This window comes from Staphylococcus sp. HMSC062A01 (genome assembly GCF_001836805.1).
Taxonomy (GTDB): domain Bacteria; phylum Bacillota; class Bacilli; order Staphylococcales; family Staphylococcaceae; genus Staphylococcus; species Staphylococcus haemolyticus.
The window spans coordinates 1-57,671 of the sequence record NZ_KV830640.1 but is presented as its reverse complement, the minus strand read 5'-3'; the positions used below and the strand labels follow the sequence as shown (position 1 = coordinate 57,671).

General features: G+C 32.6%; 53 protein-coding genes, 1 pseudogene and 1 riboswitch (1 of these 55 running past the window's edge). Of the genes and pseudogenes, 36 read left to right on the top strand and 18 right to left on the bottom strand.

Annotation, left to right across the window (positions count from 1 at the left end; translation table 11 throughout):
• Together HMPREF2715_RS09345 and HMPREF2715_RS09340 are read left to right on the top strand one after the other, a co-directional pair.
• Positions 1-1,142: the 3' portion of an SLC13 family permease gene (locus tag HMPREF2715_RS09345; RefSeq protein ID WP_070581442.1), read on the top strand. Its footprint begins 424 nt before the window's first position; the window shows 1,142 of its 1,566 coding nt (coding positions 425-1,566); its start codon lies beyond the left edge, outside the window; the stop codon is at positions 1,140-1,142.
• A 98-nt stretch (positions 1,143-1,240) separates the two neighbouring features.
• On the top strand, positions 1,241-2,614 hold the full coding sequence (locus HMPREF2715_RS09340; protein ID WP_070581441.1) for a cryptochrome/photolyase family protein: 1,374 nt from the start codon (positions 1,241-1,243) through the stop codon (positions 2,612-2,614).
• A gap of 302 nt (positions 2,615-2,916) precedes the next feature.
• Here the strand turns inward: HMPREF2715_RS09340 and HMPREF2715_RS09330 are convergent, their stop codons facing one another.
• From HMPREF2715_RS09330 to HMPREF2715_RS09320, 3 genes are all read right to left on the bottom strand, one after another.
• Positions 2,917-3,195, bottom strand: a complete 279-nt coding sequence (locus tag HMPREF2715_RS09330; RefSeq protein WP_011276462.1) for a hypothetical protein — start codon at positions 3,193-3,195, stop codon at positions 2,917-2,919.
• Positions 3,192-3,809, bottom strand: coding sequence for a DUF1361 domain-containing protein (locus tag HMPREF2715_RS09325; protein WP_070441877.1), 618 nt, complete (start codon positions 3,807-3,809; stop codon positions 3,192-3,194). The genes HMPREF2715_RS09330 and HMPREF2715_RS09325 overlap by 4 nt, the downstream gene beginning before the upstream one ends.
• 231 nt (positions 3,810-4,040) lie before the next feature.
• A complete protein-coding gene (locus HMPREF2715_RS09320) occupies positions 4,041-4,460 on the bottom strand; it encodes a PPC domain-containing DNA-binding protein (RefSeq protein WP_070581439.1) in 420 nt (139 codons plus the stop codon).
• Between the two features lie 240 nt (positions 4,461-4,700).
• Here HMPREF2715_RS09320 and norA point away from each other — a divergent pair, with 240 nt between their 5' ends.
• From norA to HMPREF2715_RS09275, 9 genes are all read left to right on the top strand, one after another.
• On the top strand, positions 4,701-5,873 hold the full coding sequence (norA, locus tag HMPREF2715_RS09315) for a multidrug efflux MFS transporter NorA (RefSeq protein ID WP_070441874.1): 1,173 nt from the start codon (positions 4,701-4,703) through the stop codon (positions 5,871-5,873).
• A 260-nt stretch (positions 5,874-6,133) separates the two neighbouring features.
• Entirely contained in the window at positions 6,134-6,619 is a 486-nt protein-coding gene (locus HMPREF2715_RS09310; protein ID WP_070581438.1) for a hypothetical protein, read from the top strand.
• A 96-nt stretch (positions 6,620-6,715) separates the two neighbouring features.
• On the top strand, positions 6,716-7,195 hold the full coding sequence (ybaK, locus tag HMPREF2715_RS09305) for a Cys-tRNA(Pro) deacylase (protein ID WP_037548444.1): 480 nt from the start codon (positions 6,716-6,718) through the stop codon (positions 7,193-7,195).
• A 153-nt stretch (positions 7,196-7,348) separates the two neighbouring features.
• Positions 7,349-8,104, top strand: coding sequence for a DeoR/GlpR family DNA-binding transcription regulator (locus HMPREF2715_RS09300; protein WP_070441868.1), 756 nt, complete (start codon positions 7,349-7,351; stop codon positions 8,102-8,104).
• Positions 8,105-8,106: 2 nt separating this feature from the next.
• Positions 8,107-9,027 carry a 1-phosphofructokinase gene (gene pfkB / locus HMPREF2715_RS09295; RefSeq protein WP_070441865.1) on the top strand — a complete coding sequence of 307 codons (921 nt, stop codon included), beginning with the start codon at positions 8,107-8,109 and terminating at the stop codon, positions 9,025-9,027.
• A 5-nt stretch (positions 9,028-9,032) separates the two neighbouring features.
• A complete protein-coding gene (locus HMPREF2715_RS09290) occupies positions 9,033-11,006 on the top strand; it encodes a PTS fructose transporter subunit IIABC (RefSeq protein ID WP_070839901.1) in 1,974 nt (657 codons plus the stop codon).
• Positions 11,007-11,561: 555 nt separating this feature from the next.
• A complete protein-coding gene (locus tag HMPREF2715_RS09285; protein ID WP_070441859.1) occupies positions 11,562-12,938 on the top strand; it encodes a hemolysin family protein in 1,377 nt (458 codons plus the stop codon).
• 239 nt (positions 12,939-13,177) lie between these two features.
• On the top strand, positions 13,178-14,017 hold the full coding sequence (locus HMPREF2715_RS09280; protein ID WP_070441856.1) for an aldo/keto reductase: 840 nt from the start codon (positions 13,178-13,180) through the stop codon (positions 14,015-14,017).
• A 163-nt stretch (positions 14,018-14,180) separates the two neighbouring features.
• Positions 14,181-15,170 carry a glycosyltransferase family 2 protein gene (locus HMPREF2715_RS09275; protein ID WP_070441853.1) on the top strand — a complete coding sequence of 330 codons (990 nt, stop codon included), beginning with the start codon at positions 14,181-14,183 and terminating at the stop codon, positions 15,168-15,170.
• A 50-nt stretch (positions 15,171-15,220) separates the two neighbouring features.
• On the opposite strand, the gene HMPREF2715_RS09270 is transcribed toward HMPREF2715_RS09275, so the two are convergent.
• The 4 genes from HMPREF2715_RS09270 to queC all read right to left on the bottom strand — a co-directional run bounded on the left by HMPREF2715_RS09270 (position 15,221) and on the right by queC (position 17,745).
• On the bottom strand, positions 15,221-15,832 hold the full coding sequence (locus HMPREF2715_RS09270; RefSeq protein ID WP_070581435.1) for a DUF2273 domain-containing protein: 612 nt from the start codon (positions 15,830-15,832) through the stop codon (positions 15,221-15,223).
• A gap of 104 nt (positions 15,833-15,936) precedes the next feature.
• Positions 15,937-16,653, bottom strand: coding sequence for a 7-carboxy-7-deazaguanine synthase QueE (gene queE / locus HMPREF2715_RS09265; RefSeq protein WP_070441847.1), 717 nt, complete (start codon positions 16,651-16,653; stop codon positions 15,937-15,939).
• A complete protein-coding gene (queD, locus tag HMPREF2715_RS09260) occupies positions 16,653-17,072 on the bottom strand; it encodes a 6-carboxytetrahydropterin synthase QueD (protein ID WP_070678475.1) in 420 nt (139 codons plus the stop codon). The genes queE and queD overlap by 1 nt, the downstream gene beginning before the upstream one ends.
• A 1-nt stretch (position 17,073) precedes the next feature.
• The gene (gene queC, locus HMPREF2715_RS09255) at positions 17,074-17,745 is read right to left on the bottom strand and encodes a 7-cyano-7-deazaguanine synthase QueC (protein ID WP_070581432.1); all 672 of its coding nucleotides are present in this window, start codon (positions 17,743-17,745) and stop codon (positions 17,074-17,076) included.
• 159 nt (positions 17,746-17,904) lie between these two features.
• Positions 17,905-17,951: riboswitch (PreQ1 riboswitch) on the bottom strand.
• Between the two features lie 155 nt (positions 17,952-18,106).
• Here queC and HMPREF2715_RS09250 point away from each other — a divergent pair.
• The 7 genes from HMPREF2715_RS09250 (at position 18,107) to ltaS (ending at position 24,911) form a co-directional block, all read left to right on the top strand.
• Positions 18,107-18,700 carry an anthranilate synthase component II gene (locus HMPREF2715_RS09250; RefSeq protein ID WP_070581431.1) on the top strand — a complete coding sequence of 198 codons (594 nt, stop codon included), beginning with the start codon at positions 18,107-18,109 and terminating at the stop codon, positions 18,698-18,700.
• Positions 18,684-19,829, top strand: a complete 1,146-nt coding sequence (locus tag HMPREF2715_RS09245; protein ID WP_070839899.1) for a chorismate-binding protein — start codon at positions 18,684-18,686, stop codon at positions 19,827-19,829. Before HMPREF2715_RS09250 ends, HMPREF2715_RS09245 begins: the two co-directional genes overlap by 17 nt.
• Positions 19,830-20,438 (top strand): aminotransferase class IV, encoded by a 609-nt coding sequence (locus HMPREF2715_RS09240; protein ID WP_070839897.1) that lies wholly within the window; start codon positions 19,830-19,832, stop codon positions 20,436-20,438.
• A gap of 57 nt (positions 20,439-20,495) precedes the next feature.
• Positions 20,496-20,702, top strand: coding sequence for a hypothetical protein (locus HMPREF2715_RS09235; protein ID WP_037548483.1), 207 nt, complete (start codon positions 20,496-20,498; stop codon positions 20,700-20,702).
• A gap of 24 nt (positions 20,703-20,726) precedes the next feature.
• Positions 20,727-21,443 (top strand): 5-oxoprolinase subunit B family protein, encoded by a 717-nt coding sequence (locus tag HMPREF2715_RS09230; protein WP_070581428.1) that lies wholly within the window; start codon positions 20,727-20,729, stop codon positions 21,441-21,443.
• Positions 21,431-22,435, top strand: a complete 1,005-nt coding sequence (locus HMPREF2715_RS09225; RefSeq protein ID WP_070581427.1) for a 5-oxoprolinase subunit C family protein — start codon at positions 21,431-21,433, stop codon at positions 22,433-22,435. The genes HMPREF2715_RS09230 and HMPREF2715_RS09225 overlap by 13 nt, the downstream gene beginning before the upstream one ends.
• A gap of 538 nt (positions 22,436-22,973) precedes the next feature.
• Positions 22,974-24,911, top strand: a complete 1,938-nt coding sequence (gene ltaS / locus HMPREF2715_RS09220; protein WP_037548486.1) for a polyglycerol-phosphate lipoteichoic acid synthase LtaS — start codon at positions 22,974-22,976, stop codon at positions 24,909-24,911.
• A 218-nt stretch (positions 24,912-25,129) separates the two neighbouring features.
• Here the strand turns inward: ltaS and HMPREF2715_RS09215 are convergent, their stop codons facing one another.
• Positions 25,130-25,948 carry a ZIP family metal transporter gene (locus HMPREF2715_RS09215; RefSeq protein WP_070441822.1) on the bottom strand — a complete coding sequence of 273 codons (819 nt, stop codon included), beginning with the start codon at positions 25,946-25,948 and terminating at the stop codon, positions 25,130-25,132.
• Between the two features lie 119 nt (positions 25,949-26,067).
• Here HMPREF2715_RS09215 and HMPREF2715_RS09210 point away from each other — a divergent pair, with 119 nt between their 5' ends.
• The 7 genes from HMPREF2715_RS09210 (at position 26,068) to HMPREF2715_RS09180 (ending at position 35,953) form a co-directional block, all read left to right on the top strand.
• Entirely contained in the window at positions 26,068-27,948 is a 1,881-nt protein-coding gene (locus HMPREF2715_RS09210) for an ABC-F family ATP-binding cassette domain-containing protein (RefSeq protein ID WP_070441819.1), read from the top strand.
• 14 nt (positions 27,949-27,962) lie between these two features.
• Positions 27,963-29,741 (top strand): DNA helicase RecQ, encoded by a 1,779-nt coding sequence (gene recQ / locus HMPREF2715_RS09205; protein WP_070839894.1) that lies wholly within the window; start codon positions 27,963-27,965, stop codon positions 29,739-29,741.
• 184 nt (positions 29,742-29,925) lie between these two features.
• A complete protein-coding gene (locus tag HMPREF2715_RS09200; protein ID WP_070581424.1) occupies positions 29,926-30,894 on the top strand; it encodes an ABC transporter ATP-binding protein in 969 nt (322 codons plus the stop codon).
• A complete protein-coding gene (locus HMPREF2715_RS09195) occupies positions 30,891-32,405 on the top strand; it encodes an ABC transporter permease/substrate-binding protein (protein WP_070581423.1) in 1,515 nt (504 codons plus the stop codon). The genes HMPREF2715_RS09200 and HMPREF2715_RS09195 overlap by 4 nt, the downstream gene beginning before the upstream one ends.
• A 167-nt stretch (positions 32,406-32,572) precedes the next feature.
• The gene (locus HMPREF2715_RS09190; RefSeq protein WP_070581422.1) at positions 32,573-34,087 is read left to right on the top strand and encodes a peptide MFS transporter; all 1,515 of its coding nucleotides are present in this window, start codon (positions 32,573-32,575) and stop codon (positions 34,085-34,087) included.
• Positions 34,088-34,195: 108 nt separating this feature from the next.
• Entirely contained in the window at positions 34,196-35,251 is a 1,056-nt protein-coding gene (gene hisC, locus HMPREF2715_RS09185; protein WP_070581421.1) for a histidinol-phosphate transaminase, read from the top strand.
• Positions 35,252-35,425: 174 nt separating this feature from the next.
• Positions 35,426-35,953: a 5' nucleotidase, NT5C type gene (locus HMPREF2715_RS09180; RefSeq protein WP_037548514.1), complete on the top strand. Its 528-nt coding sequence runs from the start codon at positions 35,426-35,428 to the stop codon at positions 35,951-35,953.
• A 78-nt stretch (positions 35,954-36,031) separates the two neighbouring features.
• On the opposite strand, the gene HMPREF2715_RS09175 is transcribed toward HMPREF2715_RS09180, so the two are convergent.
• The 4 genes from HMPREF2715_RS09175 to HMPREF2715_RS09160 all read right to left on the bottom strand — a co-directional run bounded on the left by HMPREF2715_RS09175 (position 36,032) and on the right by HMPREF2715_RS09160 (position 40,443).
• Entirely contained in the window at positions 36,032-36,958 is a 927-nt protein-coding gene (locus tag HMPREF2715_RS09175) for a diacylglycerol/lipid kinase family protein (RefSeq protein ID WP_070581456.1), read from the bottom strand.
• A gap of 292 nt (positions 36,959-37,250) precedes the next feature.
• On the bottom strand, positions 37,251-38,756 hold the full coding sequence (locus HMPREF2715_RS09170) for an S-Cys-Gly-3M3SH uptake peptide MFS transporter (RefSeq protein WP_070581420.1): 1,506 nt from the start codon (positions 38,754-38,756) through the stop codon (positions 37,251-37,253).
• Positions 38,757-39,052: 296 nt separating this feature from the next.
• On the bottom strand, positions 39,053-39,553 hold the full coding sequence (queF, locus tag HMPREF2715_RS09165) for a preQ(1) synthase (protein ID WP_011276427.1): 501 nt from the start codon (positions 39,551-39,553) through the stop codon (positions 39,053-39,055).
• A 26-nt stretch (positions 39,554-39,579) separates the two neighbouring features.
• Positions 39,580-40,443: a DMT family transporter gene (locus HMPREF2715_RS09160; protein ID WP_070441799.1), complete on the bottom strand. Its 864-nt coding sequence runs from the start codon at positions 40,441-40,443 to the stop codon at positions 39,580-39,582.
• A gap of 799 nt (positions 40,444-41,242) precedes the next feature.
• Here HMPREF2715_RS09160 and nrdI point away from each other — a divergent pair.
• The 8 genes and pseudogenes from nrdI (at position 41,243) to HMPREF2715_RS09120 (ending at position 50,087) form a co-directional block, all read left to right on the top strand.
• Positions 41,243-41,641, top strand: a complete 399-nt coding sequence (nrdI, locus tag HMPREF2715_RS09155) for a class Ib ribonucleoside-diphosphate reductase assembly flavoprotein NrdI (protein WP_070441796.1) — start codon at positions 41,243-41,245, stop codon at positions 41,639-41,641.
• Complete coding sequence (gene nrdE / locus HMPREF2715_RS09150; RefSeq protein WP_070581418.1) at positions 41,604-43,709, top strand: class 1b ribonucleoside-diphosphate reductase subunit alpha; 2,106 nt, start codon at positions 41,604-41,606, stop codon at positions 43,707-43,709. The genes nrdI and nrdE overlap by 38 nt, the downstream gene beginning before the upstream one ends.
• Before the next feature lie 127 nt (positions 43,710-43,836).
• Positions 43,837-44,805: a class 1b ribonucleoside-diphosphate reductase subunit beta gene (gene nrdF, locus HMPREF2715_RS09145; RefSeq protein ID WP_011276423.1), complete on the top strand. Its 969-nt coding sequence runs from the start codon at positions 43,837-43,839 to the stop codon at positions 44,803-44,805.
• 243 nt (positions 44,806-45,048) lie between these two features.
• Positions 45,049-46,017, top strand: coding sequence for an ABC transporter permease (locus HMPREF2715_RS09140; RefSeq protein ID WP_037548531.1), 969 nt, complete (start codon positions 45,049-45,051; stop codon positions 46,015-46,017).
• Complete coding sequence (locus HMPREF2715_RS09135) at positions 46,007-46,966, top strand: iron chelate uptake ABC transporter family permease subunit (RefSeq protein ID WP_070581417.1); 960 nt, start codon at positions 46,007-46,009, stop codon at positions 46,964-46,966. The genes HMPREF2715_RS09140 and HMPREF2715_RS09135 overlap by 11 nt, the downstream gene beginning before the upstream one ends.
• Positions 46,963-47,745: an iron ABC transporter ATP-binding protein gene (locus HMPREF2715_RS09130; protein ID WP_070581416.1), complete on the top strand. Its 783-nt coding sequence runs from the start codon at positions 46,963-46,965 to the stop codon at positions 47,743-47,745. Before HMPREF2715_RS09135 ends, HMPREF2715_RS09130 begins: the two co-directional genes overlap by 4 nt.
• Positions 47,746-47,860: 115 nt before the next feature.
• Complete coding sequence (locus tag HMPREF2715_RS09125) at positions 47,861-48,898, top strand: ferrated catecholamine ABC transporter substrate-binding lipoprotein SstD (RefSeq protein ID WP_070441785.1); 1,038 nt, start codon at positions 47,861-47,863, stop codon at positions 48,896-48,898.
• Between the two features lie 153 nt (positions 48,899-49,051).
• A pseudogene (locus HMPREF2715_RS09120) lies at positions 49,052-50,087 on the top strand (siderophore ABC transporter substrate-binding protein).
• Positions 50,088-50,144: 57 nt separating this feature from the next.
• On the opposite strand, the gene HMPREF2715_RS09115 reads toward HMPREF2715_RS09120, so the two are convergent.
• The 3 genes from HMPREF2715_RS09115 to HMPREF2715_RS09105 form a co-directional block, all read right to left on the bottom strand.
• Positions 50,145-50,459: a CHY zinc finger protein gene (locus HMPREF2715_RS09115; protein ID WP_029376644.1), complete on the bottom strand. Its 315-nt coding sequence runs from the start codon at positions 50,457-50,459 to the stop codon at positions 50,145-50,147.
• 32 nt (positions 50,460-50,491) lie between these two features.
• Positions 50,492-51,415, bottom strand: a complete 924-nt coding sequence (gene murB, locus HMPREF2715_RS09110; protein WP_037536374.1) for a UDP-N-acetylmuramate dehydrogenase — start codon at positions 51,413-51,415, stop codon at positions 50,492-50,494.
• Between the two features lie 89 nt (positions 51,416-51,504).
• Positions 51,505-52,020 (bottom strand): GrpB family protein, encoded by a 516-nt coding sequence (locus HMPREF2715_RS09105; RefSeq protein ID WP_070581455.1) that lies wholly within the window; start codon positions 52,018-52,020, stop codon positions 51,505-51,507.
• A gap of 109 nt (positions 52,021-52,129) precedes the next feature.
• Here HMPREF2715_RS09105 and HMPREF2715_RS09100 point away from each other — a divergent pair, with 109 nt between their 5' ends.
• From HMPREF2715_RS09100 to HMPREF2715_RS09090, 3 genes are all read left to right on the top strand, one after another.
• The gene (locus tag HMPREF2715_RS09100) at positions 52,130-53,005 is read left to right on the top strand and encodes an EMYY motif lipoprotein (RefSeq protein ID WP_070581415.1); all 876 of its coding nucleotides are present in this window, start codon (positions 52,130-52,132) and stop codon (positions 53,003-53,005) included.
• Between the two features lie 132 nt (positions 53,006-53,137).
• On the top strand, positions 53,138-53,458 hold the full coding sequence (ytxJ, locus tag HMPREF2715_RS09095) for a bacillithiol system redox-active protein YtxJ (protein ID WP_070581414.1): 321 nt from the start codon (positions 53,138-53,140) through the stop codon (positions 53,456-53,458).
• Between the two features lie 310 nt (positions 53,459-53,768).
• Complete coding sequence (locus HMPREF2715_RS09090) at positions 53,769-54,890, top strand: glycerate kinase (protein WP_070581413.1); 1,122 nt, start codon at positions 53,769-53,771, stop codon at positions 54,888-54,890.
• A gap of 75 nt (positions 54,891-54,965) precedes the next feature.
• Here HMPREF2715_RS09090 and pepT read toward each other — a convergent pair whose 3' ends face one another.
• From pepT to HMPREF2715_RS09075, 3 genes are read right to left on the bottom strand one after another with little or no spacing between them, the layout of a single operon-like run.
• A complete protein-coding gene (pepT, locus tag HMPREF2715_RS09085; RefSeq protein ID WP_070581412.1) occupies positions 54,966-56,195 on the bottom strand; it encodes a peptidase T in 1,230 nt (409 codons plus the stop codon).
• Between the two features lie 14 nt (positions 56,196-56,209).
• On the bottom strand, positions 56,210-56,704 hold the full coding sequence (locus tag HMPREF2715_RS09080) for a threonine/serine exporter family protein (RefSeq protein ID WP_037548592.1): 495 nt from the start codon (positions 56,702-56,704) through the stop codon (positions 56,210-56,212).
• Between the two features lie 16 nt (positions 56,705-56,720).
• The gene (locus HMPREF2715_RS09075) at positions 56,721-57,482 is read right to left on the bottom strand and encodes a threonine/serine exporter family protein (protein WP_070581411.1); all 762 of its coding nucleotides are present in this window, start codon (positions 57,480-57,482) and stop codon (positions 56,721-56,723) included.
• Between the last annotated feature and the right edge of the window lie 189 nt (positions 57,483-57,671).

Below are 57,671 nucleotides of genomic sequence, written 5' to 3'. Positions count from 1 at the left end.
CATTATTTTTGGCAGCAGCGATGCAAGAGACGCAATTACATAAACGTTTGGCTTTACTAGTGCTATCAATTGTAGGTAATAAAACACGTAATATTGTTATCGGTGCAATCTTAGTTTCAATTTTACTAGCTTTCTTTGTTCCTTCAGCAACTGCAAGAGCGGGTGCAGTTGTACCAATCTTATTAGGTATGATTGCCGCATTCAAAGTATCAAAGGAAAGTAAACTTGCATCACTTTTAATTATTACAGCAGTCCAGGCTGTTTCGATTTGGAACATTGGTATAAAAACAGCGGCTGCTCAAAATATTGTAGCTACTAATTTTATTAATCAGAACTTAGGACACGATGTGTCATGGGGAGAATGGTTCTTATATGCTGCACCATGGTCTATCCTTATGTCAATCGCGTTATTCTTTATCATGATGAAAGTGATGCCGCCTGAACATAAAGAAATTGAAGGCGGTAAAGAATTGATCAAAGAAGAATTAGATAAATTAGGACCAGTCTCTTTTAGAGAATGGCGTCTGATAATGATATCTGTGTTATTACTTTTCTTCTGGTCTACTGAAAAGATTCTACATCCTATAGACTCTGCGTCCATTACTTTAATTGCTTTGGCAATTATGTTAACACCTAAAGTTGGTGTTATTACATGGAAAGGTGTAGAAAAAACAATACCTTGGGGAACAATTATAGTATTTGGAGTAGGGATTTCACTAGGGAATGTACTATTAAAAACAGGCGCTGCACAGTGGCTGAGTGACCAAACCTTCGGGCTTATGGGGTTACAACATATGCCACTCATAGCTACTATTGCTCTTATAACACTATTTAATATCTTGATCCATCTTGGGTTTGCGAGTGCAACAAGTTTATCTTCGGCGCTTATACCAGTATTTATATCACTTACAGCTACATTACATTTAGGTGATCAATCGATTGGATTTGTTCTAATTCAACAATTTGTAATTAGCTTTGGTTTCTTATTACCCGTTAGCGCACCACAAAACATGCTTGCTTATGGTACGGGTACATTCACAGTTAAAGACTTCCTAAAGACAGGTGTACCACTAACGGTTATTGCCTATATCTTAGTGATTATATTTAGTTTGACGTATTGGAAATGGTTAGGATTGGTTTAAAGACTTTGGTTTTCCATTAGGTCGAAACATAAAGTTTCTGATTTTAATTATTGGAAAAAGGGTAAAGTTAATGAACCTTTAATAACAGGAGTGAAATGATGACTATAGGTGTAATACTAAATCGCGTTTTCCGAATTAATAATAATCCATTATTTGAATATATTCATCAAAATAAAGAGGATATTGAGAAATGCTACCTCATTATTCCACAGGAAATATTCGAAGAAGATGACACAGACATGAAAGCAAATTATTATTTTGGTGTAATGCAATCATTTCTAAATGACTTAAGACAGTATGATATTGAACCCTTCTTGTTAGACTATAGTGATTTAGGAGATTTTTGTGAGGATAAATCTATCAATGAAGTTATTGTTGCTGGCGATATTATGAGTTATCATCAAGAAAGTTATGATATTCGTCATTTAAAAAAGGCTTTTAACAAGCACAATATTACAGTTACCACAGTGCGTGCCAATCACTATTTCAAACCAAGCGCTACGATGAACAAACAAGGGGAACCATACAAAGTGTTTACCAGCTTTTATAAGGCACATCGTTCCAAACTAAGAAAGCATGACTCTTATGCCTATAAATTAAAGGACTTGTCCGATTTATTCGTGAAATCTCAGCAAAAGTTAAACCAAGATTATTCGAAGTTTGGCCTTTCAGAATCAAAAGCAATTAAAAAATGGAATGATTACATAGATCAAGACATACAAAATTATGAAACCAATCGTGAATATTTGCCTGAAGTCTTAACGAGTCAGTTAAGTATCATTTTAGCTTATGGCATAATAGACATTAAACAAATTGTTACTCAATTGTTAGAGCGTTATGAAGAGGACGAACATAATATTGAACAGCTTATACGAGAATTGATGTTCAGAGAGTTCTATTATGTGTTAATGACACAATATCCAAACACAGCTCATGAGGCATTTAATGAAAAATATCGTGACATTAAATGGGAGTATAATAAGGATGAATTTAAAAGTTGGTGTGAAGGGCATACTGGTTTTCCAATAGTTGACGCAGCAATGACTGAATTAAATCAAACTGGATTTATGCATAATCGTATGAGAATGGTTGTTTCACAGTTTTTAACGAAAGATTTGTTCATTGATTGGACTTGGGGTGAAGATTATTTTAGAAGAAAATTAATCGATTTTGATTCCGCATCAAATGTACATGGTTGGCAATGGTCTGCATCTACAGGAACAGATGCTGTTCCTTACTTTAGAATGTTTAATCCAAGTCGTCAGAGTGAACGATTTGATAAAGATGCTTTATACATTAAAACGTTTATACCACAGTTAAATGATGTTACTCCTAAATTATTACATGAACCTATTAAACATGAAGCGGAGTTAGAACAAGAAGGTATTAAACTAGGTCAGGATTATCCAAAACCACTAGTCGATCATAAAGAAGCAAGAGATCATGTTATGTCAGTATTTAAACAAATATAAAAAATAATTGGAGTGAGATAGCAATCAAATTAAATGTTGTCTCACTCCAATTTACTTTTGTTAGAAGGGAGTGGGGCAGAAATAATATTTTCCAAAATTTATTACACCCCAGCTTGCTTAGCTTGTAGATTTTCTTGTTGAAAATCTCTTTGCTGGGGCCCCGCACCCCAACTTTCTTAGCTCGTGGAATTTCTTTAAGAAATTCTCTTTGTTGGGGCCCCGCACTCAACTATGTTTCATTACCTATATTAGAACTACTTACGTAAGTGTGTGAACACTTACTTTCACCAAGGTTTTGAGTGTTATTTTAAGGCAAATAGGCATATATATACGGCTACGTATTCTAAGAAAGTAACTAAATACATATATTTTAATCGTAGTTTGACATTTAATGGCACTTCCCATTTAGGATAACGGCGTTCATAATAAAAAATTTGAACGAGATACAAACCAATACCAAGTGGTAATAACATAAGGATAATACTATGTGTCATACTAAAACCATTTTTATGAAAGAAATGTCCAATAATGAGTTGTAAAGCAATAATAATGATTAGAAGAATCATAATGTGCCAAATCATTTTGCCACTCTCACTCCTTTCACGAATATAATGATTACGGTTTGTAGTAATACCATAAGTAAAATAAATGTTATGGATTGTGTATTTAAAGATGCAATCACCTGATGAATAATAGTGAAAGGTTCAGTAATCAAATGAACAGTATGGAATCTCAAAAATCGACCCATATAAATACCCAAACCATTTAAGAACATAAGCACTACAATTAGAGTACGATTTAGCCATAAGTTTGAAGTGAAATGCATCAAATTTATAAATATAAGAATCATACAATACATTGCTAAAAAGACGCCTAATAATAGGTAAGTAAAATACAGCCATTCCATAATATTTAATTGAACATAAAAATCAAATGTAAATTGATTTAAATGAATTAAATCCGTTAGCATATAAAACGTATTAGGCACTAGCAATACAAAAATTAAACCAAATATTAAAAATAGTGGCCATTCATATTTTTTTCTTGGCTTAAATAATCTTAATAGTAAACATAACTCAAATGGTATATAAGCTAAAAAGAGGTTTAAACTCATAAAATTAAAAACACGTGTTTCAAATAGTGAGAATGTGAAAAGTATTATGAAATATATTCTGGCAATATAACGCGAAGTCATGTTAAACACTACTTTCTTTAAAAAATAAGAGTTTATTTTAGTTAGTCAATGATTAATAATAAAGGTTACCTAAATGGTAATCAAATATTTAAGCATTATGTTTATCTAGTCAAAAGAAATTTAAAGATATAAAACGCTATTTTAATGTAATAAATGAGGAATACATATAATAACCCATAGATGCATATCTAAATATGTCATCTATGGGCTAATTTAATTTATATAATTGCATTAAGGTCTTAATAAGTTCAATCCAGTTTCTTCATCATGTGTACGATTAACATCTAAGTTAGTCATTTGAATTACTATTTCAGCCGTAGCTGATACAACAGCTTTCGTTAAATGACCACTCAATGTTTGGAAATCATGTGTTCCGAATGTTCCATGTAAATGCGCAAATGGTTTATCATCAATATGTGAAATATTGCCAATTAAACTTGTTAGTTCTAAAGCTTCATTAACTTCACGTGCTTCATATTTTTGAGTGTCTAAATTGTAAAAATTCAACGTTACGTTGTCACATGCGCCTATACCACTAACTGAACCGAATTTCATTTCTTGCTCCACAGCAAATTGTGTTAGGACTTCTACAATATCTTCGCCTTTGTCTAGCACTAAAAGAAACGTTTGACCATCTTTATTATATTTCATCATCGTCACCTCAATTTGATAAGTTACCTACATTATACTAGCCAGTAAGTTTTATTGCTTAGAATTTAAATCTTACTATTGTAATATAGAAGTTAAATAGTATACAATGTCCTAATATTATGTAATTTTCAACTATGTTATTAGACGTAGCTCATTTATATTTAATCAGAAGCGTGATTAAAATTGATCTTCAATGAAATGATAAAATTTACCAAACAAAAAATGAAATGAGGTGTCATCATGAAAAAACAATTATTTACATTGTACTTCAATATTTTCTTAATCTTTGTAGGTATCGGATTGGTAATACCTGTACTCCCCGTTTACTTAAAAGATTTAGGTCTAAAAGGTAGCGACTTAGGCATATTGGTAGCAGTGTTTGCCTTATCTCAAATGATTATTTCACCATTCGGTGGTACGATGGCTGATAAACTTGGAAAAAAATTAATTATTTGCATTGGTCTAGTTCTATTTGCCATATCGGAGTTTCTATTCGCTATCGGTCATCATTTTCCTGTATTAATCGCTTCTCGTATATTAGGTGGTTTTAGTGCAGGAATGGTAATGCCTGGTGTAACTGGTATGATTGCAGATATTTCACCAGCTAAAGACAAAGCCAAGAACTTTGGGTACATGTCAGCTATTATCAATTCAGGCTTTATTCTAGGTCCAGGGATTGGCGGATTTTTAGCGGAATTCTCTCATCGAGCTCCATTTTACTTTGCGGGAACTTTAGGTGTATTAGCATTTATCATGTCTTTATTATTAATTCATAACCCACGCAAAGAAACAACTGAAGGATTCCATTCAATCGAACCGGAAGTATTTACAAAAATTAACTGGAAAGTATTTATTACGCCAATTATTTTGACATTAGTACTGGCATTTGGTCTATCAGCATTTGAAACATTATTCTCACTTTATACATCTGAGAAAGCCAACTATACACCACGTGATATTTCAATCGCAATTGTTGGTGGTGGCGTAGCAGGAGCGGTATTCCAAGTCTTTTTCTTCGACAAATTTATGAAATACATGACTGAATTAACCTTTATTATCTGGTCATTACTCTATTCAGCGATTGTACTTGGTTTATTAATCTTGTCGCATAGTTATTGGACGATCATGTTTATTAGTTTTATCGTGTTCATTGGATTCGATTTGATTCGTCCAGCACTTACGAACTACTTCTCTAACATTGCAGGTAATCGTCAAGGTTTTGCGGGTGGATTAAACTCCACATTTACTAGTATGGGGAACTTTGTAGGTCCATTAGTAGCAGGCGCTTTATTTGATGTTAACGTGGAATTTCCTTTATATATGGCAATCATAGTTATGTTGTTCGGTATCGTGATTATTTTTGTTGAAAAAGCACTGCAAGCAACGAGACGTCGAAAACACACAACGAAGTAAAGACCATAGAATAGATAAGTAAGAGATAATATGAATATTAAATAGAATAGGCAATGACATCATTCGTTTTTAATTGAAAAATTGACGATGTCATTGCTTGTTTTTACATTTATGTTGTTAAATTGTAACAATATAGCGTCGATTATTAATAGAAGTATTACAAAGATTACAGTTATTTTAAATTGCAGTCTACATAATTATTTTTACTCTATATATATGTTAAGATAAATAAAAATTTAGAGAGAAATGTGGGTAAGGAGATGAATTTAAAAAACATACTTTTAGGTATGGTGGCTGTAATTTTATCGTTATGTCTAGCTTTCTTATTATTTATAGCTACAAACCAAAATGCCTTAGTTAAAGTGCATCAGACAATTTCTACATTTTCAAAGATGAGTAGTGTCTCTGCAACTGAAAAAATGTTAGATATTACTACAAGCCACACAGCTAAAGCATCAGAGAAAAATGCCGATGAACGCAAAATGAAAACACACTATAATAAAATAGATTCCACTTCCCATGACAATGCAAATAGTAATAAGCATGAATATTCTTCTGAAGAATGTAGAATAATTGCTCAAAATTATACGAATCATCAATATGGTAAAGTGGTCAATTTAGAACGTAGTGGTGAAACGAATCAAGATATTACGTATCAATTGAATCCAAACCATCAATCACAAAGTAGTAATATTGCAGTAAATAAAACGGGTAAAATAGAAGCCTTATCTAATAACGCACAATGAGCGCGCCTTTTCTTATAATAGAGAAGAGCGCTCTTTTTATTTTTCATAGAAAGCGTAGTAAGATTATAGTTAAAGATGAATTTGAGGTGAACGTGTATGAAACATAAGAAAACAAATGCGATGCGTATGTTAGACAGAGCCAAAATAGATTATGAAGTCAAAACATTTGAATTGGAAGATGGGCATATGGATGGTGAACGCGTTGCAGAATTAGTCGGTGAAAATGTCCATGATGTTTTTAAAACACTTGTATTAGAAAATGCTGAACATGATCATTTCGTATTTGTAGTTCCAGTCAGTGAGTCATTAGATATGAAAGCAGCGGCAAGTGTCGTTAATGAAAAGAAATTACAGCTAATGCCATTAGATAATTTGAAACAAGTAACAGGTTATATACGAGGTGGTTGTTCTCCAGTAGGTATGAAACATTTATTTCCAACTACGATTGATCAATCTGCTTCTTTACGCGAAAAAATTATCGTGAGTGGTGGACAACGAGGAATTCAAATTGTGTTACAACTTGAGGATCTTGTTTCAATGACAAATGCACAAGTAGAAGACATTACTCAAAAATAGCAACATAGTGACAGATATTACAAATGGGATGACAAATTGTGTAATATCTGTTAATTTTTAAACCGAAATGAATGTTTTTGATTGATTTTGACAATTTGTGATTGAAAAATGTAAGCGTACACATTACAATGTGAGTTGAAGCGGGGTGGTTAAATGATTTCTGAAAAAAGACATGACTTAATACTTCAGGAATTAAAGAAAAAAGATTTTCTCACACTCCAAGAATTAATAGAGCGAACAGGTTGCAGCGCTTCAACTGTTAGAAGAGATTTATCGAAATTGCAACAACAAGGTCGACTTCAAAGAGTTCATGGAGGAGCAACATTAAATAGTAATAGAAATAATGAACCAATTCTGTCGGATAAATTGTCGCAAAATTTAAAAGAAAAAAGAGTGATTGGTCAATTTGCTGCAAAACTCATCGAAGATAATGACTGCATTTTTATGGATGCTGGTTCATCAACGATTGAAATGATTCCATTCATTAAAGCACAAAATATTGTAGTGGTTACAAATGGATTAACACATGTTGAAAAGTTACTTAACCAAGGCATCAAAACTTTGATGATAGGTGGACAGGTTAAAGAAACAACATTTGCCACAGTAGGTGCTAGTGCACTTGATACCTTGAGTCGTTATTGTTTTGATAAGGCTTTTTTAGGAATGAATGGTTTAGATTTAAAATATGGTCTTACGACACCAGATGAAAAAGAGGCACTAATAAAAGAGAAGGCCATGGAACAAGCAAATCAATCATATGTTTTACTTGATCATTCAAAAATAGATGAAGTTTATTTTGCACATGTGCCAATTAGTCAAAACCATGTTGAAATGGTGGTTTCAAAGCAAACAATAGAACTTTCACATTTTGAACAATATAAAGAGAAGTACGTGTTTATAGGAGGTTAATCATGATTTATACAGTAACATTCAATCCATCTATTGACTACATTATGTTTACTAATGGATTTGAAATAAAAGGGTTAAATAGAGCGACATCTACTTATAAATTTGCAGGTGGAAAAGGTATCAATGTATCTCGTGTTTTAAAAACACTAGGTGTATCATCTACAGCATTAGGATTTGCTGGAGGTTTTCCTGGAGAATTTATAGCTCAGACATTAGAAGAAAGTCAAATTAAAACGGACTTTATTAAAGTTGATGATGATACACGTATTAATGTAAAACTTAAATCTGGTGACGAAACTGAAATTAATGCACCTGGACCGTCTATTACTGATGACCAATTCCTAGCATTATTAAATCAAATTAAACAGACAACAAAGGAAGATACAGTCATTGTTGCTGGTAGTGTACCTAAGAGTATTCCAAGTGATGCGTATGCTCAAATTGCAGAAATAACTCAAAGCACAGGTGCAAAATTGGTGGTTGATGCTGAAAAAGATTTAGTTAACACAGTGCTAAAATATCAACCATTATTTATTAAACCTAATAAAGATGAATTAGAAGAAATGTTTGATATGACTGTTGAGAGCGACCAAGATGTTGTTAAGTATGGTCGTGAAATATTAAAAGAAGGTGCACAATCAGTCATTATATCTTTAGGTGGAGATGGTGCAATTTATATAGATAAAGCACGTAGTATAAAAGCTCAAAATCCTAAAGGACAAGTTGTTAATACGGTTGGTTCAGGAGATAGCACTGTTGCTGGTATGGTGGCAGGTCTTGAATCCGGATTATCACTTGAAGATGCATTTCAACAAGCTGTTGCTTCTGGGACAGCAACAGCATTTACTGAAGATTTAGCGACAATAGAAGATATAGAAAAAATTAAATCACAGGTTACTATTACAGTACTTGATGGGGAGTAAAATTAATGAGAATAACAGAATTACTAACAAAAGATACAATTGCTATGGATTTATCAGCGTCTGATAAAAATGGTGTCATTGATAAATTAGTGAATCAATTAGATAAAGCTGGCAAGTTAAGTGATATTGCTCAATTTAAAGAAGCAATCCATAATCGTGAATCACAAAGTACAACAGGTATTGGAGAAGGAATTGCTATTCCTCATGCAAAAGTAGCAGCAGTAAAATCTCCAGCCATTGCTTTTGGTAAATCTAAGGAAGGTGTGGATTACCAAAGTTTAGACGGTCAACCAGCACATTTATTCTTTATGATTGCTGCTCCAGAAGGTGGCGCACAAACACACTTAGATGCACTAGCTAAATTATCTGGTATTTTAATGGATGATAAAGTGAGAGAAAGCTTACTACATGCTAACTCTCCTGAAGAAGTGCTTCAAATTATTGATAATGCGGATGATGAAGCAACTAAAGAAGAGGAAAAAGAAGTACAAGAACAAGAGGCAGCGACCGCTGGTGCGACAAGTGGTTCTGCAAATACGACAGATACTAATGAGCCTTATGTATTAGCTGTTACAGCATGTCCTACAGGTATCGCACATACTTATATGGCTCGCGATGCATTGAAAAAACAAGCCGATAAAATGGGCGTTAAAATGAAAGTTGAAACAAATGGTTCAGGCGGTATTAAAAACCATTTAACTCAACAAGACATCGAACGTGCGACAGGTGTTATCGTAGCTGCAGATGTTCATGTTGAAACAGATCGTTTCGACGGTAAAAACGTAGTTGAAGTACCAGTTGCTGATGGTATCAAACGACCAGAAGAACTTATTAACACAGCACTTGATACAAGTCGTAAACCATTTGTAGCACGTGGTGGTAACTCTAAATCTACAGATAGTGAAAGTAATGAGAAACAAAGCTTTGGTAAAGCGTTCTATAAACACTTAATGAACGGTGTATCAAATATGCTACCTTTAGTAATTGCTGGTGGTATCTTGATGGCTATTGTATTCTTATTCGGGGCTAACTCATTTGACCCTAAAAGCTCTGAGCACAACGCTTTTGCAGAACAATTATGGAATATAGGTAATAAGAGTGCCTTTGCCTTAATCATTCCAATCTTATCAGGTTTCATCGCTCGTAGTATTGCAGATAAACCAGGTTTCGCAGCTGGTTTAGTTGGCGGTATGTTAGCAATTTCTGGTGGTTCTGGATTTATCGGTGGTATTATTGCAGGTTTCTTAGCAGGTTACTTAACACAAGGTATTAAATATATTACACGTGGCTTACCACAAGCAGTTGAAGGTTTAAAACCAACGTTAATTTATCCATTATTAAGTGTAACTATCACTGGTTTATTAATGATTTATGCATTTAACCCGCCAGCAGCATGGTTAAATAACTTATTATTAAATGGATTAAATAGCTTATCAGGTTCAAATATTGTATTACTTGGTTTAGTTATCGGTGCAATGATGGCTATCGATATGGGTGGACCATTTAACAAAGCAGCATATGTATTCGCCACAGCAGCATTGACAGAAGGAAATGCCGCACCAATTACAGCAGCAATGGTAGGCGGTATGATTCCACCATTAGCAATCGCAACAGCAATGATATTCTTTAAACGTAAATTCACTAAAGAACAACGTGGTTCTATCGTGCCAAACTATGTGATGGGCTTATCATTCATCACTGAGGGTGCAATTCCATTTGCTGCAGCTGACCCATTACGTGTGATCCCATCAATGATGGTAGGTTCAGGTGTAGGTGGTGCAATTGCATTAGCATTAGGTTCAAGAATCAATGCACCACACGGTGGTATCATTGTTATTGCAGCGACTGACTTTAGTCATATCTTACAAACATTAATTGCTTTAATTGTAGGTACTCTTGTTTCAGCAATTATGTATGGTTTATTGAAACCAAAAGTAACTAAAAACGAAATTGAAGCTTCAAAAGCTATGGATGAATAGAAATAAAAATCTCTTGCCCTAATAATTGGGCAAGAGATTTTTTAATACTTTAATTTATTCTTCATAACTAGACGAGGAGTCTATATTATCAAGATTAAGACAAGATAATGAATTCATTATGAATTATGTCTTACTTCATTTTTGTCTTAGTCATAAATTACAGTGATAATAAAACATTATCATTTCAAATTGATATAGAGTCATTAAAATATGTAAAAATGGGTAGACATATGAGAGTATGTCATAGGAAGAAAAGCGTTTTAGTGATAAAGAATTTATGCTTTGTGACTTCCAAGCGCTTTAGTGTAGTCCTCTCTTGACTATTACGCAATATTAGTTTTAAATGATAAGTTGTAACTTTTTAATCAAAAGCGTTACAATCAACTATTGGTAATTAATATATGATAAAATAAAAGTAATACATTTTTTCGGGGGTGTCGCAATGGGAAGGTCTTAACATGTGTTTATATCGTCAAAGTACATTACGAATTAAATTCGTGTTACCCATATGGGACACATTTATTTGGAGGTGAATCCCTAGGAATAGGGAATTAATTGGATACAGTGACCTTAATAAATTTAGTAATATTTTTTCTATTAATAGCATTAACAACAGTATTCGTAGGTTCAGAATTTGCATTAGTTAAAGTACGTTCAACGCGTATTGAACAATTAGCTGAAGAAGGTAATCGTAGCGCTAAAATTGTCAAAAAGATGATTGCGAATCTTGACTATTATTTATCAGCCTGTCAATTAGGTATTACAGTTACTTCATTAGGATTAGGTTGGTTAGGGGAACCAACATTTGAAAAATTGTTGCATCCTCTATTTAACTTATTACAGTTACCTGATGCATTAACTACAACAATCTCATTTGTAATTTCATTCATCGTAGTGACTTACTTACATGTAGTATTAGGTGAATTAGCACCGAAATCTATAGCAATTCAACATACAGAAAAATTAGCCCTAACTTACGCTAGACCATTGTACTATTTCGGTAATATAATGAAACCTTTGATTTGGTTAATGAATGGTTCAGCACGTGTGATAATTAGAATGTTGGGTGTTGATCCAGACGCTCAAACTGATGCTATGTCAGAAGAGGAAATTAAGATCATTATTAACAACAGTTATAATGGTGGAGAAATCAACCAAACAGAATTAAACTATATGCAAAATATCTTTTCATTTGATGAGAGACATGCAAAAGATATCATGGTACCACGTACTCAGATGGTGACTTTAAATGAACCATTTAATGTTGACGAATTATTAGAGACGATTAAAGAACATCAATTTACACGTTACCCCATTACTGAGGATGGAGACAAAGACCATATTAAAGGTTTCATTAACGTTAAAGAATTCTTAACAGAGTATGCTTCTGGGAAACCTATCAAAATCAATAATTATATCCATGAATTACCAATGATTTCAGAGACAACTCCCATTAGTGATGCGTTAGTTAGAATGCAACGTGAACACGTACATATCAGTTTAATTATTGATGAGTACGGTGGCACAGCTGGTATTTTAACAATGGAAGATATTCTTGAAGAAATTGTCGGTGAAATACGTGATGAGTTTGATGATGATGAAGTAAATGACATCGTTAAACTTGGTGAAGATACGTATCAGATTAATGGACGTGTCCTTCTTGATGACCTCAATGAAAAATTCAACATTGAATTTGAAGATTCAGAAGACATTGATACAATAGGTGGTTGGCTCCAAGCCCACAACACTAATTTACAAGTTGAAGATCATATCGATACGCAATATGATCGTTGGATTGTGTCTGAAATGGACAATCATCAACTAGTTTGGGTTGTACTTAAATATGAGTTCATCGATAATAGACTAACATTCGGTAAAGTCGAAGATGAAAGTGAAGATAAAAAAGATAATAGCGATGAAAGTCGTGAATAATTTAAAGAGTATTGGATGAATTAATATTATACAAAGCTATATCGCAAATTTGCATAAGCTGACTGAGCTGAGAAGGCGCTCTAAATGAAGTGTTTCTCAGTTCTTTTCAATTTTGAGGGCTGGGACAACGAATTCTAAAGAATTCAGTCCCAGTCCTTTTAATTGTTCAATACACTCGATTAGAGTTATCCTAATTATTAATAGATTAAAAATTATCAAGAACGTTAGGAGAATATATTATGGTAAATGACACACAAATTTTAAACAATGGTTATCCGATGCCGAGACTTGGCTTAGGTGTCTATAAGGTTACAGATGAAGAAATGGAAACAGCGATTCAAGCTGCATTAGATGATGGTTATCGTGCATTTGATACAGCATATTTTTATAACAATGAAAAAGCACTCGGTAAAGCACTAAAAAATAGTGGAGTGCCTCGTGAAGACTTGTTTATTACAACTAAACTATGGAACGACCATCAAGGTTATGATAGTACACTTGAATATTTTAATCGCTCATTAAATAATTTAGGTTTAGAATATATCGATTTATATTTAATTCACTGGCCTTGCGAAAAAAATGAACTTTATATTGAAACATATAAGGCATTAGAAAAATTATATGAAGAAGGTAAAATAAAAGCAATTGGAGTATGTAACTTCAAAGTGCATCACTTAGAAAAATTAATGCGTGAAACTAATATTGTACCTCAAGTTAATCAAATTGAAGTACATCCTTACTTTAATCAACAAGAAGTCCAAGATTTCTGTGATAAGCATGATATAGTAGTTACTGCATGGATGCCATTAATGAGAAACAGAGGATTGTTAGACGATCCTACTATAACAAAACTAGCAAAAGCGTATGATAAAACACCAGCGCAAATCGTATTACGTTGGCACGTGGCACATAATCGTGTTGTCATTCCAAAATCTAAAACACCATCACGTATAAGAGAAAATCATGATATATTTGATTTCAACCTAGAACTAACAGAAATAGCTGAAATAGATAGTTTAAATCGCAATGCGCGTCAAGGTAAAGATCCTGATGAAGTGAGTATAGGTGATTTAAAATAAATTGGTTTCTATTAAATGGAATCAGACATTGAAAATTATAGAATGATTGTATATTTTTTATTTAATTTTTATTAATTATTTGTTAATTACATAGTTTTTAGTAGAATAGTTATTTATTTTATTGATAAAATAGTACTAAGAATGATGAAAAGGATGTAATTTAATGAAAATCAGAGTCATTGTGCCTTGTTTTAACGAAGGTGAAGTCGTAACAAAAACTTACGACAAATTGACTGAAATTTTGATGAAAGATAGCTTGGACAAAGGGTATGATTATGACCTTTTATTTGTCGACGATGGTAGTAAAGATAACACAATCGACCATGTTCAACATTTAGCAAGCTTAGATCTGCATGTTAAATATATTTCTTTCAGCCGAAATTTTGGTAAAGAATCAGCAATGATAGCTGGTTTTCAACATAGTGTGAAATGTGACGCTGTGGTGATGGTAGATGGAGATTTACAGCATCCACCAGAATTCATTCCACAAATGATAGAAGGATTCCAAGAAGGGTATGACCAAGTTATTGCTAAGCGAGATCGAACAGGAGAGAACATAGCCCGTAAGTCAATGACTAAGTTATATTATAAATTGATAAATAGCTTTGTCGAAGACATTGAATTCATAGATGGTGTCGGTGACTTTAGATTATTGAGTCAGCGTGCAGTTAAAGCAATGGCTTCTCTTAAAGAATATAATCGCTTTTCAAAAGGTTTATTTGAATGGATTGGTTATAATACTAAAATCTTTACATATCAAAATGTAGAACGAGAAGCGGGTCATTCTAAATGGACATTCACTAAATTATTAAATTATGGTATTGATGGGCTAATTTCATTTAATAATAAACCTTTACGTGCGATGATTTATCTAGGAATGACGATATTCAGTTTAAGTATCGTTTATATCTTGTATCTGCTGATAGGTATAATGGTCAATGGCATTAATAATCCTGGTTATTTTACAACGATAGCTGCGGTATTACTTATTGGCGGAATTCAATTGATTTCTATTGGTGTAGTAGGTGAATATATTGGACGAATTTACTATGAAGTTAAGCAACGACCTAAATATATTGTGCAAGCATCAAATTTAAAAGAACCAACGCACGATCTCAAAGTAGTAGAGCAAGAGAAAGAAAAAGTACATTAATAAAAATCAAAATAAACGCTTGAAGTTTTAAATGATGAAACTTCAAGCGTTTAATTATTTTCTATATGATGTTTTAAATTAGTATTTTTAAGTTGCCATGCTAGATAGATACCTAAAAGAATATAAATGATTAAGAAGATATACCAGAATGGTGTCAAAATAGTTAATAATACAATCGAAATTATAATAAGCATATAGCCTATAGTAATTGGAAACTTAAGCTTTTTTATAAATTTAAAAATTCCAAGTTCTCCTCTAGAGAAAGTACCTAAAAATATCGCACTAGCACCTATTAAGAATATTGTTGGCGCTAAGTATGGAACAGACATGTAAATGGATTGATCACTTGATCCATAGGTAATAAATAATGAGCAACTTATTATGATAGAAAATATCAAGGCAATCGATTTATACTCATAAATAATAAGTGTATAGTGTTGATGATTCAAGTAATATTGAAGTCCCAACCAACATATAAAAAAAGCGATTGAGCATAATGTTATAAAATTAAATTTGTCGATGACGATAGCATTAATTAAAGCGTTAATCGTTATTGCTATTAATACGGAGCTAAATTTAAGTTGCTTGAATTGGTGCTTATATAAGTCAAAGCCGAGTACACCAAGCACTACGGCGATATTAATCAATACATATATAATCATGCTGTACTCCTATCTCACATAGTTCATTAGAACATTATACCAATTAAAACAAACTTAATCATTTCAAAACACTTAAAAAATATTTTTCATTTATAAAGTAATTATTAAACACCTTTTTTGTTACTCCACAGTAACGTATGCAACTGTGGTAAAACATAAACTTGGTTCATATCATTACTAGCCATCACTCTATCAACTAATGCTTCATATCGACTCAAAAGTTTCTCTGTATGGTTGTCAACATCATCATCTAGGTAGGGGTTACCTACTTGTAAGTAAAAAGGAATGTTTGGGTATCGATGATGTATCATTTTGGCGAATTCGTAATCATCATCATCAAAAATAACAACCTTTAAATTAAGTGTTGATTCAATGCATTGTTCGATTACACTATCTAATATGTCAATGTTAGTTTTCATATTGGAGCTTGGTGGTTTAGGACTTATAGTTAAATCGTTAATTTGTCTCATCCATGGTTGGAATTTACTTCCTTGAGTTTCTAAAGCAGTGTATATCTGTTTTTCTTCAAATAAATCCACTAAATCTTGTATACCTTTAATTAGTGCTGGGTTACCTCCAGATATCGTAACGTGATCAAAACGGTCACCGCCGATTTTTTTCAGTTGATTATATATTTCTTCAGCTGTCATTAACTGAATGTCTTCTTTAGCACTTCCATCCCAAGTGAAAGCAGAGTCACACCAACTACAACGATAATCACAGCCTGCAGTTCTAACAAACATCGTTTTGCGACCTATAACACGTCCTTCACCTTGAATCGTAGGTCCAAAAATTTCTAGTACTGGAATTTTAGCAGCCATTATTTATACTCCTTTGGGCGATATACGACATAACTAGTCGGCGTTTCACGTAGATAAACTTGAACACATTGAGGTTGATTATCACAGTTTTGTAGATGAGTTTGGACCATTTTATATATTGTTTGAGCTACAACTTCAGTTGAAGGACTCTTATCTTTAAATTGAGTTAAATCATTTAATAAGTAGTGATCGAATTGGTCGTGGATTAGTTTTTTTAAATCACTAAAATTGATTAAAAAACCATTATGATCGAGTTTATCCCCTGCAATTGTTAAATTAACAAAGTAAGTATGTCCATGTGTTCTCATACATTTACCGGCATCTTCACTTGGAATGTAATGCGCGGCTGAAAAATTAAAATCTTTATTAAGTTCAAAACTATAGGGGTGGGTAACTGATGGATAAAGTTGTTGAATCATTTTAATTCGCTCCTTTTATTTCTAAATAATGTTGTAGACCACGTTGTCTTAATTGACATGCTGGACATTCTCCACAACCATCACCAATAACACCGTTATAGCATGTAAGTGTATTGTGTCGAATATAATCTAGAACACCTAATTCGTCACTAAGTTCCCATGTCTGTGCTTTGTCTAACCACATTAAAGGGGTATGAATAACAAAGTCTTTATCCATAGATAAACTAAGCGTTACATTCATTGATTTAATAAAGCTATCACGACAGTCTGGATAACCTGAAAAGTCCGTTTCACAAACCCCGGTAATAATATGTTTGGCATTGCGTTGATAAGATAATGCACCAGCAAATGATAAGAATAATAAATTACGTGCTGGTACAAACGTGTTTGGAATACCGTCTTCACCAGTTTCAATGTCCATATCATGTTGTGTTAAGGCGTTTGGAGTTAATTGTGATAATAGTGACATATCTAAAATATGATGTTTTAAATTTTGCTCTTTTGCGATGCGTGTAGCAACTTCAATTTCTGCATCATGTCGTTGACCGTAATTAAATGTTACCAATTCAACATCTTTAAAATGTTTTTTAGCGTAAAATAAACACGTTGTGCTATCTTGCCCTCCGCTAAATACTACAATGGCTTTGTCCTTGTTTAAATTTTGCTTTGTCATGAATATTCTCCTTTTTTGAAAAGATTAGATCATACTTTATGCCGTCTCTAACCTAGCCATGAGAACATAAAAAAGTCTATCTCTATAAAAAAGATAGACTTAGAAACATTGCAACTAGTTATATAAAAGTAATGTTACCTTCAAACTAAATATTTCGATTATTGTCTAGTTTTTTATAGAGGGTTTCAGCTAGGAACCTCTTTTGAGTTTTTAGTACGCTAGTTAGCGTAATATATTCACTTCTTAAAATCAAGCTATATTTTAAAGCAATATAAATAGTAAACCCTTACATTTCCAAATAATTATTAATTATAATAAGGTTATAGATGAAGTTATTTAACATAGAGTTGGAGCGACATAAATGATTATAGTTATAGATAATAAAGATTCATTTACATATAATTTAATAGATTATTTTAAGACAGAAACTGATAAAGAGATAGTTGTATACGAGGTAGATGACGTTTCCGTTGATTTATTAAGGTCATCTAACGTAGAGGCAATTGTCATCTCGCCAGGTCCAGGTAAACCTAGTGACTATCCAATTTTAACTGAAATTATGAATCAATTTGAGGGTGAAATTCCTATATTAGGTGTCTGTTTAGGTTTCCAATTTATTTATGAATATTATGGAGGTACAATTATTCATGGATTAAAGCCGGTTCACGGTCATACCACAACATTAACTCATAGAGGAACTGGACTATTTAAAGGACTACCTCAATCGTTTGAAGTAATGAGATATCATTCACTCATTGCAGATAGAAATCATATTCCTACCGTTTTAAATATGACAGCTTATAACGAAGAGGGGATTATAATGGCTTTTGAACATAATAAATATCCTATTTATGGCGTTCAGTATCATCCTGAATCTATTTTAAGTGAATATGGTCATGAACAGATACGACTATTTTTAGAAAAAGTGGGGATAGACTATGAAAATCGCATTTAATTATCGATACTATACGACACCTGACCATTTTGAAACAGTAGCATTGAATTTTGACACGTATGCCTCTAAAAAGGTGGCTTACACTTTGAATGACATCGGTGCAGTAGTTCGCTTTGCTCAAGATGAACAATCAAACGGACGTTACGTAGCACTTTATCTTACATATGAAGCGGCAAAATTTTTTAATCAAGAAATGGCTACGCATGAATTGGATAATAATCAAGTCATAGCTCTTGCATATAGTTTCAATCCTAATATGGCTAAACATCTGTCTAACAATCTTTCACAAAGCTACATACCTAAACATAAGTTTCGCTTTTTGGAGAGTGATGCAGAAATGCAAGATAAGATCAAACAAGTTCAAGACGCAATCACTGATGGAGAAACGTATCAAGTGAACTATACAACACGTTTAGTTAGTGATATCCATTACCCAATCTCCGATTTATATTATTATTTAACCCAGACAAATAATGGTGGTTATACTGCATTATTAGATGTAGAAGAGATTAAAGTTGCCTCAATTTCTCCTGAATTATTCTTTCAAAAAGGGGCATTTAATAACCAAGAAAATGTAGTCGTAAGTAAACCGATGAAGGGGACAATGCCACGTAGTATTAATAAAGATGAAGATTTGATGAATCATGACATATTGAAGAACTCTCTTAAAGATCGTGCTGAAAATGTAATGATTGTTGATTTATTGCGTAATGATATTTCTAGAATTTCTAAGCCAGGAACTATACACGTTAATAAGCCATTCTTTATAGAAAGTTATAAGACTGTTTATCAAATGACGAGTATGGTCTCGGGTCAATTAGAAGCTGAAACGAGTTTGACTGATATTTTAAAAGCGCTGTTTCCATGTGGTTCCATTACGGGCGCACCGAAACTTAATACGATGTCATACATTAAAGCGCTTGAGCCTAATCCTAGAAATATTTATTGTGGCACAATTGGATTATTATCTCCGGATGATAAAATGATATTTAATATTCCAATTCGAACGCTTGAGTATCGAAATGAGAAAGTTCATTACGGTGTGGGTGCAGGTATTACAATTGATTCTATACCTGAAAAAGAAGTACAAGAGTTTCGAGATAAAACAAAGATATTGGAGATGTTATAAATGAACTTGTTTGAAACGATGCGTCTGGAAAATGGTGAAATTCCAAGACTTCAATATCATACTAATCGAATACAACAATCATGTGGACGTTTGGGTTATGCCTTTTCAAAGGAGAACTGGTTACATCTTGTAAAAGAGGTTATAAAAAATCATCAACAGGGCACGTTCCGGCTTAAAATAGAAATAGATAAAACTGGCGATATGAATTATGTAATTAAACCTTTATCTCAAAAGTCGCTGTTTACGGCTAAATTTCAGCAAGTTCAAACGCATTATAACGAACGATATATCATTAACAAAACTACAGAACGCCAGCATTTAGCACACAATCATGAGACAGATTTAATATTATTATATGATGAAAAAGGTAAAATTCTGGAATTTGATATTGGTAATATCATGATAGAGGAAGATGGTACATACTATACGCCGAGTTATGACAACGACTTTTTATTGGGGTGCATGCGTCAATCTCTTATAGATGAAGGAAAACTTTCAATCAAAAATTATACTAAAACAGAACTCAGCGAGAAATTAAATAATCAGCAGGTACGTATCTATTTACTAAATAGTTTACGAGAGGTTGCCGATGTGTCTATTTATCTATAAAATAATATTGGAAGTATATGCGTATTTATTGATAAAAACGAACTAACGGAGTGAATTATGGCAATATTATGGGTTGTAATTATTGTGATTTTAAATGTGATAAGTAAATATTTAGCAGATCGATATTTAAATAATAATGCACTCATTAAGGCACGTATTGTGGCAACCGTTACCGTTTTAATTCAATGTGTATTCATTTATTTTTTAATTAATTCAATCATTCCTTATGTGGTTGATTTTCTAAATATATTTTATCATCACTAAATATAATTATTTTGAGGTGGAGTTATGAAGATTTATAGTCAGGGAGATCAAGCAATTGTAATTGCGGTTGAAAAAGAAGTATCTAAAAATGTAACAACTGAGTTAATCGCAGTACGTAATCATTTATTAAAGAAAGATTTACCATTTATAACTGAAATTGTTCCTACTGAATCAGATATGATGATTTGCTATGATGCTCGAGATATGATTAAACATCATAATATTACTTCACCTTTTCAATATATGAAGGCATTAGTAACATCTATACAGGAAGAAATAAAACAATTAGAAATGAACAAAGATGAGAGCACGACCTATGAAATTCCTATTATTTATGGTGATGAATTTGGTCCCGATTTACAGGACTTGCTAGAGTATTACAAAATAACAAAAGATGAATTTATTCAATTACATTCTGATAATGCTTACTTTGTCTCTATGATGGGCTATGCTCCTGGTTTTCCATATTTAACTGGAATGAATGAAGCATTGTATGTTAATCATACAAGTAATAAGAAGAAACTTGTTACTGCAGGTTCAGTTATTATTGAAGGGAAAAAATGTGGGATTGTTACAACTGATACATATAATGATTGGTTAGTGATAGGGTACACGCCTATGACGTTATTTACCCCTGAACAAGAAGATTTTACACTGCTAAAATTAGGAGATAATGTCACTTTCAAACCAGAAAAACGCAAAGATATTGAATTAGGAGAATTTAAACCATGTCAATCATAATAGAAAAAGCCGGATTGTTTAGTAGCTTTCAAGATTTCGGGCGTCATGGATATGAATATGCAGGTGTTATTCCGTGTGGAGCTTTAGACACGCTAGGTCATGAAATAGCAAATCGTCTTGTCGCTAATGACAAGAATGAAGCAACACTTGAAATGACACATATTATGGCGAAAATTCGATTCACCGAACCTACTTTAATTGCATTAACAGGTCAAAATTTTGAAGCTTATACACAAAACCTGCGAGTAAAACCTTATAAACTATACCTTTTAGGTAAAGATGATGTGTTATCTTTTAAAGAAACAAATAAAACGTCACGTGTATATCTTGCTATAGGTGGAGGATTTAAATTAGACAATTGGCTAGGTTCGAATTCTACAGATTTAAATGTTCACATTGGTGGCTATCACGGGCGTAAACTTGAAAATGGCGATGAAGTTGAAATGAAAAGAGAATATACTGAACGTCATCATAAGTTGTTTGAAAATCTAAAAGAAAAGCGTACTACTGATTGGGGGATTGATGGTTATGCATTGTCGTTCAACTATATCTCTGACGTGTTTCATGTTATCGCTAATAAAGGTACTGAAGACTTTGATAAGGAAACGCAATCCCATTTTATTAAAGGCGAATATAAAGTAACTAATAAATCAAATCGTGTTGGTATGTTATTAGATGGTGAGAAGATAAAAGCATATTACGATGATATGCCTGCACATCAATCTGTTAAAAGAGGAACGATTCAAGTTAAAAGAGATGGTACACCGATTATCTTATTAAACGATCATTATACAATAGGAAGTTACCCCCAAATTGGAACGATTGCGAGTTATCATTTGACTAAACTTGCACAGAAACCACAAGGGTCACGTTTGAAATTCCAATTTATTGATATTGAAACCGCTGAAAAAAATGTTGTAAAATTTAGCAATTGGATGAATCAACTGTTTCACGGCATTGAATTCAGAATGCAATTAGAAATGATGAAATAACTGTTAATAATTAATTAAATGTACGACTTATTTAAACGTTTTTTTTAATAGATTGAGTAAGTCTATAGTCTGATTAAAAATATCATATAAGAAACTATAATAAATAAATCAGTGCGTCATCATTATACTTATATATATTTGTGACAAACTATTGAGATGTCGATATATAAAGATGTTTTTTCTTGATAAATGAGTAAAAATACTATATATTTATATATTGAACTACGGGCAATATTACAATAATATTACAAAGTTCATAATTTGTTAATATTTTATTAATAATTAAATAGAATAGCATTCAACAATGTATACATAAGGCATTACTAACGGATAGTTCGTCAATGGGACAAATATGTAAGAGTGAATTATCGTTTGTATTTAATGTATGTGTATGACATATTCTTAATAAATTAAAATAGCGAAATTTAAAAATTAGTAAGTAATTGCATAACGGTCATATTTGAGTAAGTGTTTAAGTCTTCGGTTAAGTCTTTAACATTTCTTCAAAGTTGAATAACTATAAACGGAGGAAACATACATGAGTTTACACAAAAAGAAAATAAGTCTTTTTGCGTTTTTCTTACTGACTGTTTTTACAGTGACATTGAAGACGTATTTTTCATATTATGTTGATTTTTCTTTGGGTGTTAAAGGACTAGTTCAAAACTTAATACTATTGATGAATCCATATAGTTTAATCGCGCTTATTTTAAGTGTGTTCTTATTCTTTAAAGGAAAAAAAGCATATTGGTTCATCTTTATTGGAGGATTTTTACTATCATTCTTGCTATATGCAAATGTAGTTTATTTTAGATTCTTCTCAGACTTTTTAACATTTAGTACACTTAATCAAGCGGGGAATGTTGAGTCTATGGGTGGTGCTGTTGGGGCATCATTTAAATGGTATGACTTTGTTTACTTTATAGATACTATTATTTATCTATTTATCCTTATTTTCAAAGGAAGTTGGTTAGATAAGCGTGTCTTCAGTAAAAAGTTTGTACCGGTTGTAATGGCTGCTTCAGTAGCATTATTCTTCTTGAACTTAGCTTTTGCTGAAACAGATCGTCCTGAGTTATTAACACGTACGTTTGACCATAAATATTTAGTGAAGTATTTAGGTCCATATAACTTTACAGTTTATGATGGCGTTAAAACGATCCAGAATAACCAACAAAAAGCATTGGCTTCTGAAGATGACCTAACTAAAGTATTGAATTACACGAAACAAAAAAATACAACACCAAATTCAGAGTATTTTGGTGCTGCTAAGAAGAAAAATATTATTAAAATACATCTAGAAAGTTTCCAAACCTTTTTAATCAATAAAAAGGTTAATGGTAAAGAAGTAACACCGTTCTTAAATAAATTATCGACAGGTAACGAAGATTTTAGATATTATCCAAACTTCTTCCATCAAACTGGTCAAGGTAAAACATCAGACGCTGAGTTCACAATGGATAACAGCCTTTATGGTTTACCACAAGGTTCTGCATATTCATTAAAAGGTGATAATACTTACCAATCATTACCTGCTATATTAGATCAAAAGCAAGGTTATACTTCTGATGTTATGCACGGTGACTACAAAACATTCTGGAACCGTGACCAAGTTTATAAACATTTTGGTATTGATAAGTTCTACGATGCAACATATTATGATATGTCTGACGATAATATTGTTAACTTAGGTTTAAAAGATAAACCGTTCTTTAAAGAGTCAGCAGAATATCAATCTAAAATGAAAGGACCATTCTATTCACACTTAATTACATTGACAAACCACTACCCATTCACATTGAGTGAGGAAGATGCAGATATTGATAAACCTAATACAGGTGATTCAACTGTTGATGGTTACATTCAAACAGCGCATTATTTAGACCAAGCACTTGAAGAGTACGTAACAGATCTTAAGAAGAAAGGTTTATACGACGATTCAGTTATTATGATTTATGGTGACCATTATGGTATTTCAGAGAACCATAATAATGCGATGGAAAAATTATTAGGTGAAAAGATTACGCCAGCGAAATTTATGGACTTAAACCGTACAGGTTTCTGGCTAAAAATTCCTGGTAAAGAAGGTACAGTAGATAAGACATATGCTGGTCAAATGGATGTTATGCCTACTATATTACATTTAGTAGGAATTGACTCTAAAAACTTCTTAATGTTTGGTACTGACATGTTATCTAAAGATCATAATGATGTAATTCCATTCCGTAATGGTGATTTCATTACGAAAGATTACAAATATGTAAACGGTAAAGCATATTCTAATAAAACCAATGAATTATTAGAAACGGAACCTAAAGATTTAGATAAGAATAAGAAACAGGTTGAGAAAGATTTAGAAATGAGTGACAATGTCTTAAATGGTGACTTGCTCAGATTCTATAAAAATCCTGATTTCAAAAAAATTGACCCGTCTAAATATGAATACAAAACTGGTCCTAAAGGGAACCAAAAATAATCAAGTAGAGTCTATAATATAAATTTTTTAGACTAATGAAAAAAGACAATTTCTATTGAAATAAATAGAAATTGTCTTTTTTAATATGATTTTGATTATGTGCAACATGTTGAGTTGCAATATATAGTTGATGCTATAGATACATGTCTTAAATGATGTTGTAATTTAAATAATTGCTGATTAATAGTTAATTTAAATATCTGTGATAATTGCAAATTTTATCCAAGCGCTACATCTAAAATCATCATAATTGTAAAGCCTAACATTAGACTTAGTGTTGCTAAATCCGTGTTGTTACCAGATTGTGAGTCAGGTATAAGTTCTTCAACAACAACGAATATCATAGCTCCAGCTGCAAAAGCTAATGCATAAGGTAAAACAGGTGTAATAACTAAAATCAATGCAGCGCCAATAGTAGCAAAGATAGGTTCTACAATCGCAGAAGCTTGTCCGTAATTAAACGCTTTCCAACGAGACGCGCCTGCCGCTCTAATAGGCATAGATAATGCTGCACCTTCCGGAATGTTTTGTATTCCTATACCAATTGCTAACCCTAAAGCACCTAGGAATGTAGCTTGACTATTTCCAGTTGCTATACCACCAAAAGCAACACCAATCGATAGTCCTTCTGGAATATTATGTAACGTAATAGCTAGTACTAATAATGTATTCTTACTTAAAGAAGTCTTAACACCCTCGCGGTACTGACTCTTATCGCCAATTCTTTGATGTAAATGAGGAATAACTGAATCGAGGACACGTATAAAGATACCACCAAATAAAAAGCCAATTGCAGCAGGTAACCAAGCAGGTAAACTACCATCTTTACCATAGTCAATAGAGGGTTGTAATAAAGACCAAAAGCTGGCAGCTATCATAATGCCCGCAGCAAATCCTTGCATAGATGTTAGTATTCGTTCATTTACGGATTTAAATATAAATACAGAAGCAGCACCTAATGCTGTGAGTAGCCAAGTAATAATACCTGCTAAAAGCGCCTGTAAATAAGGCGGTAAATTTTCGAAAAAGTCAATCATAACTCTTGTCTCCTTGTATCATTTAAGCCTAAAAAGGTGTATAATATATAGAACTGATTTAAGCTTATCAAAAATATTTAAAAAATTCGATATTTCGATTTGGAAAAGGGAGTAGATGCATGGAAGCGTATAAAATAGAGCACTTAAATAAATCATATGCGGATAAAATCATTTTCGATGATTTAAACCTATCTATTTCTGAACATGAAAGAATAGGATTGGTTGGAATAAATGGTACTGGTAAAAGCACTCTACTTAAAGTTATCGGGAATATAGATGATGATTATACAGCTGATATTACGCATCCTAATCAATATCGTATACGATATTCTTCTCAAAAGCAGGATCTAGATGGAGATATGACTGTTTTTCAAGCTGTACTTAGCTCAGACACAACGACTCTTCAAATTATAAAAGCTTACGAAGAAGCAGTTAATGCATATACACAACAACAAGATGACGCGCATTTTCAAAAGATGATGGAAGCACAAGAGGCTATGGACCGAAATAGTGCATGGGATTATAATGCTGAAATTAAAACCATATTATCTAAACTAGGTATTAATGATACGACTAAAAAGGTGAACGAACTGTCAGGTGGTCAACAAAAACGTGTTGTGCTAGCTAAAACGCTTATTGAACAACCTGATTTATTATTATTAGACGAACCTACAAACCACCTAGACTTTGAATCCATAACATGGCTAATTAATTATGTGAAGCAGTACCCTCATACTGTATTGTTCGTAACCCATGATCGTTACTTTTTAAATGAAATTGCGAGTAGAATCATTGAATTAGATCGAGGTAAATTAAAATCTTATCCAGGTAATTATGAAGACTACATAGCAATGCGAGCAGAAAATGAAATTATTGAACAAAAACAACAAGAAAAACAAAAGGCTTTATATAAACAAGAATTAGCTTGGATGAGAGCTGGCGCCAAGGCAAGAACGACAAAGCAACAAGCGCGAATCAATCGTTTTAATGATTTGGAATCAGAAGTACAAGCTCAACACGTTCAAGATAAAGGGCAACTGAATCTAGCGTATTCAAGATTAGGCAAACAAGTGTATGAGTTGGAACAACTTTCAAAACAAATTAACGGCAGAACATTATTTGAAGATATTACTGAAATTATTCAAAGTGGGCAACGTATTGGTATAGTTGGGCCAAATGGAGCTGGAAAGACCACGTTATTAAATATTTTAAGCGGAGAAGAGAACGATTATACAGGCACACTTAAAATTGGCCAAACTGTAAAAGTAGCATACTTTAAACAAACAGAAGAAACGTTAGATAGAGATATACGTATGATTGATTACCTACGAGAAGAGAGTGAAGTGGCTAAAGAGAAGGATGGTACTTCAATTTCTGTAACTCAATTACTAGAACGTTTCTTGTTCCCAAGCTCAACACATGGTAAGAAGATATACAAATTATCAGGCGGAGAGCAAAAACGCTTATATTTATTAAGATTACTCGTGCATCAACCTAATGTACTGTTACTGGATGAACCGACAAATGACTTAGATACAGAAACATTAACTATTTTAGAAGATTATATTAGTAGTTTCGGTGGTTCAGTTATAACTGTTAGTCACGATCGCTATTTTTTAAATAAAGTCGCTCAAGAGTACTGGTATATTCATGACGGAAAGATGGAACGTATTGTAGGTGCCTTTGAAGATTATGAGTCTTATAAGAAAGAGCAGGATAAATTAGTTGCACTAGAGAAACAAGCACAACAACCAAAACAAAAAACAACGGTGCGAAAAAAATCAGGGTTGTCTTATAAGGAAAAACGAGAATACGAAACTTTAATGGATCGTATAGAACAAACTGAAACACGCTTAGAAGAAATAGATGAAGAGATGATTGAGGCCAGTGCTGATTATGCCATAATCAAAGAATTAAATGAAGAGAAAGAACAATTAGAACTAACATATGAAACAGACATCACGAGATGGAGTGAATTAGAAGAACTAAAAGAGCAATAAGGGGAATGTAAAGTATGGAAGCAACATTATCGCATTATTTTGGGTATGACAAGTTCAGACCTGGTCAAAAAGAAATCATAACTAAAATAATGGATCATCATAATGTTTTAGGTGTATTACCTACAGGTGGTGGTAAATCAATTTGCTACCAAGTTCCTGGATTAATGTTAGGTGGAACGACAATTGTAATTAGTCCACTAATATCTTTAATGAAAGACCAAGTTGATCAACTTAAAGCAATGGGGATTAAAGCAGCATTCTTAAATAGTAGTTTAACTAAGAAGCAACAAAAAGAAATCGAAGATGATTTAATGAAAGGTCATATTCAGTTTTTATATGTTGCGCCAGAACGTTTCGATAATCAATATTTTTTAAGTTTATTAAGTCGAATTGATATTCATCTTATCGCATTTGATGAGGCACATTGTATTTCTAAGTGGGGGCATGACTTTAGACCTAGTTATCAAAGTGTAATTAAGAAAGTATTCACGTTACCTCAAAACTTTACAATCGTTGCACTAACAGCAACAGCTACTGCAGAAGTACAACAAGATATTATGGAAAAGTTAAACATCGATAGACGAGATGAAGTAAAAACAAGTACGAAACGTCGGAATCTTATTTTTAAAGTGAATCCTACCTATCAACGTCAGAAATTTGTTGTAGATTATGTGCAGAAACATAAAGAACAAGCAGGAATTATCTATTGCTCTACACGTAAACAAGTTGAGGAATTACAAGAAGTATTAGATGTTATCAATGTTTCTTCGTCAATTTATCATGCGGGTTTAACAAATAAAGAACGTGAGACTGCTCAAAACGAATTTGTATATGATAAAGTGAAGGTTGTTATAGCGACAAATGCTTTTGGTATGGGGATAGATAAATCAAATGTTAGATACGTTATACACTATAATATGCCAGGTGATTTAGAATCATATTATCAAGAGGCAGGCCGTGCAGGTCGTGATGGACTAGAAAGTGAATGCATTCTTTTATTTAGTGAACGTGATAAAGGATTGCATGAATATTTTATTACAGTTTCACAGGCTGATGAAGATTATAAAGATAAAATGGGTGAGAAACTCACTAAAATGATTCAATACACGAAAACGAAAAAATGCCTTGAAGCGACTGTGGTACATTACTTTGAACCTAACGAAAAATTAGAAGAGTGCGGGCAATGTAGTAGCTGCATTCAACAAAATAAAACATATGATATGACGCAAGAAGCTAAAATGATCATTAGTTGTATCGCACGCATGCGTCAAAAAGAAAGCTATAGCGTAATCATTCAAGTATTGCGTGGAGAAACAAGTGATTATATTAAATATAATGATTATGATAAGTTGACGACATATGGTTTGATGAAAGATTATACCACTTCGGAATTAAGTCATTTAATTGATGAATTGCGCTTCAAAGGGTTTTTAAACGAAAATGATGAAATCTTAATATGTGATGAAAGTGTTAAAAAGTTACTTAACAATAAAGAGAAAGTATTTACGACACCATTTAAACAAAAATCCAAAGAAAAAGTCTATATCAATACAGTTGAAGGCGTAGATCGAGCATTATACAGTGAATTAGTTGAAGTTCGACGTAAGTTAAGTGAGAAATTGGATATTGCACCGGTTAGTATTTTTTCTGATTACACGTTAGAAGAGTTTGCTAAACGCAAGCCAGAATCCAAACAAGAAATGATATCAATAGATGGTGTTGGTAGCTATAAATTGAAACATTATTGTCCAAAATTCTTAGAAATTATACATTCATATAAAGCGAGTATATAAAGTGAAAGGTAAGGTTGTTACTATTTCTGTAGCGAACCTTACCTTTATTCTATTATCACATTATTAATTTTAAATGTAATTTCTATATTTAGATTAATTTAATATGAATTCCTCATTAAACATGTTTAAATAGGGAATAAGAATGCAGACTATTTGAATAAGTAGAGCAAATGAAGGTGACTAAATGATTGAATTTAAAAATGTAACAAAACGCTATGGGGATAATGTGGCAGTTGATGATGTAAGTTTTAAAATAAATGAGGGTGAGTTTTTTGTAATCATAGGTCCATCAGGGTGTGGTAAAACAACTACTTTGAAAATGATTAATAGACTTATTCCGTTAAGTGAAGGTTATATTTATTTTAAAGATAAACCAATAAGCGATTATCCTGTTTATGAAATGAGATGGGATATTGGATATGTGTTGCAACAAATCGCACTTTTCCCTCATATGACCATTAAAGAGAATATTGCACAGGTTCCACAGATGAAAAAATGGAAAGATAAAGATATAGATCAACGTGTTGACGAATTACTTGAAATGGTTGGTTTAGAACCTGAAAAATATCGAAATCGTAAACCAGATGAATTATCAGGTGGTCAAAGACAGAGGGTTGGTGTAGTAAGAGCATTAGCTGTAGATCCACCAGTTATATTGATGGACGAACCTTTTAGTGCACTGGATCCAATCAGTCGCGAAAAACTACAAGATGATTTAATAGAATTACAAACTAAAATCAAAAAAACAATTGTATTTGTAACGCATGATATTCAAGAAGCTATGAAGTTAGGTGATCGAATTTGTTTACTTAACAATGGACATGTTGAGCAAATAGATACACCACAAGCATTCCGTAATCAGCCTAAAGGTAAATTTGTAGAAGAGTTTATGGGAAGCCATTTAGAACAAGATAAAGAAAGCTTACAGTTGAAAGATCTTAATATTACTTCGCCACTCACAGAAAAAGAAACACACCATGATTATCCGGAAATCAATAGTGATGTGCAATTACGTTCAGTTTATTCTACATTAGTCCAATATGAAGCGGTTATTGTTAATGATATATCAACCTCCACGCAATCACTCTTAAAACGTGAAGATATCTTTAAGTATTTATCTGAGATAGACAATGACAAGGGGGTTAAAGCATGAGCGAATTATTTAGCACACTCAATGATCGTAAAGGCGAAGTACTTACGACCATCTTGGAACATATCCAAATTTCATTTATTGCACTGCTAATCGCAATTTTAATCGCCGTGCCATTAGGGATTGCTTTAACAAAGACGAAGCGGTTATCTGAAGTCGTTATGAACATAGCTGCTATATTACAAACTATTCCGTCATTGGCATTATTAGGGTTAATGATTCCAATATTTGGTATTGGTCGCGTGCCAGCTATTATTGCATTAGTTGTGTATGCACTGTTGCCAATTTTGAGAAATACATATACTGGCATTAAAGAAGTTGATCCGTCTCTTATTGAAGCAGCAAAAGGTATTGGTATGAAACCGATGCGTCGTTTGACTAAAGTAGAATTGCCAATAGCTATGCCAGTGATGATGGCCGGTATTCGTACTGCTATGGTTCTAATTATCGGTACAGCAACTTTAGCCGCATTAATTGGTGCTGGTGGACTAGGGGATTTAATTTTACTAGGTATTGACCGTAACAATCCGTCTCTAATCCTTATCGGAGCGATTCCTGCTGCACTACTCGCAATTATGTTTGATTTAATACTACGTTATATGGAGAAATTATCTTATAAGAAACTACTAATCACTGTAGGTGCAATGATTCTTATTATACTATTAGTCGTTGTTGTACCTCTTTTCGGTAAAAAAGGTGACACAATTACGCTTGCAGGTAAATTAGGTTCAGAACCTTCAATTATTACGAATATGTACAAAATTTTAATTGAGGATGAAACGGATGATACAGTTGATGTTAAAGATGGTATGGGTAAAACATCATTCCTATTTAATGCATTAAAATCAGACGACATCGATGGATATTTAGAATTTACAGGGACAGTTTTAGGTGAATTAACTAAAGAAGATTTAAAATCCAAAAAAGAAGATGCAGTATATCAACAAGCTAAACAAAGTCTAGAGAAGAAATATGACATGACGATGTTAAAACCTATGAAATATAATAATACGTATGCTTTAGCGGTGAAGAAAGACTTTGCTAAAGAAAATAATATTAAAACAATCGGTGATTTAAAAAAGGTTGAAGATAAAATTAAACCAGGGTTCACTATGGAATTTAATGATCGACCTGATGGTTATAAAGCTGTGTCGAAAGCTTATGGTCTCAACTTATCTAATGTTAAAAAAATGGAGCCTAAATTACGCTATACTGCAGTAGAAAAAGATAACATTAATTTAATTGACGCTTATTCAACAGATGCAGAATTAAAACAATATGATATGGTAGTCTTAAAAGATGATAAACACGTATTCCCACCATATCAAGGTGCACCAATGTTTAAAGAAAAATTCTTAAAACAACATCCAAAAATAAAAAAACCGCTCAACAAATTAGAGGGTAAAATTTCAGATGAAGAGATGCAAGAAATGAATTACAAAGTTACCGTGAAAAATGAAGATCCATATAATGTTGCGAAACATTATCTTAAAAAAGAAGGTTTAGTAAAATAAATAGTCACGTGAAAATGTTGGAACAAGACAACGAATTAATCATGAGTTCGTTGTTTTGTTCTTTTTTTACAGAGCAAAATTTGTAAATACAATTGTAATCTGAATTATTTTTAATTACACTATTCTATAAATACACAAAAAGCGTGTATGTTTTTAGGAGGGAGAATGTGAATACTAGAAATTATTCGAGACAAGAAATTGTTAAGAGTGTGCCTCAAAAGGGATTCTTTGGACATCCCAAAGGTTTAAGTACACTATTCTTTACTGAATTTTGGGAGCGATTCAGTTACTATGGTATGAAAGCGATTCTAGCTTATTATCTGTACTATTCAGTTAGTAAAGGTGGCTTCGGCTTACCGCAGGGTACAGCGTTACAAATCGTATCATTATATGGTGCACTCATCTATATGTCTGGTACCATCGGGGGTTGGATAGCAGACAGAATCATTGGTACAAGACATGCATTATTTTATGGCGGCATATTAATTATGTTTGGTCACATCATGTTAACGATACCAGGTAGTTTAACAGTAGTAATGTTAGCACTATTACTTCTTATTATTGGTACAGGTTTATTGAAACCTAATATTTCAACTACAGTTGGTGAATTATATGACCATAATGATAGACGTTTAGATGCTGCTTTTACTATTTTCTATATGGGTATCAATTTAGGTAGTTTTCTATCACCATTTGCGACAGGTTACTTACAAACAAGACTAGGGTTCCACTTTGGTTTTGCGGTAGCAGCTATAGGGATGTTCATCGGATTAGTCACTTATTTTATTACAAATAAAAAGAATCTAGGATTGGCTGGTTTAAGCGTTCCTAACCCACTTCGAAAAGAAGAAATCAAAAAATTATCAATTATTACTGGTACTGTCGTAATAATTTTCGCAATTATCCTACTTATCTTGCAATTTATTGGAAAATTGAGTTTATCTAGTTTCAGTGTCATTGTAACGATTATAGGTATCGTGTTACCAATTTGTATTTTTGTTTATATGTTATCAAGTAATAAGACGCACAAAGAAGAGCGTTCTAGAATTTATAGTTACATACCGTTGTTTATTACGTCTGTTGCATTTTGGATGATTCAAGAACAAGGTTCGACCGTTTTGGCTAACTTTGCTGACCAGAAGACAGAACTTAGCTTAGCTAAATTGACTAATGGTGTGTTAGATTTCAACATACCAGCAGCTTGGTTCCAGTCTGTCAATCCAGTATTTATTATTATGTTAGCACCTGTCTTTGCTAGTTTATGGACTAAATTAGGCAGACATAATCCAAATACAGTATATAAATTTGCATTGGGTGCCATCTTTGCAGGTTTATCATATTTAGTTATGATTATACCTTTGAATAGTGATGCGCATTTGATTCACCCTATATGGTTAGTGTTAAGTTTCTTCTTAATCACGTTAGGTGAATTATGTATCTCACCGGTAGGGTTATCTGTAACATCTAAACTAGCACCTGCAAAGTTCTCTGCACAAATGATGGCATTGTGGATGCTCAGTAACGCTACTGCACAAAGTCTCAATAGCCAAATCGTTGTATTATTTAAGATTATTAGTGAGAAAGAGTTCTTCTTATACTCAGGATTGTTTACACTGCTTATTGGTGTTATCTTAGTAGCTATTTCTCCAATGGTTAAGAGAGCGATGAATGGTGTACATTAAGTTAATATAAATTATAACTAGTCAATAACTTGTAATTTAACAATTTTAGAGGAACAGGTTTATAATTGAATAAACATTTTTAATTTTTTGAAAAAGGAGTGGTTGGCAATGAAACAACAATTAAATCAATTAGCAGCGTATCAACCAGGATTATCACCACAAGCACTTAAAGAAAAACACGGTATAGAAGGAGAATTATATAAACTTGCTTCAAATGAAAATTTATACGGTCCTTCTCCAAAAGCAAAGCAAGCAGTTCAAGCACATTTGGATGAGTTATTTTATTATCCTGAGACTGGCTCACCTTCATTACGTAAGGCAATTAGTGAACATTTGAACGTGGATCCTTCTCGAATTCTATTTGGTGCGGGGTTAGACGAAGTCATCTTGATGATTTCAAGAGCAGTGCTAACGCCTGGAGATAAAATTGTTACAAGTGAAGGCACATTTGGACAATATTATCATAATGCAATTGTAGAATCTGCTGAAGTTGTTCAAGTACCTCTACTAAATGGTGGGTTTGATTTAGAGAATATTATTAAAGAGGTCGATGAAGAGACTGCTTTAGTGTGGTTATGTAATCCGAATAATCCGACTGGAACCTATTTCAATCATGAGGAATTGGAACACTTTTTAGAACGCGTACCTAGTCATGTGCCTGTATTGATTGATGAAGCTTACTTTGAATTTGTGACAGCAGAAGATTATCCAGATACATTGAAATTGCAAGAACGCTTTGATAATGCATTCTTGTTAAGAACATTTTCTAAGGCATATGGATTAGCTGGGTTGCGTGTAGGGTATGTCGTAGCTACAAATGAAGCTATTGAAAAGTGGAACATCATTCGACCACCATTCAATGTCACTCGTATTTCAGAATACGCAGCGATTGCAGCATTAGAAGATCAAGCTTATTTGAAAGATATTACAGCTAAAAATGCTAAAGAACGTGAAAAATTCTTTGAGATACCACAAAGTGAACATTTCTTACCTAGTCAGACGAACTTTGTATTTGTTGCAACTAAAAAAGCACAAGAATTATATGAAGTGTTACTAAAAGTGGGTTGTATCACACGTCCGTTTCCAACTGGCGTTCGTATTACAATCGGATTCCCAGAACAAAATGACAGAATGATTGATGTATTAAAACATTTTGATTATTAAGTTGATCAAATACGTAAGCTCTTTAACTTAAAATGATTAGTTGAGTTTTAGAAGTACATCATAAGTTGATTATGCAAGGGGGGTTACAATAGATTCTAAATGTCTTGTAGCACTCCCTTTTAAATTTTTGCTATACTTTAGAAGTATATAGGTGATGATTAAGGGAGAGATAGTATGTCTAGAAAATCTATAGCAATAGATATGGATGAAGTATTAGCAGACACGTTAGGTGCAATTATTGAAGCGGTTAACGTAAAAACGGAATTAGGAATTACAGTTGAGTCTTTAAATGGACAAAAGCTTAAAAATGTAATACCAGAGCATGATGGTTTAGTTCGTGATATTTTAAGAGCGCCAGGCTTCTTTAGAAATTTAACTGTTATGCCTCATGCACAAGAAGTCGTTAAGAAATTGACTGAGCAATATGATGTTTACATTGCTACTGCAGCTATGGATGTTCCAACTTCATTTCATGATAAATATGACTGGTTACTTGAATTCTTTCCATTTTTAGATCCGCAGCAATTTGTCTTCTGTGGTCGTAAAAATGTAGTGAAAACTGATTATTTAATAGATGATAATCCTCGTCAATTACAAATATTTGAAGGTGAACCAATCATTTTTACTGCGTCTCACAATGTAAGTGAAGAACGTTTTAAACGTGTTAACGGTTGGAAAGATGTAGAAGCATTCTTTCTATAGGAGTAGTTAAAATAAGCGATTAAGGTATGATAATCCAATCATTAACCTTAATCGCTTTTATATTAGTATAATAAATTCTTATTGTTCAGCATTCTCTGGAAAAGTTAGAATCTGAAGTGCTTTTGGTAGAACTTCAATTGTAATTGGCGTTTCAAGACTAATTTCACCGTCAACATCTACTTTCATAACTGGATCCGTCGATAATGTAATATGTTTGCCGGCTATGTGATCAATTCCGTTTGTAATTTCATTCCAATCCATACTATCGCGTTTTTTGAACACATCATTGAGAATAGTAAAACTTTGTTTATCAAAAATAAAACTATTCACTTTACCATCTTGAGGTGATAAATCCATAAGTGGTATTCTACTGCCACCGATATTAGGACCGTTAGCAACGACTAGCATAGAGGTATTACCATTAAGTTCTTTATCATCTACAGTTAATGTATAATCAAAATCTTCTGGATTCATTAATGTTTTAACAGTTGAACCAACATAGCTTAATTTACCGAAGATATCTTTACGACCTTCTTGCACGTTTTCCGCGTTTTGAACTATAAGTCCTAATCCCACAAAGTTAAGCACATAAGTGCCATTCACTTTCATAACATCATATGATTCCAAGTGAGACGTTTTAAGTTGTTCACTAGCTTTACTAAAGTTAGGGTTCAAGTTTAATGTTTTAGTGAAATCATTAAAGGTACCTCCAGGAATAATTCCAATAGGTACATTTAGGTCATTTGCTAAAACGCCATTAACTAATTCGTTAACTGTACCATCGCCACCTAGGATAAAAACGATATCAACATCACTACTATATTCTTGATTTTTAATTCTTTCACAATACTTAATAATGTCGCCTTCATTTTCACTTAGTTGAATTGATAGGTGTTTGCACATAGTAGTAAGTGATTTAGTTACTTCTCCTAAACCTTCATATATATCTTTGAGACCACTATGTTCATGGTAAAAAAGAACACCATGATTAAATTTTTGACCCATACGTATGCCTACTTTCATTTATTTACTCTAATTTAACATTTATTTACCCGAAATGTTATTTGCTTAATTATAATTTGAGTAAAACAAATACTTAAGTATTTATCATTACATTTTTTTAGTTGATATACAAAGAAAATGACAAGATAGAATTTATTTTCAAATGCCTTGTCATCTTCTCAATAAAGATAATTTAAATAAAAAAGCACCTTCATAGCTATAAAATTACTATGAAGATGCTTAAAGATAATTATTTGTTTTGTTTAAATGTCATCTTTTAACAATACAAAGGTGATTAATGAATACCTTTCATTGCTTTTGAAATTTTAGGAGTGAAAGCTAAGATGATTACTGTAATTACGATAGCAACGCTTCCTAAGAAGATGAAATAATTCGTTTGCCCTAAAGGCTTGATTAATTTAACTAATGTACCATTAAGTGCTTGTGCAGATGCGTTTGTTAATAACCAAACACTCATCATTTGAGCATTAAATGCTTTAGGTGCTAATTTAACAGCCGCACTATTACCAGTAGGTGATAAACATAATTCACCAATCACACATACAACGTATGATAGGATAACCCAGTTTACTGAGAAGTGTGTATCACCATAACTCATACCGATAAGTCCCATTAAAATGTATGAAGCACCAGCTAATAGCGTACCAATTCCAAATTTTACTGGAAGGCTTGGTTGTTTTTTACCCATTTTCAACCAAATCGCAGATACGATTGGTGCGAATAAAAGAATAAATAATGGGTTAATTGATTGGAACCATGCTTCACCGAAATTAGTTGTCCAACCGAATAAATTCATTTTCATATCAGAACGTTCTAAACCATAAATGTTTAATACGTTTGATCCTTGTTCTTGTATTGCCCAGAATAACATTCCTAAAATAAATAACGGAATGAATGCTTTAACACGAGAACGCTCTACATCTGTAACATCTTTACTTCGAATCATAGTAGTGAAGTAAATGATTGGTAAAGCTATACCAAGTACTAGAACCGTATTACTAATAAGATTGAATGATAAAGTATTTGTGAAATATGTAACTAATAGTACAATAGCAATGACTGCTACAATGATTCCTACAATTAATCCATATTTTTTCTTTTCTTCAGAAGATAGTGGGTTGGTTGGATTCATACCAACAGAACCTAAATTCTTTTTATTGAAAATCATATACCATACTAAACCTAATGCCATACCAATTGCTGCAATTAAGAAACCACCGTGATAGTTTTTCACGTCTAGGAAATGTTGCAGAATGATAGGTGAGATAAGTGCACCTAGGTTAACTGACATGTAGAATATAACGAAACCGGCATCCATTCGAGTATCATTCTCAGGATATAAGCGTCCAACGATGTTTGAAATATTTGGTTTCATTAAGCCTGAACCAATAATGATAAAGAACATTGATGCAAATAAACCGAACATTGCGAATGGTAAACTTAGACAAATATGTCCGATGATAATGAGTACTGCACCAATCAAGGTTGCCCCTCTAGTACCGAATAGTCTATCTGCGACCCATGCACCAGGAATTGAAGACATGTAAATTAATGCGCCATAGACTGACATGATAGACATTGCAGTCGTTTGATCAATTCCTAAACCACCATTTTTAATTTGATCATACATGTAGAAAATAAGCATGGCACGCATGCCATAATAACTAAATCTTTCCCAAAATTCTACAAAGAATAGTACCCCTAAACCACTAGGGTGTCCGAAGAACCCTCGTTGAGGTATTGTTTGAACAGCTTGTTCATGGGAATTGTTTGTTGCCATATGTATCCCAATCCTTTCTTTAAAGACTGAAGTTTAAAATCATGAATATGATAGGTGTAATTGATTAATTTCTTAAAAATAGAAATTATCAGAAATTTCAGTCAATGAGTTGATGATTTAAAATTGTATGCGAATAAGTTGCTTTATTTAGATCATCTTACTCTTTTGGAATTTTAGATGATAATAATAAAATACGCTTTAATTCACTAATAGGCAATAGTAAATTTAAATAAAATCTCACAAATAATGAAAAAATCCACTAAATTGTTTGACAATTTAGTGGTTAAGTTAATCTTTTATCTGTTATCTATTTTTTCTGGATATAAATCATGATTCATTAATCGGTGTTCAGCCATCTTCTCATATTTAGAATTTGGGCGTCCATAATTAGTGTATGGATCTATTGAAATACCGCCTCGTGGAGTGAATTTGCCCCAAACTTCAATATAATGTGGGTCCATTAAGTCAATTAAGTCATTCATAATGATATTCATACAATCCTCATGGAAATCCCCATGATTTCTAAAGCTAAATAAGTACAATTTCAATGACTTAGATTCTACCATTTTAATATTTGGAATGTACGAAATATAAATCGTTGCGAAATCTGGTTGACCTGTAATTGGGCAAAGAGATGTAAATTCAGGACAATTGAATTTTACGAAGTAATCGCGTCCTTGATGTTTATTATCAAATGTTTCCAAAACTTCTGGTGTATAGTCAAATTCATATTTATTATTTTGATTACCTAATAAAGTAATATCTTGTAGTTCTTCTTTTTGACGTCCTTGAGTCAATTGAATCACTCCTTAGTGTTAGATCGTTATTTTGTTATAGCGGTTTGTCGTCGTGCCTTTTCGAACATATAATAGCTTGCACCAATAATAATGACATAACCGATAAGGGCATAGAAATCAGGTGTTTCACCGAATAATATAAATCCGAATATAGCCGTAAAAATGATTGAAGCATACGTAAAGATAGAAATATCTTTTGCAGGTGCAAAACTATAGGCTAGTGTAATACCGATTTGGCCAACTGCAGCAGAAAGACCTGCCCCTAAAAGATAAATTATTTGTATTGTCGTCATTGGCTCATAAGTTGCGATTGAAAACGGTATTAAAACGACAACTGAAAATAATGAAAAATAAAAAACAATAGTATATGGTGCTTCTCTGTTACTTAATGCACGAACACATGTGTACGCAGAGGCAGCAAAGATACCTGAAAATAATCCAGCTAAAGAAGTAATCATTGTTGAAGAAAACTCTGGTTTAACGATAAATAACATACCTAAGATTGCTACAATCATAGCAATGATTTGATATTTTCGAACTTTCTCATTAAGAAAAATTAAACTGAGTAGTATCGTCCAAAAAGGATTAAGTTTCATCAGTGTATCCGCATCGCTTAATACCATATGATCTATAGCGTATATATTTAATAAGACACCTATAAGGCCTAGTGTAGATCGAGAAATTAAAAGGGGTTGGCTACTTAATTTCCCAAACATAGGTTGTTTATATTTAAATATGAAGAATAATGGTATGAACATTGCAACAAAATTTCGAGCTAGGGATTTTTGAAATACAGGTAAATCTCCGGCGAGTCTAAAAAAGACTGACATAAAACTAAAACCGACAGCTGAAATTAAAATTGCAATAATACCTTTAACTTTTGGATTCAAGGTTAATCGCCTCATTTGTAATAAATTACCGTATATATAGTAGCATAATTCAAATGCTAATGCATGAATACTTGAAAATAATACCAAGATGTATTATTATTTAAATACGAACAAATGTTCTACTTATGTTAAAAACACGTTAAATACTATTTTTTTACAAATGTTATATTCGTGTTTTTGGAGCAAAATATAATTAACATTTGAATAATTGCGCAAAATATATTGATAATTTAAATGATTGGACTTCAAGAATGCCGACAATTCAATAGTTTATTTAGATGCTAAAAATGCAACTAAAACACATCAAATATTCAAAAATAATTATTTGCGTCAATATAAGTTGGTCTGATGCACATTCAGACGTTTTTCCGAACTTTTGTCACGAAATAGTTACTTTTAATTAAGAGAGCAATTCTGTATAATGAAACACAGAATATAGTACTAAAACATGAAATGAACCACAACATGTTGTGGTTGTATAAAAAGTTTGTGTTATACAAATTATTCATTTTAAAGGCAATTTCACACTGATTTTAAGTTGAAATTCCTAATTTAATACTATTAATACGAACGAGCATATAGATGAAATAGTCTTGAAATTTTAGTCTAAATACTACATGTAGTGGCTAGAAATGAAAGTCACTTCTTTTAGTATATTAATCATCAGCTAGTTAACATCCAATTAAATGTCTAAAATATGTCGTATTTATTGTCTAACAAGTTTTCTTATCTATTAAGAGAACTTCTAAGAGAACTTCTTTTTAATTAATATTATGGATTGACGAAAGAAGGCGTTCCAATGAAAGTAGTTTATTTTTCTTTTTCAGGTAATGTAAGAAGATTTATTAAACGAAGTGAAATTTCAGATGTAATGGAAATTACTAAGGATAATTGTACAGATCCATTTGAAGAACCTTATATTTTAGTTACGGGAACAATTGGATTTGGTGAAGTGCCTAAAGAAGTACAATCGTTTTTAGAAGTTAATCATCATAATTTACGCGCTGTCGTGGCAAGTGGTAACCGTAACTGGGGACAAAACTTTGCGAAAGCGGGTAGAACAATTTCCGAAAAATACCATGTACCTTTATTAATGAAATTTGAAGTACAAGGTTCTAATAAAGATGTTATTGAATTTAAAAATAAGGTGGGGCATTTCAATGAAAATTATGAACGAGAAAAAGTACAATCATATTGAACTAAATAATGAAGTTACGAAACGTAAAGAAAATGGTTTCTTTACCTTGGAGAAAGATCAAGAAGCATTAGCGGTTTATCTAGAAGAAATCCATGATAAAACAATTTATTTTGACAGTGAGATTGAACGTTTACACTATCTAGTAGATAATAATTTTTATTTTAATGTCTTCGACAAATATAGCGAAGAAGATTTAGTTGAAATCACTGAATTCGCAAAATCTATCAACTTTGAATTTGCAAGCTATATGTCTGCTAGTAAGTTTTATAAAGATTATGCGCTAAAAACTAATGATAAATCACAATATCTAGAGGATTATAATCAACATGTCGCAATCGTTGCACTATATTTAGCGGATGGTAATAAGCAGCAAGCGAAACAATTTATCTTAGCAATGGTTGAGCAACGTTATCAACCTGCAACACCAACTTTCTTGAATGCTGGTCGCGCACGTCGTGGTGAATTAGTATCATGTTTCCTATTAGAGGTAGATGATAGCTTGAACTCTATCAATTTCATTGATTCTACTGCCAAGCAATTAAGTAAAATTGGTGGTGGTGTAGCAATAAATCTTTCTAAATTACGTGCTCGTGGTGAAGCCATCAAAGGTATTAAAGGTGTAGCCAAAGGGGTGTTACCAGTTGCCAAAGCATTAGAAGGCGGATTTAGCTATGCTGATCAACTTGGCCAACGTCCAGGTGCAGGTGCAGTATATTTAAATATCTTCCATTATGATGTAGAAGAGTTCTTAGACACTAAAAAGGTAAATGCTGATGAAGACTTACGTTTATCAACAATTTCTACTGGTCTTATAGTGCCGTCTAAATTCTTTGATTTGGCAAAAGAGGGCAAAGATTTCTATATGTTTGCGCCACATACGGTTAAACAAGAATATGGTGTAACACTCGATGATATTGATTTAGAAAAATACTATGATGACATGGTTGCAAACCCTAATATCGTTAAGAAGAAAAAAGACGCAAGAGAAATGTTGAATATGATTGCCCAAACACAATTACAATCAGGTTACCCATACTTAATGTTTAAAGATAATGCTAACAAAGTACATGCCAATTCAAATATTGGTCAAATTAAAATGAGTAATTTATGTACAGAAATCTTCCAATTACAAGAGACATCAGTGATTAATGATTATGGTATCGAAGATGAAATTAAACGTGACATATCTTGTAACTTAGGTTCTTTAAACATTGTAAATGTGATGGAAACAGGTAAAATTAAAGATTCTGTTCACACAGGTATGGATGCATTAACAGTAGTTAGTGATGAAGCAAATATTCAAAACGCACCAGGCGTGAGAAAAGCTAACAGTGAGTTACACTCTGTCGGTCTAGGCGTAATGAACTTACACGGCTATTTAGCTAAAAATAAAATAGGATATGAATCAGAGGAAGCTAAAGACTTTGCAAATACTTTCTTCATGATGATGAACTATTATTCAATCGAACGTTCAATGGAAATTGCGAAAGAACGTGGTGAAGTATATCAAGACTTTGATCAATCAGATTATGCCAGTGGTAAATACTTTGAGTTTTATACTTCTCAAGAATTTGAACCTAAATTTGAGAAAGTGAAACGACTATTTGATCACATCGATATTCCAACTGCTAAAGATTGGAAAGCATTACAAGAACAAGTTCAACAGCATGGTTTATATCATGCATATAGACTTGCAATTGCACCTACACAAAGTATTTCATATGTACAAAATGCAACAAGTTCAGTTATGCCAATTGTTGATCAAATTGAACGTCGTACTTATGGTAATGCTGAAACATTTTATCCAATGCCATTCTTGTCTCCTGAAACAATGTGGTATTATAAATCAGCATTCAATACTGACCAAATGAAATTAATAGATTTAATCGCTACGATTCAAACACACGTGGACCAAGGTATTTCAACAATTTTATATGTGAATTCTGAAATTTCAACACGTGAATTATCAAGATTATATGTTTATGCTCACCATAAAGGGCTTAAATCGCTATATTATACTCGTAACAAATTATTGAGTGTAGAAGAATGTACAAGCTGTGCTATCTAATTTAAGAAACTTAAGATAACAAAATTTGAAAAGGAGGAAGGTTGTAGAGTCAAAACTTAAAAATGACTCTCAACTTATCCTCTAAACGAATGAGATTTGCTTTTTAGTAATTAAGGAGGATTTATAAATGAAGGCCGTCAATTGGAATACCCAAGAAGATATGACGAATATGTTTTGGCGTCAAAATATTTCTCAAATGTGGGTAGAAACAGAATTTAAAGTATCAAAAGATATTGCAAGTTGGAAGACACTAACTGAAGACGAGAAGAATACATTCAAACGTGCGTTAGCAGGATTAACAGGATTGGATACACATCAAGCGGATGATGGTATGCCGTTAATTATGTTACACACAACAGACTTACGTAAAAAAGCAGTGTATTCATTTATGGCAATGATGGAACAAATTCATGCGAAAAGTTATTCACATATATTTACAACTTTACTTCCATCTAGTGAAACAAACTATTTACTAGATACTTGGGTAATAGAAGAGCCTCATTTAAAATATAAATCTGATAAAATTATTGAAAACTATCACAAATTGTGGGGCAAAGAAGCCTCTATATATGATCAATATATTGCAAGGGTATCAAGTGTATTTTTAGAAACCTTCTTATTCTACTCTGGTTTCTATTATCCTTTGTATTTAGCTGGACAAGGTAAAATGACTACTTCTGGTGAAATCATTAGAAAGATTTTACTAGACGAATCAATCCATGGTGTGTTTACAGGATTAGATGCTCAAAGTTTACGTAACGAACTATCTGAAAATGAAAAACAAAAAGCAGATAAAGAGATGTATAAATTATTAGAAGATTTATACGCTAATGAAGTATCTTATACACATATGTTATACGATGATATCGGCTTAAGTGAAGATGTATTGAACTATGTCCAATACAATGGAAACAAAGCATTATCTAACTTAGGCTTTGAACCATACTTTGAAGAAAAAGAATTTAATCCTATCATTGAAAATGCATTAGATACTACAACTAAAAACCATGATTTCTTCTCAGTTAAAGGTGACGGATACACATTGGCATTAAATGTAGAAGCCTTACAAGACGAAGATTTCATTTTTGATAATTAATTATCAAAGACTAACATTAATAAGCCACTAGATTCAGTGTTGTTGATAACAACTACGAATTTAGTGGCTTATTTTTGTATCAAAAAGAGTACATCGTATTTGAACAAAAATAAATATTTACTTATGTATAAAAATACTATTGAAATTCACGTCTGTAATCTTTAATATTAACAACAATGATAATCATTATCGGTGATAACGATTATCATTTTAATACATATAGCAAGATGAGGAGAATTATTAGTGAAGTTTTTATTTAAGGGTTATGTTTTACTTATTTTATTAGTTTGTTTAACTATAGTCTCCTTATTTGTTGGAGTGAGTCAGCTTTCTCTTTCAGATATTTTCCACTTAAGTGAAGAGCAACAAAATATTTTGTTCTCAAGTCGTATTCCACGGACGGTTAGTATCCTACTTTCAGGTAGTTCACTCGCGTTAGCAGGATTAATTATGCAACAGATGATGCAAAATAAATTTGTAAGTCCAACTACGGTAGGAACAATGGAGTGGGCCAAGTTAGGTATTTTAATTTCGCTAATCTTTTTTCCGAAAGGTCACATCCTAATCAAGTTGCTATTTTCAGTAGGATTGAGTTTAGCAGGGACATATTTATTTGTGAAGTTAATTAATTTGATTCGTGTTAAAGAAGTTATATTCGTACCATTATTAGGAATTATGATCGGTGGTATTGTATCTAGCTTTACTACTTTTATTGCGTTAAGAACCAATGCATTACAAAGTATTGGCAACTGGATGAATGGTAACTTTGCAATTATCACAAGCGGACGTTATGAAGTGCTTTATCTTGTAGTTCCATTACTCATTATCGCATTTATTTTTGCGAATCATTTTACGATTGCTGGTATGGGGAAAGACTTTAGTCATAATTTGGGTGTAAGTTATGAAAAAATTATAAACATTGCATTATTTATTACAGCAGCATTGACGGCTTTAGTTGTTGTTACTGTAGGTACTTTGCCATTTTTAGGTCTCATTGTACCTAATATTATTTCAATGTATAGAGGGGACCATCTGAAAAATGCACTTCCACATACGTTGATGTTAGGGTCAATATTTGTATTATTCGCTGATATCATCGGTAGATTAATCGTTTATCCTTATGAAATTAATATTGGATTAACGATAGGTGTATTTGGGACAGTGATATTCCTAATCTTACTAATGAAAGGTAGAAAGCATTATGCAAATTAGTTCTAACAAGAAAATCATCATATTAATTATTGCGACAATTTGCATGGCAGCATTTTACTTATTAGTAGGTTTAGACTTTGAAATTTTTCAATATCAATTTCAGAGTCGATTAAGAAAATTAATACTTATACTCATTGTTGGTGGTGCTATAGGGGCATCAGTTGTTATATTTCAAGCGATAACAACGAATCGATTATTAACACCATCAATCATGGGTCTCGACTCTGTTTATCTATTTGTAAAAGTGTTGCCAGTTTTTTTAGTCGGTACGCAAGCAGCAGTGGTTACAAATGTGTATTTAAACTTTTTTGTGACGTTAATTGCGATGGTCTTATTTTCATTATTGCTTTTTGAAGGCATGTTTAAATTAGGACATTTCTCAGTATATTTCATTTTACTTGTAGGAGTCATCTTAGGAACATTCTTCCGAAGCATTACTAGCTTTATTCAGCTAATCATGGATCCTGAGTCATTCTTAGCGGTTCAAAGTGCCATGTTTGCGAGTTTCGAAGCCTCAAACTCACGATTGGTATTAGTATCTATATGTTTATTGCTTGTCTTAATTATTATTACCGTGATAATACGTCCATATTTAGATGTACTACTACTTGGAAGAGCACAAGCAATCAATTTAGGTGTTTCTTACGAGACAATGACGCGCTTGCTACTCATATTAGTGGCACTATTAGTTTCTATTTCCACTGCTTTAGTTGGTCCTGTTACATTTTTAGGATTACTAACTGTAAATTTAGCCCATGAATTAATGAAGACATATGAACATAAATATATATTGCCAGCGACGATATTAATTAGTTGGATTAGTTTATTTATGGCGCAATGGATCGTTGAGAATTTATTTGAAGCGACAACAGAGTTTAGCTTAATCATTGATTTAATCGGTGGAAGTTACTTCATTTACTTACTTATCAAAAGGAGAAGTGCAAATTGATTGAAATTAAAAATTTAGACAAAGCTATACAGAATAAGCCAATTTTAAAAAATATTAACGTCGACATTCAAAAAGGTAGACTAACATCGCTTATAGGACCTAATGGCGCCGGTAAAAGTACTTTACTGTCTGCTGTTAGTCGTCTGTTTGAGTATGAAAAGGGAACAATTAAGATTGAAGGTAAAGCTGTCGTAGATTATAAAAATGATGATTTAGCTAAAAAATTAAGTATTTTAAAACAAACAAATCATACAGAAATGAATATAACAGTTGAGCAATTAGTTAATTTTGGTCGATTTCCATATTCAAAAGGTCGTATGAAGAAAGAAGATTATGAACAAGTTGAATATGCCCTAGACTTATTGCAACTCCAGAATATTCGTCATCGAAATATAAAAACGTTATCTGGTGGTCAAAGACAACGTGCTTATATTGCAATGACAATTGCTCAAGATACAGATTATATATTATTAGATGAACCGTTAAACAACCTAGATATGAAACATTCTGTACAGATTATGCAGACGTTACGCCGCCTCTGCAAAGACTTAAATAAAACGATTGTCATTGTTCTACACGATATAAATTTTGCTTCATGCTATTCAGATGACATCATTGCACTAAAAAATGGTGAAATTGTCAAAGCAGATACAAAAGATAACGTTATACAAGCTGAGATTTTAAAAAAATTATACGAGATGGATGTTCATATCGAAGAAATTAGAGGACAACGAATTTGTTTGTATTACGATGAAGACACTTTTGACTCACTTTTATAATTAAATAATTTAACCTGATATTTCAAAGGGGTGATGCTATTCGAAGACGTAGACAAGAGAGAAGTTCAATTGATGAGCAGCATAAAGGTTAAATATTTTTAGAGGAGTCGTACATATGAAAAAAACAGTCTTATTTTTAGTATTATCTTTAGTATTAGTTTTATCAGCTTGTAGTAATGAATCAAGTAGTAACGATTCAGGTTCTAAGAGTGATAGCAAAGATTCAAAAGAAACTGTGAAAATTAAGAATAATTTCGAAGCTTCAGGTAAAGAACGAGATGGTAGTGACGCTAAGAAAGTAAGCAACACTGTTGAAGTTCCTAAAAATCCTAAAAATGCAGTAGTCTTAGATTATGGTGCTTTAGATGTACTTAAAGAATTAGGTGTGGCTGATAAAGTAAAAGGCTTACCAAAAGGTGAAAACAACGAATCATTACCTGATTTCTTAAAAGAATTTAAAGATGATAAATATGTTAACACCGGAAATCTTAAAGAAGTTAATTTCGACAAAGTAGCTGCTGCTAAACCAGAAGTTATATTTATCTCAGGTAGAACGGCAAATCAGAAGAATTTAGATGAATTCAAAAAAGCTGCACCAGACGCTAAAATCGTTTACGTAGGTGCGGATGAGAAAAACTTAGTTAAAGACATGAAGAAAAACACTGAAAACTTAGGTAAAATTTACGACAAAGAAGATAAAGCCAAAGACATTAACGAAGACTTAGATGAAAAAATATCTGAAATGAAAGATGAAACTAAGAAGTTCAATAAAACTGTAATGTATTTATTAGTAAATGAAGGTGAATTATCAACATTTGGTCCTAAAGGTCGATTTGGTGGTTTAGTATTTGATACATTAGGCTTTAAACCAGCAGATGAGAATGTTAGCAATAGTCCACATGGTCAAAACGTAAATAATGAATATATTAGCAAGCATAATCCAGATGTTATTTTAGCAATGGACCGTGGTGAAGTTGTAGGCGGAGAATCAACTGCTAAAAAAGTGTTAAGTAATAATGTTATTAAAGACGTTAATGCAGTTAAAAATGATAAAGTATATCAATTAGATCCTAAATTATGGTACTTTGCTTCTGGTTCAACTACAACAACTATGAAACAAATTGATGAATTAGAAGAAGTAGTCGATAAATAAATTGATGGTATAAGTTTTCAATATCGCCCAGAATAGGGCGATATTTTTTTGACTAAAATTAGTGTTGAAAATTATTTTATAATAAAGTAATATAATTTAAGTGATATTGATAATTGTTATCACTTAATATTGCAACTAGAGAATGTTGCAACGATGAAGAAAATAATTTTGTTTTTAATATTAAGTCTTACTTTAGTCTTAACAGCGTGTGGTAAAAGCTCTGACGGTAACAATGATACTTCGAAGAGGAATGACATTAAAGACATAGTTCAAATTGAAAATAATTATAAGACAAGAGGCGAGAAAAAGATAAAAGTGATGCCAAAGAAATTAAAGAAACTGTTGATGTGCCGAAGAATCCAAAACGTGCAATTGCCTTTGATTATGGTGCCGTTGATGTATTAAAAGCGTTTGGCGTTCAATACCGCATTATTGGATTACCTAAAGGCGAGAAAAATGCTGCGTTACCTGAATTTCCTTCAGAATTCAAAGATGATAAATACATCAATACTGGTAATTTAATACAAATTAATTTTAATAAAATAGCTAAATCTAAACCAGAGGTCATTTATATTTCTGGAAGAACAGCAACAGTGAAGAATATAGATGAACTTAAAAAAGCTGCACCAGACGCTAAAATCGTTTATGTTGGTGCCAGTGAGAAAAATTATATAAATGATATGAAATCTGTAACAACTAAATTAGGAAAAATTTATGGTAAAGAAGATAAAGCTAAATCATTAATTGAAGAGTTGAATGAAAAATAGCGGATACAAAAACGAAAGTTGAAAAATTAGATAAGAAAATAATGTATCTTTTAGTTAATGAAGGTAAATTACCTACATTTGGACCAGGTGGTAGATTTGGAGATTTAATCTAGGATACATTAGGATTTAAACCTACAGATGAGCATGTCAAAGCAAGTCCACATGGCCAAAATATTAATAATGAGTATATTACAAGTAAAAATCCTGATATTATCTTAGCAATGGATAGAGGACAAGTTGTAAGTGGCAAATCAAGTGCAAAACAAACGTTATCTAATGATGTAATTAAAGATGTAAATGCAGTTAAAAATGGTAATGTTTATGAATTAGATCCTAAACTATGGTACTTTAGCGCTGGTTCAACTTCGACAATAATCAAACAAATTGATGAATTAAATCAAATCTTGAAAAAATTAAAATAATAAAAACTCAAAGTATAAAGGCTTAGTAACAATTGAAAGATTGTTACTAAGCCTTTATTATAATTCAAAATATAAATGATAGTGGAATTTACAACGACTATTAAAATGTGCTTGGCATTTAGGACATAGCTCTGTCATCATATAATCTTGAATAGACATTTCATGTTTACATACACCACACATAATTGCCTTTTCATCAAATTCTTGTTCTGACCATCTTTTGATAGGATGTGTTTCGTGTTCTTCGTGACATTGATAACACGGATAATATTTATTGCAGCATTTGAATTTTATTGCTATAACATCTAAAAAAGTATGGTAATGTGTGCATCGTGTTTCATTGTCTACAAGTGAGCCATAAACCTTTGGCATCATTCATCGTCTCCCATCAACATATATAGTTGCTATTCTTCAGGATGCTCTCCAATAATTCGAACTTCACGATGAAGTTCGACATCGAATTTTTCTTTCACTACTTTTTGTACGTGATGAATTAAATCTTCATAATCAGTAGCTGTTCCATTATCTACATTAACCATGAATCCTGCATGTTTTTTAGAAACTTCTACGCCACCAACGCGATAACCTTGTAAATCTGAATCTTGTATTAATTTTCCTGCAAAATGACCCGGTGGTCTTTGGAACACACTACCACATGATGGGTATTCTAGTGGTTGTTTAGACTCACGACGTTCAGTTAAGTCATCCATCTTCGCTTGAATTTCGTCTAATTTTCCTGGTTCAAGTGTAAAAGCAGCTTCAAGTACAACTAAATGTTGCTTTTGTACAATACTATTTCTGTAATCTAATTCTAATTCTTTATTAGTAAATTGAATTAAATCACCTTCTTCATTAACACAAAGCGCGTAGTCGATACAATCTTTGATTTCACCACCATATGCGCCAGCATTCATGTAAACAGCTCCTCCGACAGAACCTGGAATGCCACAAGCAAATTCTAAACCTGTTAACACATGGTCTCTAGCAGCACGTGAAACATCTATAATTGCAGCACCGCTTCCAGCAATAATAGCATCATCAGAAACATTAATATGCTTTAATGATAATAAGCTAATAACAATACCACGAATGCCACCTTCACGAATAATAATGTTTGACCCATTTCCGAGGTATGTGACCGGGATATCTTTTTCTTTAGCGTATCTTACAATAGCTTGTACATCCTCATTTTTAGTGGGAGATAAATAAAAGTCTGCATTTCCACCTGTCTCGGTGTATGTATATCGTTTTAAAGGTTCATTTACTTTAATAATATCTTCAGGTATTAAGGATTTTAAATCTTGTAAGATGTCTTCTTGCTTTAACATAAGTACATCCTTTCTTCTCTTCTATAATCTAATTTTTATTATAGCAATTTTATAGATGATTTGCGAAAACGACAACAGAATTCAAAGTTTTACAACTTTTGAAATATATCTTCAAAGTATTTCTGTTTTTGATTTTCGTATGGCCTTATATAATTAACATGTTGGATAATAGAAGTCTTTTTTTCTGAAAAGTGACGTGCTATATCTGATTGTGTTGCAAGTACTTTGTCTACTTCAATATACTGTTCGAATAAGGGTGTGTCCATTTGAATAATGTGTAGGCGAATGGTTTGTCTCAAATCAATCATATTATTGAATTTAGCCATCATAACTTTCTTCTTATAGGGGTGATGGAGACGATAAAAGCCTAAATAATTTAATCGTTTCTCATCTAGAGCTGTGATATCATGTAAATTATTTACACCAACTAAAACATCTAAAATGGGCTCAGTTGCATAATTAAAATGACTTGTGCCTCCAATATGTTGCGTGAACTTTACAGGAGAATCTAGTAAGTTGAATAATGATGTTTTAGTCTTTTGATATAATGTGTCATATTCAGATTGAGTGTCGCCATGAATAAAAGGTTGAACGGTTGAGTACATTCGTATCTCCTTTAAATTATAAGTTTTGACAAATTCTGAAATACTATAACACAAATCATTTTCAATATAAATAGCTTTAGGTATAATACGTGTTGATAGGAGTGCATTTATGAAGAAATTAGCAATACTTTCTATAATGTTGATATGTGGCATATTGCTCTCATCGTGTGGCAATCAAAGTAGCGCGGACTTAAAGGATTTTCAAACACAACTTAATAAGGTTGAAGATGAGAAGAAAGATCTTAAAACTGTAATGGACAAGATTCACTTGAAACAATTGGATCAATTGAGCAAGACGGACACCACTGATAAGAATAAAAGAGAGTTTGAAGCACTACAAAAAGATATTAACAAACACTTAATTCCTCAATTTAAAAAATATGAAAAGTCAGCTAAACAATTACCAGCTGAACATCAAGATGTTAAAGACTTAAAGAACAAGTACTTAGAAAATGTAAAACAGGAAAAACAATCTATATATGATATTAAAACCTTTGTAGATTTATGTAATAAGTCAATTAAGGCGAATGAAGATATCTTGGATTATACAAAGTTATTTGAAAGTAATCGCTCACAAGTAGAAACGCAAATTAAAAAGGCAACTAATCAAGAAGATGCCAATCAGTTAACATCTAAAATTGAAAGTAACAATCAAAATCTTAAAGAAGCTGCACAAAAATACTTAGAAAGTGATGATACTAATTCTAAGAAAGCAATTGACGAACATATTAAACCGTTAATTGAGAAGCAAATTACAGAATTAAACCAAACCAATATTACTGACCCAAAAGTCAACAGTGCTCGCAAAAATGCGATTGAAATGTATTATAATTTATTGAATTACTATGACACGCGAGAAACTACCATTGAAATAGATAAAAAACTTTCTAAAATTGATGTAGAAAAGTTACCGAAAACGGGTAAAGAATTAAGTGAGGATAAAAGTGGTTTTTCCGAAGATTTGAAAAAGTTAAAAAAGCAATAGATAGACATAGTTGATAAAATTAAAATTTTTGGTTAACAATGGACTTTGAAATGTGTATAATTGAACCCATTGAGTAGTTTATAAAGATTATAAAGAGCAACATGGGCACAAATAATTTTAGAGGTGAATAGAATGGCTATAAAGCTAAGTTCGATTGACCAGTTTGAGCAAGTACTTAAAGATAATAAATATGTATTTGTATTTAAACATAGTGATACTTGTCCAATCTCAGCAGATGCATACGATCAATTTAATAAATTTTTATATGAAAGAGATATGGATGGCTATTACTTAGTCGTTCAAGAAGAAAGAAAACTTTCTAACTATATCGCTGAAAAGACAAATGTGAAACATGAATCGCCACAAGCATTCTATTTTATTGATGGTGAAGCAACTTGGAATGCTAGTCACAGTGATATTAATGTATCTTCATTAGCTCAAGCTGAAGAATAACAACTATCAACAATTAAAAATAGTAAACGTGTTTAGGTTAAAAATAATAGTTTAGACTGCATTATAAAGTGCAGTAGCTGACAAATCTGAGAGACTGGCCACACAATGGCTTCTCAGCTCTAGTCATCCATGCAGGAGTGGGCAATGAATTCTAGATGAATTCCGTATCACTCCTGTTTTTATTTATCTATTTGCAACAGCTATTATTATGAAAAGTAGAGACAACCCATGTATAATGTGAAAGTGAAGTCGAATGTATAACATCTAAATCAATATATAAATAAAGAAAATGGCATGAGGTGATTAACAGATGAAAATATTAGTAGCAATGGATGAATTTAACGGTATAATCTCAAGTTATCAAGCGAATCGCTTCGTTGAAGAAGCGGTAGCCAGTCAAATTGAAGATGCTGATATTGTACAAGTGCCATTATTTAATGGGCGTCATGAACTAATGGATTCGGTGTTCTTATGGCAATCAGGTACGAAATATAGAGTAAATGTGCATGATGCCGATATGAAGGAAGTTGAAACAGTTTATGGTCAAACTGAACAAGGATTAACTATAATTGAGGGGAATTTATTTATAAAAGGACAAAAACCGGTTGAACAACGTTCAAGTTACGGTTTAGGAGAAGTAATTATAGATGCACTGAATAATGGAGCCGATAACATTGTTATTTCACTTGGTGGCATCGATAGTTTCGATGGTGGTATTGGGATGATGCAAGCTTTAGGTGTTCAATTCTATAATGATGAAGGAGAACTTCTAGATGCACGTGAAGGTGCTCAAGTGATTAAATTTATTCGTCGAATAGATTTTTCTGCAATACCTCAAAATTTCAAAGATGCCCATATTAAATTGATGTCTGATTTTTCTAGTAAATTATATGGTAAGCATAGTGAAATTATGAAGACTTATGAAACACATCAAATGACACGAGAAAAAGCGGCAGAAATAGATAATTTAATTTGGTACTTCAGTGAGCTTGTTAAAAATGAAATGAAAATTGCTATGGGTCCTATCGAAAGAGGTGGCGCTGGTGGTGGTATTGCAGCATTATTAAATGGATTGTACGATGCTGAAATATTAACAAGTCATGAATTGGTTAACCAAATAACACATTTAGATGATTTAGTTTCTCAGGCGGATTTAATCATCTTTGGTGAAGGTGTTAAAGAAGAGGATCGCTTACTTGAAACAACGACTTTAACGATTGCAGAATTAGCGCAAAAACATAATAAACCTGCTATTGCTATTTGTGCGACTGATGACAAATTTGATGTCTTTGATCAGTACCATGTTACAGCAATGTTTAATACTTTCGTAGAGATGCCAGAAAGATACACAGACTTTAAAATGGGTATACAAATTCGACACTTTACTGTTCAAGCACTTAGATTATTAAAAACGACATTAAATAATGTATAAATGAATAACTAACAAAAGGCAAACCGCAATTACCTATATAAGCATGGTAATTACGATTTGCCTTATTCATTATGTTTATTTATGGTGATGTGTGACTTCTTGAGCAATACCAATGATGACTTGCACTGCTTTCTCCATTACATCGATTGACGCATATTCAAAAGGTCCATGGAAATTACCGCAACCTGTAAATATATTAGGAGTTGGTAAGCCTTTAAATGATAATTGTGAACCATCAGTTCCACCACGAATAGGTGCAGTGTTTGGTTCTATACTTAAATCATTGAACACTTTTTTAGGAATATCAATAATATATGGATGTGGTTCAATCTTTTCAGCCATATTATAATATTGATCTTCTATATCTACTTTCACTGGGAAATCTTCATAATGGACATTAATATCGTCACGAATTTCTAATAATTTTTTCTTACGTAATTCGAATGATTCTCTATCATGATCACGAATGATATAATGTAATGTTGTTTTTTCAACATTACCTTCGAATTTCATCAAATGATAAAATCCCTCATAGTCTTCCGTACGTTCAGGAACTTCGCCAGCGGGTAGTAGACTATGAAATTGATGGCCTAATGAGATAGCATTGACCATGATGTTTTTAGCAGATCCTGGATGGACATTCACACCATGTGTAGTTATCTTAGCCTCAGCGGCATTAAAACTTTCAAATTGTAATTCTCCAAATTCACTGCCGTCCATTGTATAAGCGAAATCTGCATTGAAACGTTCCACATCGAATTTATGAGGACCTCGTCCAATTTCTTCGTCTGGCGTGAATGCGATACGGATTCGACCATGCTTGATTTCTGGGTGTTCTATTAAATATTTTACTGCTTCCATGATTTCGACAACTCCAGCTTTATCATCTGCACCTAACAGTGATGTGCCGTCAGTAATCATTAGCGTATGACCTACAAGTTTTTTTAATTCTGGAAAAGTTTCTTGACTCAATACTCGACCAGTATCACCTAATTTAATTGTTTTACCATCATATTGTTCTACAATTTGCGGATTCACATTGCTGGCATTAAAATCTGGTGATGTATCAACATGTGCCAGGAACCCAACGGTAGGGACGTCGAAAGATACATTGCTTTCTAACGTCGCAAATAAATATCCATTGTCGTCGAGATCCGTTTCTAAGCCAAAACCTTCAAGTTCTTGTTGTAATAAACGCAATAAATCCCATTGCTTCTCAGTTGAAGGTGTAGTTGAAGATTCCGGATTAGATTGTGTATCAATTTTTACGTAACGTGATAATCTATCTATAAGCTGTGCTTTCATAGCAAGACATCCCCTTAGACTCTATTATTCATATTATAAGATTTTCTATATGTTTTACCTTTAATTTTATCATAATACTGCTTTATACGTGTGTAAATATAGTAGAGGATTTCTGCTACTAAAATGCCGAATGCGATTGAACCAGAAATAAGTGTAACTTCTAAGAAAGTATTCACTGCTTGCGTATAATCATTTGAGACTAGATAACGTGTTGCTTCATATGCAGTTCCACCTGGAACAAGTGGAATAATTCCGGGCACTATAAAAATGATAACAGGGTGCTTATAACGACGACTCATAACATGGCTAAGTAACCCGAGTATTAAACTTCCTAGAAATGAGGCACCTACTTTTCCTAAATCCATATCTACAGTGAATTGATAAATTGTCCATGCTACAGCACCTACAAAACCACATGCTGCGAGTAGTCGCTTCGGTGCATTGAAAATAATTGAGAAGAGTACTGTAGAAATGAAACTAATAGTAAAATGGAATAAATAAAATAACATTTATAAACAGCCTTTCTTAAATAATTAGTAAAACGATGGCTACACCAGCACCGATGGCGAATGAAGTTAATGCAGCTTCCACGCCTCTAGACATTCCAGCTAATAATTCACCAGCCATTAAATCTCGAATTGCATTACAGATTAATATACCAGGTACAAGTGGCATTACACTTGAAATGGTAATGATATTTTGATTCGTGGCAATACCAAGTTTGGTAAATGTGGCTGCAATAGTGATGACGACAGCGGAAGCAACGAATTCTGAGAAGAATTTAATTTTAATAAAACGCTGTACTAAACTAAAAGTAAGAAAAGCAGCTCCACCAGCTATAACAGCAATCCAGCAGTCAGATGCTACACCGCCAAACATGAATAAAAAGAATCCGCAGGCAATTGCAGCAGCAAAAAAGTTTAGTAAAAATGAATATTGCAATGATGCTCGGCGCAAATGAATTAATTCAGATTTTACTTCATCAATGGTTAATTCATTTCTGGAAATTTTTCTAGATAAACTATTAGTGAGTGCGATTTTTTCTAAATCTGTAGTACGTTCACGGATTCTAATAAGTCGTGTATTTGTTCGATCATTGAGTGAAAAGATAATGGCTGTTGATGTTACAAAGCTATATGTATCATGTAAACCATAACTATGAGCTATACGATTCATCGTATCTTCAACACGATAAGTTTCCGCGCCAGCTTCTAGAAGAATTCTACCAGCTATTAAAACTACATCAATCACTTTATTTTCATCGATAATAGTGATTGAATCTGACATAAACGGCACCTCCGTAACATTAGATAATTGAATTTATTTCAATAGACAATTTGAAGTGTACAACTTGCACACGTAACTTGCAATAGTACGTTTAGTATTCATACCACATCTAGGCCGTTGCTAACATGAAATTAAGTATAATTACATATAAAAAGTGGCTCTACGTCAAATCGGACTGATGAGTCCAAA

Excerpts from the sequence above, each read along its gene's own strand:
- HMPREF2715_RS09325 (WP_070441877.1), bottom strand. The coding sequence starts at position 3,809 with ATGACTTCGCGTTATATTGCCAGAATATATTTCATAATACTTTTCACA.
- HMPREF2715_RS09135 (WP_070581417.1), top strand. The coding sequence starts at position 46,007 with ATGCAAATTAGTTCTAACAAGAAAATCATCATATTAATTATTGCGACA.
- pfkB (WP_070441865.1), top strand. The coding sequence starts at position 8,107 with ATGATTTATACAGTAACATTCAATCCATCTATTGACTACATTATGTTT.
- HMPREF2715_RS09105 (WP_070581455.1), bottom strand. The coding sequence starts at position 52,020 with ATGTACTCAACCGTTCAACCTTTTATTCATGGCGACACTCAATCTGAA.
- HMPREF2715_RS09320 (WP_070581439.1), bottom strand. The coding sequence starts at position 4,460 with ATGAAATATAATAAAGATGGTCAAACGTTTCTTTTAGTGCTAGACAAA.
- pepT (WP_070581412.1), bottom strand. The coding sequence starts at position 56,195 with ATGAAAGCACAGCTTATAGATAGATTATCACGTTACGTAAAAATTGAT.
- HMPREF2715_RS09080 (WP_037548592.1), bottom strand. The coding sequence starts at position 56,704 with ATGTTATTTTATTTATTCCATTTTACTATTAGTTTCATTTCTACAGTA.
- nrdF (WP_011276423.1), top strand. The coding sequence starts at position 43,837 with ATGAAGGCCGTCAATTGGAATACCCAAGAAGATATGACGAATATGTTT.
- HMPREF2715_RS09270 (WP_070581435.1), bottom strand. The coding sequence starts at position 15,832 with ATGATTATATATGTATTGATTAATATCGCCGTAGTGCTTGGTGTACTC.
- murB (WP_037536374.1), bottom strand. The coding sequence starts at position 51,415 with ATGTTAAAGCAAGAAGACATCTTACAAGATTTAAAATCCTTAATACCT.
- HMPREF2715_RS09300 (WP_070441868.1), top strand. The coding sequence starts at position 7,349 with ATGATTTCTGAAAAAAGACATGACTTAATACTTCAGGAATTAAAGAAA.
- HMPREF2715_RS09225 (WP_070581427.1), top strand. The coding sequence starts at position 21,431 with ATGTCAATCATAATAGAAAAAGCCGGATTGTTTAGTAGCTTTCAAGAT.
- ltaS (WP_037548486.1), top strand. The coding sequence starts at position 22,974 with ATGAGTTTACACAAAAAGAAAATAAGTCTTTTTGCGTTTTTCTTACTG.
- nrdE (WP_070581418.1), top strand. The coding sequence starts at position 41,604 with ATGAAAATTATGAACGAGAAAAAGTACAATCATATTGAACTAAATAAT.
- HMPREF2715_RS09195 (WP_070581423.1), top strand. The coding sequence starts at position 30,891 with ATGAGCGAATTATTTAGCACACTCAATGATCGTAAAGGCGAAGTACTT.
- HMPREF2715_RS09230 (WP_070581428.1), top strand. The coding sequence starts at position 20,727 with ATGAAGATTTATAGTCAGGGAGATCAAGCAATTGTAATTGCGGTTGAA.
- HMPREF2715_RS09215 (WP_070441822.1), bottom strand. The coding sequence starts at position 25,948 with ATGATTGACTTTTTCGAAAATTTACCGCCTTATTTACAGGCGCTTTTA.
- nrdI (WP_070441796.1), top strand. The coding sequence starts at position 41,243 with ATGAAAGTAGTTTATTTTTCTTTTTCAGGTAATGTAAGAAGATTTATT.
- HMPREF2715_RS09100 (WP_070581415.1), top strand. The coding sequence starts at position 52,130 with ATGAAGAAATTAGCAATACTTTCTATAATGTTGATATGTGGCATATTG.
- HMPREF2715_RS09290 (WP_070839901.1), top strand. The coding sequence starts at position 9,033 with ATGAGAATAACAGAATTACTAACAAAAGATACAATTGCTATGGATTTA.
- HMPREF2715_RS09280 (WP_070441856.1), top strand. The coding sequence starts at position 13,178 with ATGGTAAATGACACACAAATTTTAAACAATGGTTATCCGATGCCGAGA.
- HMPREF2715_RS09210 (WP_070441819.1), top strand. The coding sequence starts at position 26,068 with ATGGAAGCGTATAAAATAGAGCACTTAAATAAATCATATGCGGATAAA.
- HMPREF2715_RS09090 (WP_070581413.1), top strand. The coding sequence starts at position 53,769 with ATGAAAATATTAGTAGCAATGGATGAATTTAACGGTATAATCTCAAGT.
- HMPREF2715_RS09310 (WP_070581438.1), top strand. The coding sequence starts at position 6,134 with ATGAATTTAAAAAACATACTTTTAGGTATGGTGGCTGTAATTTTATCG.
- HMPREF2715_RS09250 (WP_070581431.1), top strand. The coding sequence starts at position 18,107 with ATGATTATAGTTATAGATAATAAAGATTCATTTACATATAATTTAATA.
- hisC (WP_070581421.1), top strand. The coding sequence starts at position 34,196 with ATGAAACAACAATTAAATCAATTAGCAGCGTATCAACCAGGATTATCA.
- ybaK (WP_037548444.1), top strand. The coding sequence starts at position 6,716 with ATGAAACATAAGAAAACAAATGCGATGCGTATGTTAGACAGAGCCAAA.
- HMPREF2715_RS09075 (WP_070581411.1), bottom strand. The coding sequence starts at position 57,482 with ATGTCAGATTCAATCACTATTATCGATGAAAATAAAGTGATTGATGTA.
- HMPREF2715_RS09240 (WP_070839897.1), top strand. The coding sequence starts at position 19,830 with ATGAACTTGTTTGAAACGATGCGTCTGGAAAATGGTGAAATTCCAAGA.
- HMPREF2715_RS09340 (WP_070581441.1), top strand. The coding sequence starts at position 1,241 with ATGACTATAGGTGTAATACTAAATCGCGTTTTCCGAATTAATAATAAT.
- ytxJ (WP_070581414.1), top strand. The coding sequence starts at position 53,138 with ATGGCTATAAAGCTAAGTTCGATTGACCAGTTTGAGCAAGTACTTAAA.
- HMPREF2715_RS09125 (WP_070441785.1), top strand. The coding sequence starts at position 47,861 with ATGAAAAAAACAGTCTTATTTTTAGTATTATCTTTAGTATTAGTTTTA.
- HMPREF2715_RS09330 (WP_011276462.1), bottom strand. The coding sequence starts at position 3,195 with ATGATTTGGCACATTATGATTCTTCTAATCATTATTATTGCTTTACAA.
- HMPREF2715_RS09180 (WP_037548514.1), top strand. The coding sequence starts at position 35,426 with ATGTCTAGAAAATCTATAGCAATAGATATGGATGAAGTATTAGCAGAC.
- HMPREF2715_RS09245 (WP_070839899.1), top strand. The coding sequence starts at position 18,684 with ATGAAAATCGCATTTAATTATCGATACTATACGACACCTGACCATTTT.
- norA (WP_070441874.1), top strand. The coding sequence starts at position 4,701 with ATGAAAAAACAATTATTTACATTGTACTTCAATATTTTCTTAATCTTT.
- HMPREF2715_RS09175 (WP_070581456.1), bottom strand. The coding sequence starts at position 36,958 with ATGGGTCAAAAATTTAATCATGGTGTTCTTTTTTACCATGAACATAGT.
- HMPREF2715_RS09235 (WP_037548483.1), top strand. The coding sequence starts at position 20,496 with ATGGCAATATTATGGGTTGTAATTATTGTGATTTTAAATGTGATAAGT.
- queE (WP_070441847.1), bottom strand. The coding sequence starts at position 16,653 with ATGGCTGCTAAAATTCCAGTACTAGAAATTTTTGGACCTACGATTCAA.
- HMPREF2715_RS09275 (WP_070441853.1), top strand. The coding sequence starts at position 14,181 with ATGAAAATCAGAGTCATTGTGCCTTGTTTTAACGAAGGTGAAGTCGTA.
- HMPREF2715_RS09115 (WP_029376644.1), bottom strand. The coding sequence starts at position 50,459 with ATGCCAAAGGTTTATGGCTCACTTGTAGACAATGAAACACGATGCACA.
- HMPREF2715_RS09170 (WP_070581420.1), bottom strand. The coding sequence starts at position 38,756 with ATGGCAACAAACAATTCCCATGAACAAGCTGTTCAAACAATACCTCAA.
- HMPREF2715_RS09200 (WP_070581424.1), top strand. The coding sequence starts at position 29,926 with ATGATTGAATTTAAAAATGTAACAAAACGCTATGGGGATAATGTGGCA.
- queD (WP_070678475.1), bottom strand. The coding sequence starts at position 17,072 with ATGATTCAACAACTTTATCCATCAGTTACCCACCCCTATAGTTTTGAA.
- queC (WP_070581432.1), bottom strand. The coding sequence starts at position 17,745 with ATGACAAAGCAAAATTTAAACAAGGACAAAGCCATTGTAGTATTTAGC.
- recQ (WP_070839894.1), top strand. The coding sequence starts at position 27,963 with ATGGAAGCAACATTATCGCATTATTTTGGGTATGACAAGTTCAGACCT.